The organism is Ramlibacter sp. bp-362 (assembly GCF_054956735.1).
Genome location: NZ_JBUDXE010000004.1, coordinates 221,531 through 277,496, shown reverse-complemented (window position 1 = coordinate 277,496; position 55,966 = coordinate 221,531). Strand labels below are relative to the sequence as shown.

The window sequence follows — 55,966 nt, the reverse complement described above, 5'->3', positions numbered from 1 at the left end:
GTCACGTCCGGGAAGTCCTCCGCCGCCTTGCGGCAGGCCTCCACGAACATGCCGCATCCGAGCTTGAACACGGTGTTCTTGTGCACGAGCGTCAAGCGCTTCCGGCGGCTGCGCGCGAGCGCCAGCGCCACGCGGGCGACGCGTTCGCTGCCCTGGCGCGTGATCACGCGCACGGAGATCGTCATGTCCTCGCTGGGACGGAACTCGCCCGAGCCGGCCACGACGTTGCGGTCCGGCTGGAAGCCCTCGTTGTTCTCGCGCACGATCACCAGGTCCACGTCGTCGCGCAGGCAGCCGATGCCCGGATAGGAGCGCGTTGGCCGCACGTTGGCGAACAGGTTGAAGTGCTTGCGCATGATCGGGTGCGGGTTGATCGCGCCCGGCCCCTTGGGGTACTCGCGGTGGCCGATCGGGCCGAGCACGAAGCCGTCCATGCGCGCCAGCGTCTCCAGCGTCCCCGCCGGCAAGGTGGACCCGTGCGTGTCCAGCGCGCGCCGGCCCACCGGCATGGGCCGCCATTCGATGCGCAGGCCGTGCTTCTCGGCCGCGGCCCGCGCCACCTGCACGGCGGCGGGGACCACTTCGTGGCCGATGTCGTCGCCCTCGAGCACGCCGAGGACGAAGTGGGGAGACGTCATGCGCGGGCCTCGTTCCTGCGCGCCGCGGCCATGCGCGCGGCGATGCGCAGCGCCGTCTCCAGCGCGCCGGTCTCCGCCCTGCCCTGGCCGACGATGTCGAAGGCCGTGCCGTGGGCGGGCGTCGTGTAGACGGTGCGCAGCCCCGCCGTCACGGTCACGCCCTTGTGGAAGCCGAGCAGCTTGGTCGCGATCTGCCCCTGGTCGTGGTACATCATCACGACGCCGTCGTACTCGCCCTTGAGCGCCTTCAGGAAGATCGCGTCCGACGACACCGGCCCGCTGACCGCGATGCCCTCTTCCGCCAGCCGCCGCACCGTCGGCGCGATCAGGCGGATCTCCTCGTCGCCGAACAGGCCGCCCTCGCCGCAGTGCGGGTTCAGCGCGGCGACGCCGATCCGCGGCCTGGCATGACCCGCCTCGCGCAGGCTGCGGTCGGCCAGCCGCACGGCGGCGGCGATGCGCTCCGGCGTGACCAGCTCCAGCGCCTGCCGCAGCGCCACGTGCGAGGTGACGCGGAAGGTGGAGAACTGCTCGATCACGTTCATCTCGCCGAAGAAGCCCTCGTGCCGGTTCCACGCGGCGAACATCTGGTGCTCGTCGGGATACTTCCAGCCGCCCGCGTGCAGCGCGGCCTTGCTCAGCGGCGCGAAGCAGATGCCGTCCACCTGGCCCTGCTGCGCGAGCTCGGTCAGGTGGTGCAAGGTCTCGCCGGCGAGACGCCCGGACTCGGGCGAGTTCTCGCCGCGCGGCAGCTTCGCGGGATCGATGTTGCCGAGATCGACCACGGGAATCTCGTCGCGCGACCAGTCGATCGCGCCGACGCTGGCGTAGGCGCGCCAGGCCGGCTCGATGCCCGCGTCGCGGCAGCCGAGCGCCAGCACCCGCGCGTCGCCGACGACGGCGATGCGCGCCACGTCGCGCAGCTTGCCGCTCGCGAGCAGCTTCGCGCTGATCTCGGGGCCGATGCCGGTCATGTCGCCGAGCATCAGGCCGAGGACGGGCGTGCTCATGCGGCCAGCGCGTCCATCAGCTTGGAAATCGCCGGCAGCGACTCCAGTTCCCGCACCATCGCCACCACCTCGTCGGCGCGCGCCTTCGGGAATTTCGCGAACTCCGCGTTCTCGCGGAACTTGGCGGCCACCTCGTCGTAGCTCATGGGCATGGCCGGGCTGCCCTTGCCGAAATCGGCGCGGCCGCTCACCTTGCGGCCGTTGGCGAGCTCGATGTCGATGATCGTGGTCATCTTGTGGTAGCCCGCGGCTTCCGCCTCCTGGTCCACCACGAAGTCCACCTTCTCGATCATCTCCTGCACATCGGGCTGCAGCACGACCTCGTCGGTGAACTCGTTGAGCCCCGCGCGGCCGCGCAGCAGCAGGATCGCCATGCAGAACTCCATGGAGAACTTCGCCTGCAGTTCGTTGCGGGGGCGGTGGTGGATCAGCGCGTTGGGCATGTTGTGGTTGGTGCCCACGCGCACGCGCACGACGTCCTTCGCCTCGATGCGGTGCTCGCGGATCAGGCGCAGCATCTCCGTCATGCCGGGGTGCGTGAGCGAGCCCGACGGATGCGGCTTGATCGACACGCCCGGCTCCGCGAAGGTCCAGGGCCTGCCCAGACGGCCGGCGATCGCATCGCTGTCCCAGCCGCCGCCCGCGGCGCTGAAGAAGCCGCGCGGCGCCTCCAGGATCCGGTCGGTCGCGGTCCAGCCGTAGGACGCGAACTGCGCCGCCGCCACGCCGCTCTCCGAGGCGCGGCCGGCGTGGAAGGGCTTGGTCATGGTGCCGAAGTTCTCGCGCAGGCCGGCCGACTGGCTGCCGGCGATGGAGAGGGCCCGCGCCGTCGCTTCCTCGTCCAGGCCCATCAGCTTGGCCGTCGCCGCCGCCGCGGCGAAGGTGCCGCAGGTCGCCGTCGAATGGAAGCCCGCCTGGTAGTGGCGCGGGTGGATCGCCTCGGAGATCTTGCACTCCACTTCCACGCCCAGGTGGTAGGCCAGCATGGCCTGCGCGCCGCTCGCGCCCAGCGACTCGGCCACGGCCAGCGCGGCCGGCAGCGCCGGCGCCGTCGGGTGCGTGAGCAGGCCGTAGACGCGGTCGGTGGCGACGGCCAGCTGCGTGTCGTCGTAGTCGTCGGCGTGGATGCCCACGCCGTTGGCGAAGGCCGCGAAGCGCGGCGCGACCTTCAGGCGCGTGCCGATCACGGTGGCCGGGCCCGCGCCCAGGTTCAGGTCCGCGAGGTGCCGGCGCACCAGTTCGCCGCAATGGCTGGCCCCGCCGGACAGCGCCAGGCCCAGGCCGTCCAGGATGGACTTCTTGCCCAGCGCCACGACGTCCTGCGGCAGGTCCGAAAGGCGCGTGCCGCAGATGAAATCGGACACGTAGCGCGTCAGGTGCTCGGCCGCCTGTTTCTCGATGATGCTCACTCCAGACTCCTCGTCGTTCCCGTCAAAAAATCAGTGCGCCAGCGCCCGGCAGTGTTCGGGCGGCAGGTGCAGCCACACGTGCTCGCCGGGCGCGATGCTCAGGTGCGAGGGCGCCAGCGCCCGCACCGTCTCGCCGTCCGGCAGGTTCACCAGGTAGTCGCGGTGCGAGCCCAGGTAGATCTGGCGCGCCACCGTGCCCTGCACCGCGTTGGTCTCCGCTTCGGGGCGCTCGCGGGCGAGGCGCACGTCGTGGTGCCGCACGGAGACGGCCGTCTCGCCCTCGCGCGCGAACTCGCCCGAGGCGCAGCGCAGGAACAGGCCGTTGCCGGCCGCCACGCCGTCGGCGCCGTCCCAGCGGCCGCGCAGGATGTTGGTGCCGCCTATGAAGCGCGCGACGAACTCGGTGCGCGGGCGCTGGTAGATGTCTTCCGGCGAGCCGGCCTGCTCGATGGCGCCCTGGTTCATCACGACGATCAGGTCGGCGGCCGTCATGGCCTCGGCCTGGTCGTGCGTGACGTACACGGTGGTGTAGCGGTACTTGTCGTGCAGGCGCCGGATCTCGAAGCGCATCTCCTCGCGCAGGTTCGCGTCGAGGTTGGAGAGCGGCTCGTCCAGCAGCAGCGTCTCGGGCTCGACGACCAGCGCGCGCGCCAGCGAGACGCGCTGCTGCTGCCCGCCCGAGAGCTCGCCGGGATAGCGCTGCGCCAGCTGCGACAGCTTCGTCGCGGCCAGGATGGTGTCGGCGCGCTGCTGCGCGTCGCTGCGCGAGAGGCCGCGCAGCTTCAGGCCGTAGGCGACGTTGTCGAACACCGTCATGTGCGGCCACAGCGCGTAGCTCTGGAAGATCATCGACATGTTGCGGCGCTCGGGCGCCTCGCTCTCGCCCGGCGCCGAGACGCGCCGGCCGCCCACGCGGATCTCGCCGGCGTCGGGCTCCACGAAGCCGGCGATCAGCCGCAGCGTCGTCGTCTTGCCGCAGCCCGAGGGCCCCAGCAGGCAGACCAGCTGGCCCTTCTCCACCGAGAGCGACACCTCCTTGACCACCGCGGCGGCGCCGTAGCGCTTGGTCAGTCCCTTCAGTTCGAGGAATCCCATGGGTCCTTCTTCATCGGAGCGCCGGCAGGCGCGGGCCGCCCAGGACGGGCAGTCGGGTGGCGAGCAGGACGACCGCGAAGGACACGACGAGCAGCGTGATCCCGAGCACCGAGATCGCGCCCATGTCGCCGCTTTCGTTGAGGTCGTAGATGATCACGGACACCAGCTTGGTGTTGGCCGTGGTGAGCAGGATGGTGGCCGACAGCTCGCGGATCGTGCCGATGAAGACGAAGCACCAGGTGGCGATGACGCTGGTGCGCAGCAGCGGCGCCGTGATCAGGCGCAGCGTCCTCAGGCGGGAAGCGCCGAGGATGCGGCTCGCCTCCTCCAGCTCCGGGTGGATGCCGTGGAAGGCGGCGGACATCTGCTGGTAGCCGGCCGGCATCTCGATCGTGAGGAAGGCGATCAGCAGGATCCACAGCGTGCCGTACAGCATCAGCTGCGGATGCGAGTAGGTCAGGAACAGGCCCACGCCCAGCACGATGCCGGGGATGGCCACCGGCGCCGTCGCCAGCATGCCCAGCACGGCGGCGCCGCGCACCGGGCTGCGCGACACCATGTAGGCGGCGAGCAGCGCGATGCCCGTGCCGATGGTGGCGGAGGAGAAGCCGAGCAGGAAGGTGTTCCACATCGCCAGCTGCGTCGCCGAGAACTCGAAGAAGACGAAGTGGAAGTTGTGCAGCGTCAGGCCCGGCGTGCCGTTGCGCGTGAGCGCCGTCTTGAGCAGCGCCGCGTAGGGCAGCAGCACGGTGAGCGAGAGCACGCAGAAGGCGAACAGCGCGCCCACCGGCATCCAGCGGCCCAGGCGCGTGATGCGCGGCTCGCCGCTCTTGCCGCCCAGCACGGTGTAGCCCTTGCGCCCGAGGATCCAGGCCTTGCCCTGCAGCAGCAGCACGGTGACCAGCAGCAGCGGCATCGCCGCCGCCGCGGCCAGCCCCGGCTTCGGCGGGTACTGGAACAGGCTCCAGATCTTGGTGGTGATCACGTGGAAGCCGGCCGGCAGCGCCAGGATGGCCGGCGAGCCGAACATGGTCAGCGCCTGCAGGATCGCGATCAGCGAGCCGGCCAGCATGGCCGGCAGCACCAGCGGCAGCGTCACGCGCCGCAGCGTGGTCCAGGCGCGGGCGCCCAGGATGGACGAGGCGTCCTCCAGGTCGGAGGGCACGCGGTCCAGGCCGTTGGCGACCAGCGTGAACACGTAGGGAAAGGTGTAGCAGGCGATCGCGAACACCAGCCCCTCGAAGCTGTAGATGTTGACCAGCGCCTCGGGCCGCTCGGCGCCCGTCATGGCACGCCACGCGACGTTGATGAGGCCGCTGTTGGGCGCGGCCAGCAGCTCCCACGCGATCGCGCCCAGGAAGGGTGGCGTCACGAAGGAGGCCATCACCAGCGCCCGCACGAGGCGCCGGCCCGGCAGGTCGGTGCGCGCCACCAGCCAAGCCAGCGGCGTCGCCACGGCGCACGACAGCGCGCCGACGCCGACGGCCATGAGGCCCGCGACGACGTAGGGGCGGCGCAGCGTGGCCTCGTTCACCAGGGCGGCGAAGTTGGCCAGGGTGAGCTGGCCTTCCTTGTCGACGATGCTGTAGTACGCCAGCCAGGCCAGCGGCATCACCACCAGGACGGCCAGGACCGCGGCCAGCGTCCAGAACGCCGGCTTCAGGAGGTCGATGCGGAACGGTGCCTTGGCGAGCGCGTCGGCGGAGGCCGGGAACGCGACCGACATCGATCAGGTCCCGAAATACTCTTCGTACTTCTTCTTGATCGTTTCCGGATCCAGCTGCGACGGGTCGGAATTCAGCACCTTGATCTGCGACAGCGGCACGCGCCCGGCCTTCTCCTTCACCTCGGGGTGCAGGGAGCGCAGGCCGCCGACGTCGCTGTTGAGCTGCTGGGCCTCGCGCGTGAACATGTAGTGGTAGAAGAGCTTGCCCGCGTTGGGGTGGGCGGCGTTCTTCAGCAGCGCCGCGTTGCCGATCACGATGGGCGTGCCCTCGGGGGCGTACACCGGCTCGATCGGCACGCCGCTTTCCTTCAGCCGGAACACGTTGTACTCGTTGCCGTCGGCCATGACGGCGCGCTCGCCGGCGGCCAGCTTCTTGGGCGGCTCGGTGGACGACTGCACCTGCAGGATCTTCTGCTTGCCCAGCTGCTCGAAGTACTTCCAGCCGATGGTGTGCGACAGCGCGTCGGTGCCCGTCATGATCGTGCCGCTGTAGCCGGGATGCGCCTTGACCATGCGGCCGGCCCACTTCGGGTCGAGCAGGTCGGCGTGCGACTTGGGCGCTTGGTCCTTGGGCACCAGCTTGGTGTTGTAGGCGATCACCGAGAGGTGCGCGCGGTAGGCGGCGTACATGCCGTCCGGGTCCTTGTAGTCCTTGCCCCAGTACTTCGCCACGTCGCTGGGCACGGCGGCCTGCAGCCAGCCCTGCTTCTTGAAGTGGATGAAGTGCACCGCGTCGGAGGTCTCGATGACGTCGGCGTTGTAGATCTTGCTGCCGTATTCCTGGTTGATGCGCTGGAAGATGCGCTCGGCGCCGGAGCGTTCCACCTGCACCTTGATGCCGGGGTACTTGGCCTCGAAGGCACGGGCCAGTTTCTCCGCGACCTGCACGTCGGTGGCCGTGTACCACACGACCTTGCCTTCCTTCTGCGCGGCGGCCACCAGCTGGGGCGTCGCGTCATAGGGTGCAGGAGCTTGGGAATGGGCCACACCCGAAGCGAGTGCGGCCACGGTCGCCAGGACGGCGAGGACGGGCTTGGCTGACATGCTTGTCTCCTTGACGCGGCTTCGGCGAACCGCTGCGGCGCATTATTGGAGGCCGGTTTTCAAAGTGTCAACAGTTGAGACGATAACGTCGACAATCATTCGAAAGACCTACCGAGCCCTACCACGCGCTGTGGAGTCCCTCGGGTGCCTTCGTGAGGGTCCCGTACTTGCCGAGAGGTGCCTTCGGCCTCGCACCGGGGTGAGGGGCAAGTGAGGCACCACGTCAAGGCCCGGGGCGGGGCTGCCCGTCCCGGCGAAATCAAGGAGGAGGTAGCCGCCGAGCCGCAGGCGTAGGCAGCGACGGGGGACATTCGCAGGGACGGGCAGCCCCGCCCCGGGCCGGTCGGAGGGCACCTCTCCGATGACCCGGCCACCCATCGAAGGCACCCGCCTCTTCCCCGCACTCAAAAACTCAGACCATCTTCTCCGGCCGCACCCACTGATCGAACTGCTCGCCCGTGAGGAAGCCCGACGCCACCGCCGCCTCCCGCAAGCTCGTCCCCTCCTTGTGCGCCTTCTTCGCGATCGCCGCCGCCTTGTCGTAGCCGATGTGCGGGTTCAGCGCCGTCACCAGCATCAGCGAACGATCCACCAGCTCCGCGATGCGCTCGCGATTCGGTTCGATCCCCGCGGCGCAGTGGTCGTTGAAGCTGCGCATGCCGTCGGCCAGCAGGCGCACGCTCTGCATGAAGTTGTGCGCGATCATGGGCCGGAAGACGTTCAGCTCGAAGTTGCCCGAGGCGCCGCCGAAGTTGATCGCCACGTCGTTGCCGAACACCTGGCAGCACAGCATCGTCAGTGCCTCGCTCTGCGTCGGGTTGACCTTGCCGGGCATGATCGAGGATCCCGGCTCGTTCTCGGGGATGCGGATCTCGCCGATGCCGCTGCGCGGCCCGCTCGCGAGCCAGCGCACGTCGTTCGCGATCTTCATCAGGCTGGCCGCCAGCGTCTTCAGCGCGCCGTGCGCGTGGACCAGCGCGTCGGCCGCCGCCATCACCTCGAACTTGTTGGCCGCGCTCACGAGCGGCAGTCCCGTCAGGCGCGCGAGCTCCGCCGCGACCTGGTCGGCGTAGCCCTTGGGCGCGTTGAGGCCCGTGCCCACCGCCGTGCCGCCCAGCGCCAGTTCGCACAGGTGCGGCAGCGCCGCGTGCAGGTGGCGGTCGCACTGCTCCAGCTGCGCGACGTAGCCGGAGAACTCCTGGCCCAGCGTCAGAGGCGTCGCGTCCTGCAGGTGCGTGCGGCCGATCTTCACGATGTCGCGGAAGGCCTCGGACTTCGCGGCGAGCGTGTCCTTCAGCTGCGCCAGCGACGGCAGCACGCGGTTGCGGATGCCTTCGACGGCCGCCAGGTGCATCGCCGTCGGATAGACGTCGTTGGACGACTGGCTCTTGTTGACGTCGTCGTTGGGGTGCACCTTGCGGCCCTCGCCGCGGCTGCCGCCCAGCAGCTCGCTGGCGCGGTTGGCCAGCACCTCGTTGACGTTCATGTTGGTCTGGGTGCCCGAGCCCGTCTGCCACACCACGAGCGGGAATTCCTCGTCGTGCCTGCCCTCCAGCACCTCGTCGGCCGCGGCGACGATGGCGGCGGCCTTCTGCTGGTCCAGCAGGCCCAGCAGGTGGTTCACCACCGCCGACGAGCGCTTCACCTGCACCAGCGCGCGGATGATCTCGCGCGGCTGGCGCTCGCCGGAGATGTCGAAGTTCTGCAGCGAGCGCTGCGTCTGCGCGCCCCAAAGGCGCTCGCCGGGGACCGCGATCGGACCGAAGGTATCGTTTTCGAGACGGGTGGCCATGCGGGCACCCTAGCAGCTTTGGCTTTCCATGTGTGCCCGGCCGTACCTGCCCTATAGTGCGCCCACAAAGGCCGCGGCACGACCCGGCCCCGTGGAGACGTCGATGGTGAAATTCCTCCTCGCCCCGGCCTTCTGGCTGTTCGGGCGCCTCAGCTTCCGTGCCTGCTACCTGGTCGTGGGCCTGCTGTTCCTGCTGCCTGCCGCTCTGCTCGCCTTCGTCCCGCGGGACGAGGGCACATTGGCCGTCGCGGCGGCGCTGGTGGCGCTGGCGCTGTACGCCATGGGCGCGCTGTGCGCGTTCATGTCCTGGGGCATAGACCGGCTGATCCGCATCACCGACCGCATGGCCGGCGGCGAGCTGCTGGCCGGCGACCTGCGCGCGGCCGGCCAGTCCGGCCGCCACGACGCGACGCGCCTGTGGGACTCGATCATGGTGATGAACGAGAGCCTGGCCGGCATCGTGAAGCAGGTGCGCGCGAGCGCCGACGCGATCGCGGCCGGCGCCGGCACCATCGCCGAAGGCAGCACGCAACTGGCGAGCCGCACGCAGGAGCAGGCCGCGTCGCTGGAGGAGACGGCCTCCGGCATCGAGCAGCTGGCCGCCACCGCGCGCCAGAACGCCGAGCACTGCGCCCGCGCGACCCGCCTGGCCGGCGGCTCCAGCGAGGTCGCCGCCGAGGCGGCGCAGCGCATGCAGGAAGCCGCGGCCACGATGCAGGAGATCGACGCGAGCGCGAAGCGCGTCGCGGAGATCCTGTCCACCGTGGAGGGCATCGCCTTCCAGACCAACATCCTGGCGCTGAACGCCGCGATCGAGGCCGCGCGGGCCGGCCACCAGGGTCGCGGCTTCGCGGTGGTCGCCGGCGAGGTGCGCAGCCTGGCGCAGCGCAGCGCCGACGCGGCGAAGGAGATCGCCGCGCTGGTCGGCGCCTCGGGCGCCAGCGTGGCGCGCGGCCGCGCGCTCGTGGAGGCCGCGCAGGAAACCGTCGCGCGCGTCGCGGGCAGCGTCCGGGAGGTCACCGGCCTCATCGACGAGATCGCCCGCGCCTCGCACGAGCAGAGCGCGGGCGTCGAGGAGATCAGCCGCGCCATCGCGCAGGTCGACACCGCCACCCAGCAGAACGCGGCGCTGGTGGAGGAAGCCGCCGCGTCCGCCGATGCCTTCGGCGCGGAAGCGGCGCGCCTGGTGGAAGTGGTGGGCCGCTTCAAGACCGACCGCAACGGCGAGCGCGCGCGCGTCGTGGCGCTGGTCAAGGCCGGCGTGAAGCACCTGCGCAAGCACGGCGTGCAGCGCGCGTGCAGCGACTTCATGGACCGCGAGGGCGGCTTCTTCCGCGGCGAGGACTACCTGTTCGTGCTGGACCTGGAGTGCACGCGCCTCGCCTTCCCGCCCGACCCGTCGACCGTGGGCCAGAACGACCGCGACGCGCGCGATGCGCGCGGCCGCCTGTTCTCGCGCCAGACCATCGAGATGGCCAAGGCCTCGGGCTTCGGCTGGATCGACTACCACATGCGCAACCCGCGCAGCGGGCGCGTGGAAGAGAAATCCGTGTATTTCGAGCGCGTCGGCGACGTCGTGGTCGGCTGCGGCATCTACCGCCAGGACGAGGTCCTCGACGCCCTGCCCCCGCCTCAGGCGGTGTACGCGTAGACCAGGTACAGGTGCACGAGCGCGGCCGCGGCCACCAGGCAGGACAAGCCGATGTGCACCGCGAGCAGCGCCTTGGTCCCGTGGCGGCCGATCAGCGGCCCCAGCACGACGCGCAGCCCGCCGGTCGCGGCGGCCAGCGCCATCGTGTGGAAGACGCCGAGCAGGAAGCCGCTGGCGCCCGGCCCCGCGTGCGAGGCCAGCAGCACCAGGACCAGCAGCCCGCCGAACTGGTGCAGGCCATGAAAGGTGCGCTGCCGCGCGGCCACGGCCGGCAGGCGGCGCAGCGCGCCGAACGCCATCGCGGCCACCATCAGCGCCAGCATCGTGTAGCCCGTGAGCTGCCGGAACCAGGTCCGTACCTGGAAGGGACCGAGCGCCAGCACGTCCGGCTGGAAGCGCGCCACGCCCTCGATGAGCAGCACAACGGCCAGGACGCACCACGCGACGCGCAGGTCGTCGCGCGGCTTCAGGCGCACGCGCTCGGCGTGCGGCAGCGCCAGTGGGACGAAGCCGGAGGTCATGGCTGGGCCCCCGCCGCCGGCTTGCCGTCGAGCGCGGCGAACAGCTGGTTGAGCGTCTGGATGGAGTTCTGCGCCTCCACGGCCTGCCGGAAGCTCTCGGCGTCCGGCAGGTAGCGGCCTTCCCGCGGCCAGCGCTTGCCGACCACCGGCCGCGCGTCCGCCGGGAAGGTCGCCACCTTCTGCAGGTAGGAGCCGTAGGCGTCGACGGCGGAGCGGCGCAGCGCCCGCACCATGTGCAGCAGCGTCTCCGACGACACCTGCCGGCCCGTGTACGACCACGTGGTCGCGCCCATGGGTTCGTTCAGCACCCAGTCCTTCTTGGGCGAGTCCGGGTGCTCGTTGTGGCAGCTCACGCAGGCCTGCGCGGTCGCGCGGTCGGGGAACATGGCGGTGGTGCGGCCCTGCGCCGCGTCGAAGAAGAACTGCGGCTGCAACGTGCGCTTCACCTCGCGGTAGTGCGCGGCCTGCTCGCCGCGGAACAGGTTCTCCTTCACCAGCGGGAAGTCGGAGCCGAGGAACAGGCCCAGGCCCGGCACGCGCATCTGCAGGCGGCTGGACGTCTCGCGCAGCAGCAGCGCGGGCAGCGGCCCGGCCGCCACGCCTTCCTTCTTCCAGTCTTCCTGGAAGTGCAGGCCCTGCTTCGTGCCCTCGCCCACGATCTCGCGCGTGTAGATCGCGCGGATGGCGGCGCTCTCCGCATCGAGCATCGCGAGCGCCGTTTCGGCCGGGATGCGCTGGCCGGCCCGCGCGCCGTCGGGCAGCTCCGGCGGCGCCGAGACGAACAGGTAGATCGCCAGCAGCACGAAGCCGGCCACGGCGGAGACCAGGGAAGGTTTCAGCTTCATCAGGCGGGATCCTTCTTCGCCTTCACCACCGTCGCGCCGTAGGGCGACGGGCCGCCCTGGAAGTACCGGTCCAGGCGCTCGATCGTCACCGCGTCGGTCAGGCGCAGCGGCGTGTTCCAGCGGTGGTTGCCGTGGTAGTCGTGGCACTGCATGCAGGTTTCCCAGCGCCGGTTGGCCAGCAGGAAGTCGTGGCTGGGCGAGGCCTTGTCGTCCTTCACCTTCAGGTCCTGGTGGCAGCTGACGCAGTAGGTGGACACCGGCGCCGTCACGCGCACCGCCTGGTGCTCGCGGTGGCAGCTCACGCACAGCTGGGCGCCGGTGTCGGCCCGCGCCTGGTCGAAGCGCGGCTCCAGGAAGCGGCTGGCCGCGTGCTGGTCGTCCGGGTTGGCGTGGCACCGGATGCAGGTGGCGGACGCCACCGGCTCCATGCCCAGCACGGCGCCGGTCTGGCGCAGGCCCAGGGCGAGCTTCGCCTTCGCCTGCAGGGCCTGGCGCGTCGACGCGGGCGACGGCACGTGGCAGGCCACGCACTTCAGCTCCGCGTGGCCCACGTTGGGATGGCCGTGCGGGCGCAGCTCCTCCGCGTGCGGCAGCAGCAGCAGCAGCGGCGAGACCGCCAGCAGCGCGCCGGCGGCGTAGGCCTTGAAGCGGAAGGAGCGCGCCGGCGCCCGCGCCGCCGCCAGCGCGAACAGCTCCACGTGGATGCGCGCCGGCGCGACGCCGGCCTTGCGCAGGCCGCGCCGCACGCGCTCGACATAGCCGTCGGGGCCGCAGATGAAGAACTTCGCGGCGGGGTGCTTCGCCTCCACCTCGCGCACGTCGCGGTGGGTGATCGGCCCCTTCAGCGCCGTCTCGCGCAGCGCGTAGCTGAAGCCGGGCCGGTCGGCGCGGCGGGCGTCGAACTTCGGCACGAAGGCGGCGTCGTCCGCGTCCTTGACGCTGTAGTCCAGGTGCATCTTCGCCGCCGGCGACAGCGCGTTCAGCATGGCCACGGCCGGCGTGATGCCGACGCCTCCGGCGAAGAACACCACCGACTTCGCCCCCGAGGCATGCAGGCCGGGCCCGCCGGGCGCCGACACCTCGATGCGCCGCGGGCCGCCGCCGTCGGCCGCCTGCAGCAGCCAGGGCGTGAGCCGGCCCTCGGGCTTGCGCCGGATCGCCACCGTCAGGCGGCGTTCCGCCAGGTCCTGCGCGACCACGGTGTAGGTGCGCTCGACGGCACCCTCGTCCGTGTGCGCCCGCAGCACCACGTGCTGGCCGGGCATGACCTTGGGATAGGGATCGGCGCCTTCCAGCGCGATGTCCACGCGGTAGATCAGGCGCTGCTGGCCCCCGCGGTCGCCCGAACGCGTGATCGCGCGGGCCGACGCGTTCGCCGGGAACCAGGCCACCTGGCCGAGCGCCTCGCGCAGCGCGGGCAGGCAGCTGCCGCACTGCACGCCGCAGCCGAGGGCCTCGCCCAGCGATTCGACCGTGGCCGCGTGATCCTCGGCGATCGCCTCCTCCAGCTCGGCGAAGCTGACGCCGCCGCACAGGCAGGCGAGCCCGCGCCGCGGGCCGGAGCTGGCTTGCTTGTCGTTGGCGGCAGGCGAAGTCTTCACGGCGGCAGGCGCGCGCGGCGCGCGCGTGTCAGGCGGCCTTGTCGGCCAGCGGATAGAGCTCGGCGTTCTCGCGGGCGACCCGCTTGCCCAGCGCGTTGAAGATCTTGTGCGCCTCGCTCGCGAACCCGTCCGCATCCTTGCGGATGGCGGACACCTGCCACTTGTTGTTGAAGGCGGCGAACTGGTCCGCCAGCCCGCCCATCTCGGCGACGAAGCGCTGCGCCACCCCGTGCGCGGCGGCGTCCATCTTCATCACGCGCGGATAGAGGGCCTTGTCCTCCATCGCCAGGTGGAAGTTGAGCTTGCCGGCCAGGCCGGACAGCAGCGTGCGCAGTTCCTGCGCATCGGCCTTGGCCTTCAGCTTCTTCTGGATCTCGCCGGCGATCTCGAGGATTTCCTCGTGCTGCTGGCGGAACTTGTCCGTGAATCCCATGGCGCCCTCCGTCCCCAAAGTGGAAACCAACTGTAACCAGCCCTTGGGGGAACGCCCTAATCCCTTGGTGTGAACAATTCGGCAGCGCCGGGACGCCGGCCGACCTCCGGCGGCCTGCGGCGAACGAACGGTTGCAGGGCGCGCGGCACCGGTCGCACCCGGGCTCCGCGCGCGCAAGGCAGCATAGGAATTTCCCGCAACGGGCCGCTTCCGCCCCCCAGCAAAATGCGCGGCCCGCACCTGCCATGCCTGCTCCGACCTGGCCCGCACCCCTGCGCATGGCCACCGCCCCGATGGCGGTGGCCATGCTGGCGTGGCTGTGCCTGGCCGCCCTGGTGGGCGTGCTGCTGTGGCAGCAGCGGCAGGACCTCTACCACGACAGCGAGGTGCGGGCGGCGGCCACCACGGCACTGCTGCAGGCGCACACGGCCAACACCTTCCAGGCGGTGGACAACGCGCTGGTGGAGATCGCCGCCGCCGTGGAGCGCGAGCGCCCGCCGCGGAACGACCCGAAGCTGCGCGAGTCCATGCGCGCGCGCCTGCCGGCCATGCCCTACGTGCGCGCCCTCTTCGTCATCGGCCCGGACGGCCGGATCCGGCACGACACGGACTATCCGAAGACGCCGGACGTGAGCCTCGCCGACCGCCCGTATTTCCGGCAGTACGTCGACGCGCCGTCCGGGATGGACCATGCGTTGTCGGGTCCGCTCGAGAGCCGCTCGGGCACCGGCTGGTTCGTCGCCGCGACGCGCCGCATCGGCGAGGGCGCGAAATTCCAGGGCGTCGCCGTCGCCGCGATCCAGCTGGAGTACTTCTCCACCCTGTACCGCAAGGTCGGCCTCGGCAAGGACGACCGCATCGCGCTGTTCCATGCCGACGGCCGCCTGCTCGCGCAGCATCCGCCGGCCTCCGGCGAGGTGGGGATGAACTACGCCGGCGACGCCCTGTTCCGCGTGCACCTGGGCCGGGCTTCCTGGGGCGTGTACCAGGCAGCCGGACCGCCGCTCGGGTACCAGCGCGTCGTGGGCTTCGCGCAGGTGCCGGGCGAGCCGCTGGTCGTCACGCAGGTGGTCGACATGACCGGGCGCCTCGCCGGCTGGCAGAAGCTGGTGGCCGTCGCCGCGGCGGTCCTGCTGGCGGTGCTCGCCGCGCTGGTGGCCGGCGTGCGCCAGGCCATGCGCATGCGCGTGCAGCAGCAGCGCACGCGCGAGCGCCTGCAGCAGTCGGAGAAGATCGAGGCCATGGGGCTGCTCGCGAGCACCATCGCGCACGACTTCGCCAACGTGCTGGGCATCGTGGCGACCAACCTGGAGGTGCTGCGCCGCACCGGCCCGCAGGACGGCGTCCCCGCGGCGGCGCTGGAGCGCATGCAGCGCGCCGTGGACAACGGGACGGGCATGGCGCGCCAGCTGCTGTCCTTCAGCCGCAAGCGCGAGCTGGAGGCGGTGGCCATCGACCTCAACGAAGCCGTCACCGGCGCGCTGCCGCTGCTGCGCCAGGCGGCCGGCGAGCGCGTCCGCGTGCGCACCGAATTCGAGGCGGGGCTGCCCGCGTGCAAGGTGGACCGCGGGCAGTTGGAGACGGCGCTGATCAACCTCGTCGTGAACGCGCGCCACGCCATCGAAGGCCCCGGCGAGGTCACCGTCCGCACGCGCACCGTCACGCGCCCGGCGCCGGGGCCGCGCCGGCGCCGCCAGGACTTCGCCTGCGTGACCGTGCAGGACAACGGGCGCGGCATGGACGACGAGGTGCGCCGCCATGCGGCCGAGCCCTTCTTCACGACCAAGGGCGAGGAAGGCACCGGCCTGGGCCTGGCGCAGGTCTACGGCTTCATGCAGCAGCTGGGCGGCGACCTCACCATCGACAGCCAGCCGGGCGCCGGCACGGCCGTGCACCTGTGCTTCCCGGCGCAGTGAGCGAGGCTATGCGTCCTCGTGGCCCAGGATGCGCTGCACGCGCCGGGCGAGCTGCTCCATCGCGAAGGGCTTGGTGATCAGCTCCATGCCGGGCTGCTGGAAGCCGCGCGACAGCGCCGCGTTCTCCGCATAGCCGGTCATGAACAGCACCTTCAGCCCGGGCCGGTCGCCCTGCGCGGCGTCGTACACCTGGCGCCCGTTGAGCCCCGGCAGGCCGACGTCGCTCACCAGCAGGTCGATGCGCGCGGGCGACTGCAGGATGCCCAGCGCCTCGGGCCCGTCCTGCGCCTGCAGCGTCTGGTAGCCGAGCCCCTTGAGCACGTCGACGACGAGGCCGCGCACGATCTCCTCGTCCTCGACCACCAGCACCACCTCGGGCCGCTGGCCGGCCGGCTCCGGCGCCAGCGGCGCCGGCGGCCCGGTTTCGGCCGCCTCGCCGAAATGGCGCGGCAGGTACAGCGTCGCGGTCGTGCCGCGCCCGGCCTCGCTTTCCAGCTGCACGTGGCCGGAGGACTGCCGCGCGAAGCCGTAGATCATCGACAGCCCCAGCCCCGTGCCCTGGCCGATCGGCTTGGTGGTGAAGAAGGGTTCGAAGGCGCGCGCCAGCACGTCGGGCGGCATGCCCTCGCCGGTGTCCGACACGCGGATGCGCACGTAGTCGCCCGGCCGCAGGTCCTCGCGCGCCGCGAACGACGCGTCGAGCGTGGTGTTCGCCGTCGCGATCGTCAGCGTGCCGCCGTGCGGCATCGCGTCGCGCGCGTTGATGCACAGGTTGAGGATCACGCTCTCCAGCTGTCCGGGATCGCAGGAGGTCGTCCACAGCCCTTCGGCCGGCACGATCTCGATGCGGATGTTCTCGCCCATGCTGCGCCGCAGGAGCTCCGCCATCGGGGCGAGCAGCTGGTTCGCCTGCACCGGCTTGGGCGCGAGCGGCTGCCGGCGCGAGAACGCCAGCAGCCGGTGGGTGAGGCCGGCCGCCCGGTGCGCCGAGCCGAGCGCCGCGTTGATGAAGCGCTCGGTGTCGTCCAGGCGGTTCAGCCGCAGCTTGAGCTTGAGCACCTCCAGCGAGCCCGTGATGGCCTGCAGCAGGTTGTTGAAGTCGTGCGCGATGCCGCCGGTGAGCTGGCCCACCGCCTCCATCTTCTGCGCGTGCCGCAGCGCCTCCTGCGCGGCTTCGCGCTCCTGCGATTCGGCGCGCAGCCGCTGCAGCGCCGACTCGAGGTCGCGCGTGCGCTCCTCGACCCGCGCCTCCAGGCTGGCGTTGAGCCGCTTGAGTTCCTGTTCGGCCTCGAACTTCTCCGTGACGTCGTGGCCTTCGACGAACACGCCGGCCGGCTGCCCGGCGTGGTCCAGGATCGGCTGGTAGACGAAATCCAGGTAGCGGTCCTGCAGCGGCTCGCCGGGCGCGAACTGCAGCTGCACCCGCACGCCCTTGCCGACATAGGGCGTGCGGCGGGCGAACACCTCGTCGAGCAGTTCGACGAAGCCCTGGTCCGCGACCTCCGGCAGGGCCTCGCGGACGGTCTTGCCTTCCAGCGCGCGGTCGTTCACCAGCCTGCGGTAGCTGTCGTTGGCCAGTTCGAAGACGTGCTGCGGGCCGCGCAGCATGGCGATGAAGCTGGGCGCCTGCAGGAACATGGCGCGCAGCCGGTCGCGTTCGGCCATGCGCGCTTCCAGGTCCTCGGCGTTGGCGAGGCTCGCCGCCACCTGCCCGGCGAGCAGGTGCACGAAGGAGAGGTAGTCGGCGTCCAGCCGCCGGTAGGGATTGACGCCGCAGGCGAGGAAACCGGGCGGCGCGCCGGCGCCCTGGCGCGGCAGCGGCACGACCACGGCCTCGCGCGCCGGCCGGTCCCAGGGGCCCAGCGGCACGTCCGCGGCATCGTGCAGCGGCACGGTGAAGCTCGGCTCGCCGGCGAGCACGCGGCGCGCGTTCCACGGCGCGTCGGCGGTGAGCGCCTCGGGGGCCAGCGGGTCGCCGGCCGCGATGCCGGCGCTGGCGGCCAGCCGCGGCACGCCCTGCGCGTCGAACAGGTACAGCAGCGAGAAGGTCAGGTCGCGCGTGGCCTGGCCCAGGGCGGACGCGGCCGCGGCCAGCACGGCGGAGCGCGTGTCCGCCGACGCCAGCCCGCGGGCGAGCTCGCGCAAGGCGGCCAGCCGGCGCTCGCTGATCACGCGCACCGTGTCCTCCGTCACGGCGCAGAACAGCCCCTCCACGGCGCCGGAGTCGCCGATCAGCGGGCTGTACGAGAAGGTGTGGTAGGTCTCCTCGGGGTAGCCGGAGCGCTCCAGCACCAGCAGCAGCGCCTCGTCCCAGGTGGCCTCGCCGCGTTCGTACACGGTGCGGATGCGGCCCTCGATCGCGTCCCAGATCTCCGGCCAGAGCGCGCGCGTGGGCATGCCCAGCGAGCGCGGATGCTTCACGCCCAGGGTGGGCCGGTAGGCGTCGTTGTAGAAGAACAGGACGTCCGGACCCCAGCCCAGCCACATGTCGAACTTGGACGTGAGCAGGATGCGCAGCGCGACCTTGAGCGTCTGCGGCCAGTGTTCCGGCGGGCCGAGCGGCGTGGACGCCCAGTCGTGCTCGCGCATGAGGCGCGCCATCTCCCCTTCGCCCAGGAAGATGTCCGGATCCAGGCGGGGCGCTGCGCTCATCCGGCTGAAATTAGCATGCAGGCCCGCGTGCGTGGGGCGTGTCGGCGCCCGGAAGCGCCAAGAAGCGCTGCTGTCCGACACAAAACTTTACCTGCCGACCCCAATCCGCCGGGCCGCGGATGTCGTTTGGTGGTCATGAAGCTCGAATCATCCGATCACGCGTGCGGCGAAGGCTCCCCGCAGCGGCCGCAGGACGGCCCCCGTGCCATCCTCGCGGCCGGGGACCTCTCTCCCCTGGAGGACTGGCAGCGCGCGCACGCGCTCCTGCTGGCGCAGGAGCGGACGTTTTCCGAGCTGGTGGTCCGCCACGCGCGGGGTCGCGCCTCGCGGCAGGAGCTGGAAGCGGGACGCAGGGAGGTGCAGGCCTTCCGGGACCTCGCCGACGCCGTCCTGGAGAAGGGCTTCGGCGTGCACGCCGCGTCCGCGTCCCCGGCGAAGGAACCTCATGGCCGCTGACAGCTTCACACCCCCGGCCGGCGGCGACACGGCCGTGCGCCTGCTGCAGGCCGCGTGCGAGCTGGCGGGCGGCGAGGAGCGCCTCGCCCGGCGCCTGAAGATCAGCGTCCTGCTGCTGAGAAGGTACATGGCCGGGCGCAGTGCCCTGCCCGAATCGCTGCTGCTCGCGACCGTGGACCTCCTGCTGGAGGAGCGCGAGCGGTTTCCGCTGGAAGAGGACGCTGCCGGGCGCTCCGGGGCGAGTCACCGTGGATCCGACCTGTCGACATGAGGGAAAGCGCGCGGCGGCACCCGTTGCGGGACGGCCCGGCAGCGCGGCAGAATCGCGGGCGTGGCACGGAACGCTGACGACAGTCCCGTGGACGGCGCCCCCGCGACGCTGGGCGACGTCCTCTACCCGGACCGCTCCAGGAGCCTCGCGGACGAGGCCGACTGGGAGCGGCTGGTGCGCGCCGTGGCGACGGGCGACCAGCTCGCGCTGCATGCCTTGTACGATCGATCCCATCGCGTCGTCTTCACGCTGACCATGCGCATCACCCGCAACCGCGAAACGGCGGAGGAGCTGACCGTGGACGTGTTCCACGACGTCTGGCGGCGCGCGCAGGGCTACGACCCGGCGAACGGGACCGTCCTGGGCTGGATCATGAACCAGGCGCGCTCGCGCGCGATCGACCGCGTGCGCTTCGAGAACCGGCAGAAACGCCGCGAGCCGGCGCCCGGCACCGCGATGGACGAAGAGGCGACGGACAACCGCGACGCCTTCGAAGTGCTGCAGGAGCAGCGCCAGCTGCGAAGCGCCATGCAGGCGCTGACCGCCGGCGAGCGCGAGGCCATCGAGGTCGCCTATTTTTCCGGACTGACCTACGCGGAGACCGCGACGCGGCTGGACCAGCCGCTCGGGACGGTCAAGACGCGCATCCGGTCCGCGCTGCAGAAGTTGCGTCATGCCATGGCCACGGAAGGAGGCCGCCCATGAGTGAGCCCGGAGCGATGGCGGCGTGCGACTGGTCCGAGGCCGTCTGCGCCCATGCCTTGCAGGCCGCGCCCCCCGGCGAGGCGGCCGCCATCGAAGCCCACCTGCGCGGGTGTGCGCAGTGCCGGCAGGAATGGGAGGCGCTGGCCCCCGTCGTCGACGCGTTCGCGTCCTGGCCGACCGACGTGCTGCGGCCGCCGGCGTCGCTGCGGGGCCGGCTCGCGCAGCGCATCGCCGCCGACACTGGCGCGGAACCGGTGCTGCCGGCGGCATCGCCGTGGCGCGAGCCCGAATGGGAAAACGTGGCGCCGGGTATCGAGTGCAAGCTCCTGGCCAACGACGCGGCCCGGCACCGCGTGAGCATGCTGGTGCGCCTCGCCCCGGGGGCGGCGTACCCGCCGCACACGCACGCGGGCACGGAGGAACTGCACCTCCTGGACGGCGAGCTGTGGATCGAGGAGCGCAAGCTGGTCCCCGGCGAATACAACCGCGCCGTGATCGGCACCGGGGACAAGCTCGTGTGGAGCGAGACCGGCTGCACCTGCGTGCTGATCACCAGCACGCAGGACCGGCTCGGCTGACCTTCGCCGGCCTCAGTACTGCGGCGCGGGGCTCGCGACCGGCGGGCCGACCTGCAGGAAGTTCTGCACGCACTTGACCCCGCCGACCGCGGCCGCGGTCTTCACCGCCTCGGCGATCAGCGCCTGCGAGGACATGTTGCCGTAGAGCATGACCGCGCCGCCGGAGACCTTGACCTCCGCCTTCTCGCGGAACAGCGGCTTGTGGAACTGCAGCTTCGCGGCGACCTTGGCCGTCAGGCCCTGGTCCTTCCAGAACGAGGGCTCATCGGGGACGCACGGCCGCGCGGCCTGCGGCGCGGGCTTGCCGCGCTTGGCGGGGGCGGCGAACGCGGCGCCGGCGAACGCCAGCAGCAGGATCGCAAGGGTGGTACTGCGGGACATGGGGGGTGATTCCTTCCTCGCGGGCGATTATCGTCCTACAGCCGCGGCCGCTCTGCCTTCTCAGAGTGAGGGAATGCCCTTTTCCGAGCCGCCGCGCACCCTCCCGGATGTCGTCGTCGACATCACGGAGCGGACGCCGGATGCGGGTTCGCGGCGGGCCGTGCTGGCCACGCTGGCGGTGTCCTCCTGCCTGTTCCTGGCCCTCGTCCCGTTCGCGAAGCTGCAGCTGGCGCCGGCGCACTGGTTCATCCCGCTGGTGCAGTCGGCCCTGGTCATCAACGACCTCGTCACGGCCGTGCTCCTGCTGGGGCAACTGCGGCTGGCGGGCCGCACCGCGCTGCTGCTGCTCGCCGGCGGCTACCTGTACACGGCGCTGATGGCGAGCATCCACCTGCTCACCTTCCCCGGCGTGTTCACCACCGGCGGCCTGCTGGGCGCCGGCGCCCAGACCACCGGCTACCTCCACGTTTTCTGGCACCTGGGCCTGCCCTGCGCCGTCGTCGGCTATGTCGTCGCGCGCAAGAGACAGCGCCTGCTCGCGATGGATCCGCGACGGGCCGTGCCGCTGATGGTGGGTGCCGTCGGCCTGGTGGCGCTGGCCGTGACGCTGCTGGCCACCCTCGGCAACGACCTGCTGCCGCCGATGCTGAAGGGCTACCACTACTCTTCCGAGTTCAACATCGGCCGCTACGGCCAGTGGCTGGCGACCGCGGCCGCGATCCTCGTGCTCTGGCGCAGCCGCGGCCGCTCGGTGCTGGACCTGTGGCTGGTCGTGATGCTGTGCAACAGCTTCTTCGAGATCGGCCTCGTCTCGATCTTCAACGCGGGCCGCTACGACCTGGGCTTCTACGCCGGCCGCGTGTACGCCCTGCTGTCCTCGTGCACGGTGCTCGTCATGCTGCTGGCCGAACACGGCAAGCTGCTGCGCGAGCTCGCCGCCGCGCGGCGCACCGCGCGGACGGAAGCGGCGCTGCGCGAGCGGCGCGAAGCCACCACGCGCATCCTGGAGAGCATCACCGACGGGTTCTTCGCGGTCGACGCCGAGTGGCGATTCACCTACGTCAACCGCGAAGCCGAACGGCTGCTGCAACGCAGCCGCTCGGAACTGCTGGGACGCAGCCTCTGGAGGGAGTTCCCCGCCGCGACGGGCACCGCGTTCCGGCAGCAGTACGAACGCGCCCGTGCCGAGGGGCGCACCGTCGCCTTCGAGGAGTACTACGCGCCGCTCGGAATCTGGGTGGAGGTGCGCGCCTTCCCGAGCGCGGCCGGCCTGTCGGTGTACTTCCACGACGTCACGGCGCGGCGGCAGGCGCAGGTGGAGCTGCAGGAGAGCGAGGAGCGCTACCGCGTCCTGGCCGACATGATCCCGCAGCACATCTGGGTGACGGGGCCGGACGGCCACCACAACTACTTCAGCCGCAGCTGGTACGAGTTCACGGGCACCACGCCCGGGCAGTCGGTGGGCGAAGGCTGGATGGCCTGGCTGCACCCGGACGACCGCGAGCGCACGCTCAGCACCTGGCACCATGCCCTTGCGACCGGCGAGCCCTACTCCATCGAATACCGCTTCCGCGGCGCGGACGGCCGCTACCGCTGGTTCATCGGCCAGGCCGCGCCGCTGCGCAACAGCGCCGGCGCCATCGTGCAGTGGTTCGGCACGCTCACGGACATCTCGGAACGCAAGCAGCACGAGGCCGAACGCGAACGGCTGCTCGCCAACGAACGCGAGGCCCGCGAGGAGGCCGAGCGGCGCCGCGCCCAGCTGGAACGCGTGACCGAGAGCCGCGCGCGCCTCATGCGAGGCTTCAGCCACGACCTGCGCAGCCCGCTCGCGGCCGCCGAGATGAACGCGGCGCTGCTGGAGGCGGGCCGTGCCTGGGGCCCGCTGAACGACCGCCAGGTCGAGGGCGTGCGCCGCATCCGCCGCGGCCTGCGGACCTCCGTGCGCCTGATCGACGACCTGCTGGAACTCGCGCGCGCCGAGGCGGGGCAGATCGAGCTGCGGCCGGCCGACGTGGACGTGCGGGAACTGGCGCTGGAGGTCGCGGACGACTTCCACGCGCAGGGCGCGGCGGCGGGCGTGGACTTCGCGGTGGACATCCCGGCGGGCCTGCGCGCCCGCGCCGACAGCATGCGCATGCGCCAGGTGCTCGCGAACCTGGTGTCGAACGCGATCAAGTACGCGCCGCATGGACGCGCGACCCTGCACGCCAGGCTGGCCGACGGCGACCGGGTGGCGGTGAGCGTCGTCGACACGGGCCCCGGCATCCCCGAGGGAAAGCTGGAGCTCGTGTTCGAGGAGTACACCCGGCTCACGCCCGGCACGCAGGAGGGCAGCGGCATCGGCCTGGCAATCAGCCGGCGCATGGCGCGGCTGATGGGAGGCGACCTCACGCTGGAGAGCGAGACCGGGCGCGGCAGCGTGTTCACGCTGTGGCTGCCCGCCGCCGCGCCGGCGCCGGCACCGGCCGCGCGCGCGAGCGCGGCCTGGGCCTGAGCGGGTCGTATCGCTTTCACGACAGATTGTTTCAAAAAGCAGAGCGATTCGATAGCATCCGGGCTTCCATGAAAACGGAGTCGTTGGAACCGAGGCCCATGAACAAGGAATCGCGCAGCAAGCGGACGAGCGACCAAGCCGCCGAAGGCGTCACCCTGCGTCGATGAGCGACGCGATCCACCGGCGCCGGGGCGTCGTCGTTCCGGCAGAATCCGCCACGAAGGGATCGTCCGATCCCGCGGGACTGCGCCGTGAACATCCTTGTTGCCATCGACGAATCCGAAGCGGCCCTGCAGGCCTGCAGGCTGGTCGCCGCGTATGCCGGCGAGCGAGCCGGACACACCTTGACGCTGCTCAACGTGCAGCGCCCGCCCCTGCGGCTCGCGCCGCCGCCCGGCCTGCACCAGGCCGTGGTGGAGGAGGCGCTGCACGGCGAGGGCGAGCGGCTGCTGCAGGGTGCGCAGCAACTGCTGGCGGACGCCGGCTGGCAGGCCCGGACGCTGGTGCGGCTCGGCCCGCCGGCCGACACGCTGCTGGAATGCGTGCGCAAGCACGACGCCGACCTGCTGGTGATGGGCAGCGGCCGGCAGGGCCCGATGCGCGGCTTCGCGGTCGGCTCCGTGGCGCTGCGCGTGGCTGCGGCGGCGCGCTGCCCCGTGGTGCTGGTGCGCGCGGGGGCGAAGCTCCCCGCGGAACTCGGGCGCCGGCTGCGCGTGACGGCGCCGGTGGACGGGTCGACCGAATCCGAGAACGCGCTGCGGCGCCTGATCGCCTGCGCGCCGGTGCTGGGCGAACTGCACGTGGACCTCGTGCACTTCCGGCCCGGCCTGACGCTGGCCGCCGCCGTGCTGCCGCCGCACGAGGACGTGCTGCGGCAGTGGAGCGGCAGCGCGGCCGACGAGGTGCTGGCGCATTCGGCGGACCTGCTGGTGCGGCATGGCATCGCGTGCCAGGTGCACGGCCTGGCCGGCGAACCGGACACGGGCATCGCGGCCTTCGCGCGCGACCACCAGGCCGACCTGATCGCGATGGCCACGCGCGGCACCGGGGCGATGCACCACCTGCTGCTCGGGTCCACGGCGCTGCGCACCTCGCACGTGAGCGAAGTGCCGGTGGCGCTGCTGCGCTAGTCCGCCTCCGCTGCGTGCCGAACCACCGGAAGCGGGTCAACCGCGTTCCGGAGGGCCGAGCTCTACCTCCAACCTGAAAGATCCTCACGAATGCATAGGACCATGACATCGCCTGCTGATCTCTTTTCGAGGTCCTGCCTCGCCGCAGTGATCGTTGCCCTGGCGGGTTGCGCGAGCACCCCGATGGAAGCGCCGATCCCGCAGGCCACCATCACCAACAGCACCGGCAAGGCCATCGGCGCGGTGCAGTACCAGAGGTGCGGCAGCACGCAATGGAGCGCGCTGCCCATCTCCGCGCTGGCGCCCGGCCGCAGCGTCACCCTGCAGCTGCCGGAGGACTGCGTGGACCTGGACGCCTTCTACGCCGACGGCAAGGTCGCCGGCAGCCAGCGCGGCATCAAGCGCGACTTTCCTTTCACCTGGGTTCTTTACTGACGACCGACGCATGAAAACCATCATCGCTTCCCTCGCCCTGGCCGCCCTCACCGGCTGCTCGTCCACCCACTACTACCTGGTCTCGTCGCAGTTCGTCTCGAGCTCGCAGGCGCAGCAGCAGCCGGAGATCATCGCGACCGACGCGTACCGCGCCGAAGGCGGCAAGGCGGCCACGGTCGCCGTGCGCGCGCCCGATTCCTGCGCCAACGCGACGGCCGCCCAGGCGACCGGCGAGGCGGCCAACCGCGGCACCATCATGATGACCAACTGCGGCGTCGAGATGGCCGAGATCGAGAAGGCCCTCGCGCGCAACAACTACCGCGTCATCTCCTGGAACGTGGTGGCGCGGGAAATGCGCGCCAACAAGTCCGCGCACGAGGTCGCGCAGACGCTGGGCGCCGACGTGCTGTTCCAGATCAACTCGCTGGAGAAGTCGCAGAAGACGCTGGGCAAGGACGCCCGCTGGGAGCGCAAGTACTTCCACTCCGACCACCAGGGCCAGGCCCGTGCGCCCTTCCCCCTGTCTGAGGAGAGCCGCGCGCTCATCCGCCAGCGCTACCTGAACGACGTGGATGCCCGCTACAACGAGAAGTCGCGCTCCTATGCGGTGACGCTCGATGCGACCGCGGTGTCGGTGAAGAGCGGGCAGTCGATCTGGTACTACCGCTGGACGCGGGCGGCGGAAGCCGACCCCGCGGGCATGGGCTACGCCGTCCTGCTCGCCTGCGAGGATGGCTACCTGCCGGCGTGCCACCGCACCTTCCCCCGCCAGCAGCCTGCAGCGCCGAAGGCCTCGCTCATGACCGCGGGCGAGAGCAATGCCGTTTCCATCTCGGAGAAGGCGGAGGACCGCGAGCGCGCGGTCTATGCCGAACTGCTGCGCGAGGTGATCGAGAACTTCGTGGGCAGCTACGCGAAGATCCGTACGAGCCTGTCCGCGCCTGCGGCGGGCACGGCGGTGGCGTCGACGACGTCGGTGCGCTGAAGGGGCGGCGGCTCTCGGCCGCCCTCACCCCGTCCCTCTCCCGCAAGCGGGAGAGGGAGATGAGACGGCGACAGGGGCACTGCGCCCCGTCAAGGGGTGCTCGGCAGCGTCTGGGATAATTGGCGGGTCCCGCGCATTTCGAGAAAGCCCATGCCGACCACCCTCCAGGCAGCCGACCTCATCGAGTCCGTCGCCGCCGCGCTGCAGTACATCAGCTACTACCACCCCGCCGACTACATCGCCCACCTCGCCCGCGCCTACGAGCGCGAGCAGAGCCCCGCGGCGAAGGACGCCATCGCGCAGATCCTGACCAACAGCAAGATGAGCGCGATGGGCCACCGGCCCATCTGCCAGGACACCGGCATCGTCAACGTGTTCCTCAAGATCGGCATGGACGTGCGGCTGGAAGGCTTCGCCGGCAGCCTCGAGGACGCCGTCAACGAAGGCGTGCGCCGCGGCTACCTGCACCCGGACAACACGCTGCGCGCCTCGGTCGTCGCCGACCCGCAGTTCGAGCGCAAGAACACGAAGGACAACACGCCCGCCGTCGTGAACGTGCAGCTGGTGCCCGGCGACAAGGTAGACGTGACCGTCGCCGCCAAGGGCGGCGGCAGCGAGAACAAGAGCAAGATGGCCATGCTCAACCCGAGCGACTCCATCGTCGACTGGGTGCTCAAGACCGTGCCCACCATGGGCGCCGGCTGGTGCCCGCCCGGCATGCTGGGCATCGGCATCGGCGGCACCGCCGAAAAGGCGGTGCTGCTGGCCAAGGAAGCGCTGATGGAGGACATCGACATGTACGAGCTGCAGGCGAAGTCCGCCCGCGGCGAGAAGCTGTCGAAGCTGGAGGAGATGCGCCTCGAATTGCACGAGAAGGTCAACGCGCTGGGCATCGGCGCGCAGGGCCTGGGCGGCCTCACGACCGTGCTGGACGTCAAGATCAGGATGTTCCCGTCGCACGCCGCCGGCAAGCCGGTGGCGATGATTCCCAACTGCGCGGCGACGCGCCACGCGCACTTCGTGCTGGACGGCTCGGGCCCGGCCTACATCGACCCGCCGAGCCTGGACCTCTGGCCGAAGATCGACTGGGCGCCCGACACGCAAAAGAGCAAGCGCGTCGACCTGAACACGCTGACCAAGGAAGAGATCGCCACCTGGAAGGCCGGCCAGACGCTGCTGCTGAACGGCAGGATGCTCACCGGCCGCGACGCCGCGCACAAGCGCATCCAGGAGATGCTGGCCAAGGGCGAGCCGCTGCCGGTGGACTTCACCAACCGCGTGATCTACTACGTCGGCCCGGTGGACCCGGTGCGCGACGAGGTGGTGGGCCCCGCCGGCCCGACGACCTCCACGCGCATGGACAAGTTCACCGACATGATGCTGTCGCAGACCGGCCTGATCGGCATGATCGGCAAGTCCGAGCGCGGCCCCGAGGCGATCGAGTCCATCAAGAAGCACAAGGCGGCCTACCTGATGGCTGTCGGCGGCGCCGCGTACCTGGTCTCCAAGGCCATCAAGAAGTCGAAAGTGCTCGGCTTCGGCGACCTGGGCATGGAAGCCATCTACGAGTTCGACGTGGTCGACATGCCCGTCACCGTCGCGGTGGACTCCAACGGCACCAGCGTGCACACCACCGGCCCGGCCGAGTGGAGCAAGCGCATCGCTACCGGCGAATTCAAGAAGATTCCTGTCGCCGCCGCCTGAACTTGTCCGGCGTGCAGCCGCTGCCGTCCCGCAGTAGAGTTGCCCGCATGGACAGCGACGGCCCCATCGGCGTATTCGACAGCGGGGTGGGCGGGCTCAGCATCCTGCGCGCCCTGCGCGCCGAACTGCCCGCCGAGGACTTCGTCTACTTCTCCGACGCCGGCCATGCGCCCTACGGCGAGAAGGGCGAGGACTTCGTGTCCGATCGCTCCCTCGCCATCGCCCGCGCTTTGCGCGAGCAGCACCGCATCAAGGCCCTGGTCGTCGCCTGCAACACGGCCACGGCCGCGGCCGTGCACCTGCTGCGCGAGCGGCACGGTGCCCTGCCCGTCGTGGGCGTGGAGCCGGCGCTGAAGCCCGCGGCCGCGCTGACGCAGACGGGCCACGTGGCCGTGCTGGCCACGCGCGGGACGCTCGCCAGCGCCAAGTTCCGCGCCCTCGAGGAATCCCTGCGCAGCCAGGCGAAGTTCGTGCTGGTCCCCTGCGACGGCCTCGCGGCGGCGATCGAAGCGGACGACCAGCCGCAGGTGCGCGAGCTCTGCCGGCGCTACGCGCAGGAGGCGGGCCGGTTCGGCAGCGCGGACGGCGAGATCGACACGCTGGTGCTGGGCTGCACCCACTATCCCTTCGCCGCCCAGGTGTTCCGCGGCTTGCTGGGCGACGGCATCCGCCTGGTGGAGACCGGCGAGCCGGTGGCCCGGCAGACGCGCCGCCTGCTGGCCCAGAGGGAGTTGCTCAAGGGCGGGGCGACGGGCCGCGTGCACTGGCTCACGACCGGCTCGCCGCAGGCGCTGCAGGCGGCCGCGGGCCGCTGGCTCGGGCTCTAGCCTTTCAGTGCACGACCGGCGCGAACGCGCGCGGCCGGAAATTCGCATAGAGGCTGCGCCGCACCGTGTCGCGCGGCGCGATGCCGCGCCGGTGGAAGGCTTTGGTGTTCACCAGCACCACGCTGTTGCCGCGGCACAGGATCTGGCGCGGCGCCGGCAGCCCCAGCGCCGGCAGTTCCGCGTCGGCGATGCGGAAGGAGCCGCCACGCCCGTGCGCGCCTTCGCGGCGCACGCTGCGCCGGTATTCCCACGCCAGGCGCCGCGGCGAGGAGCGGTGGCTGCCGGGCACCACTTCGGTCGGACCGTGTTCGGCGGTCACGTCGTCCAGGTAGTACCAGGCCTTGAAGGTGTGGTGGAAAGTGTCCTTGTGCAGTTGCCGCTGCGCGTCCGGGTTGATCGCCTCGTCGCCGTGCACCAGCTCGTACATGCTGTGCTTGCGCAGGCGGTTGCGCATGCCGAACAGGGCCAGGCACAGGCTCGTCACCTTCCACGCGCTGCAATAGCGCTGGTGGATCGCGCCGCGCGGGGCGATGTCGATGAAGCGGTTGGCGCTGTCGCCGTCGTAGCGGTCGAAGCCGCCGCTGCGCGGGCGCTTGTCGCCGAAGCCGCGCTCGCCGGTGCGCTCCAGCGGGTTGGCGCTCCAGAAGCGGGCCGACGCGGCCTCGTATTCCTGGCGCAGCGCGGCGTAGTCGGCGGGCGGCAGCAGGTCCTCCACCACCACGAAGCCGTCGCGGTGGAAGCGGAACCACAGCACAGGATGCAGCCAGGCGAAAGGCAGCGTGCGCAGGAGGTAGCACGCGTCGGAGACGACGATGCGCGCCACGTGCAGCCCGAGCCGGTTGAGCAGCGGATGCCCGATCACCGGATGGCCGAAACTCTTCTCGTTCGAGAAGACGCTGCCCACCGCGCGCAATACCGATGCGATCCCCATGCCGATCTCCCTCAGGCCAGCGCAGCGGCCCGCCCGCGCGCCACGTCGATCCGGAACAGCAGCACCAGGCCGATCACGAACATCACGGCCGTCGACAGGATGGCCATGCGCTGGTTGCCGCCCGTGGCCCAGGTGATCGCGCCATAGGTGAGCGGGCCCACGATGCTGGAAAGCCGCACGGCGAAGGTCCACAGCCCGTAGAACTCCGCGAGCTGGCGCGGCGGCGCGAACATGCCGGCGAGCGCCCGTCCGGCCGACTGGCTGGAGCCCATGCACAGGCCCGCGATGCCGGCGGCCCACCAGAACTGGCCCTTGGTGGTGGAAAGCGCCGCGATGACGCAGGTGGCGACCCAGCCCACCAGCGTGCTGCCCAGCGCGATCTTGTGGCCAATGCGGTCCTGCAGGTAGCCCCAGGCGAAGGCGCCGCCCGCGGCGGCGAAGTTCAGCACGAAGATCAGCACCATGGTCTCCTGCTGCTGGAAGCCGATCACGCTCTCGGCGTAGATCGCGGCCAGGGTGATCGCCACGGCGACGCCGCCCTGGTAGAAGACCGCGCAGGCCAGCAGCCACATGAAGTCGCGGTACTGGCGCGCATGCGCGAAGGTGCGCTGCAGTTGGTGCAGCGAGGCGCGCAGTCCGCCTTCCTGCAGCGCCCGCGGATTCGGCTGCGCCCGCTCGCCCAGCAGCCGGAAGGTGACGAGCGAGGCGGCCCCGTAGATCACCGCCGTGATCAGCATGGTGACGGGCACGAACTGCGCCGCCGGGACCTGCTGCCCTTGCGCCCACAGCACGTAGGCCAGGCAGATGCCCAGGGCCAGCATGCCGCCGAAGTAGCCGAAGCCCCAGCCCCAGCCGCTCACCTTGCCCAGCGCGTCGGCGCGGGCGAGCTCCGGCAGGAAGGCCGCGGTCAGCGACTCGCCATAGCTGTAGAACACGTTGGAGACGATGATCAGCAGCATCGCGAAGGCGACCTCGCCCGGCCTGGCGAGCGCCAGCGCCGCGGTGCTCACGACGCAGCCCGCGGTGACCAGCGCCAGGATCCGCTTCTTGGCCGCGCGCAGGTCGGCGTAGGCGCCGAGGCTGGGCATGGTGAACATCACGATGGCGTAGGAGATGCTCAGGGCGAGCGTCCAGGCGAAGGTCGCCCATTCCGCCTTCTGCGCGATGCCGCCGACGAAGTAGGCGGCGAACACCGCGGTGATGACCACCGTGGTGTAGCCGGAATTGGCGAAGTCGTACATCGCCCAGCCGAACACCTCGCGCTTGCGCACGCCGGGGTTCAGGGCATCCTGGGAAAACAGGGGCATGGGTCTCCTCCGCCGCGCATCCTAGCCGACGGACGAGGTGGCGGCGAGCGACCGTTTTGGAACGCAGAGGACGCAGAGGCTACGCAGAGGACGCAGAGGCTACGCAGAGGACGCAGAGAGAAGACCAGAAAAAGGATTTCCTCTGCGTTCTCTGCGAAACCTCTGCGTCCTCTGCGTTCTGATTCTCCGAACGCCCCTGCCCACAAGGGAGCTAGTGCAAATGCCGCGGCCGCCGGCCGCCGCCGTGGCCGCCGGGGCCGCGGGGGGGCTTGCCCAGTTCGAGGGAGCTCACCAGGGCGTCGAAGCGCTGCGAGAACAGCTTGTCGATCTCGCCGACCACGCCATCGAGCTCGTTGGCCTCGAAGTGGCGTTCCATCAGGTTCACGACGTCCTGCACCAGCAGGTCGCGCTGTACCTGCATGATCGCCGCGGGCGTCGGGCCGACGAACAGCATGAGGAAGTCGTCGCGCGATTCGGCCTCGGGCTCGGCCTCCTCCTCGTCGAACTCGGCGTCGTAGAAGGTGACCTCGATGGCCGCGCCCTCCTCCGCCAGGTCGTTGAGCGACATGCACATGTCGTCCAGCTGCTGGCGGAAGTCCAGGTCGCCGGCGACCGTCCAGCACATGGTGAGCAGGCGTTCCTGGGCGTCGAACTTGATGCCGGGCTCTTCCTCGTAGGCGCTCTCGGCGCCGTCGGCCAGCGACTTGGCGCCGGCGTACGTCCACAGGGGTTTCAACGCCTCCTGCAGTTGCGCGTAGGTCACCCCGTTGCGCAGCGGCACGTCACCGTGCACGTGGATTTCGAAGGGGGCGTCGTATTGGGACATGGTGCTCTCCGGCCCTATTTTGGACTCATCGTGCCGGGATGGAATTCCTGGTGCCTCGACCCGGGCTCGAACCGGGACGCTGCCTTGCGGCAAGCGGCGGATTTTAAGTCCGCTGTGTCTACCCATTTCACCATCGAGGCGCGATGCTTCGACTGTACGGCATGAGGGAAGAAAGCCCCGGGAACGCGCTGGTTGCCGGGGCTCGTGGCTGGAGGCGCGGAGCGGAGTCGAACCGCTCTGGGCGGATTTGCAATCCGCTGCATAACCGCTTTGCTACCGCGCCGCATCCAGAGTGAAAAAGGGAAGCTTGCAGCTTCCCTTTTCAGAACCTGGAGCGGGAGACGAGTCTCGAACTCGCGACCTCAACCTTGGCAAGGTTGCGCTCTACCAACTGAGCTACTCCCGCGTCGAAGCCGAGATTATGCCACGGTTTTTTCGCGCTCCTCGACGGTGTCGCGAAAAATCCGCGGCGATCCGCTTCAGTGCTTCACGGCGACCGGACGCGCGCCTTCGACCACCGGCGCGGCCGCCTGCGGCTCTTCTTCCGGCAGCGGCGTCGGCTGGCGCTCCAGCGCGATTTCCAGCACCTTGTCGATCCAGCGGACCGGCACGATCTCGAGGTCGTTCTTCACGTTCTCGGGGATGTCCTGCAGGTCCTTGGTGTTCTCCTCGGGGATCAGCACCGTCTTGATGCCGCCGCGCAGGGCCGCGAGCAGCTTCTCCTTCAGGCCGCCGATCGCCGTGACCTCGCCGCGCAGCGTGATCTCGCCGGTCATGGCGACATCGGCGCGCACCGGGATCCCGGAGAGCGCGGACACGATGGCCGTGGTCATCGCGGCGCCCGCGCTCGGGCCGTCCTTGGGCGTCGCGCCATCGGGCACGTGCACGTGGATGTCCTTCTTCTCGAAGACCTCGTCGGTGATGCCCAGGCGCCGGGCGCGGCTGCGCACCACGGTGCGCGCGGCTTCGACCGACTCCTTCATCACGTCGCCCAGCGAACCGGTGCGCAGCACGTTGCCCTTGCCGGGCATCAGTGCCGCCTCGATCGTCAGCAGGTCGCCGCCGACTTCCGTCCACGCCAGGCCGACCACCTGGCCCACCTGGTTCTGCTGCTCCGCGCGCCCGTAGGTGAACTTGCGCACCCCGAGGAAGTCGTTGAGGTTCTCCGCCTTCACGACGACCTTGGGCGTCATCTTCTTCAGCTGCAGGCCCTTCACCACCTTGCGGCAGATCTTGGAGAGCTCGCGCTCCAGCGAGCGCACGCCGGCTTCGCGCGTGTAGTAGCGCACGATGTCGCGCACGGCGTCCTCGGTGACCTCGAGTTCCTCTTCCTTCACGCCGTTGTTCTTCATCTGCTTGGGCAGCAGGTAGCGCATGGCGATGTTGGTCTTCTCGTCCTCGGTGTAGCCCGAGAGGCGGATCACCTCCATCCGGTCCAGGAGCGCCGGCGGGATGTTCATCGAGTTGGAGGTCGCCACGAACATCACGTCCGACAGGTCGAAGTCGACCTCGACGTAGTGGTCGCTGAAGGTGTGGTTCTGCTCCGGGTCGAGCACTTCCAGCAGGGCCGACGCGGGGTCGCCGCGGAAGTCCTGCCCCAGCTTGTCGATCTCGTCCAGCAGGAACAGCGGGTTGCGCGTGCCGACCTTGGCGAGCGACTGCAGCACCTTGCCCGGCATGGCGCCGATGTAGGTGCGGCGATGGCCGCGGATCTCGGCCTCGTCGCGCATGCCGCCCAGGGCCTGGCGCACGTACTTGCGGCCGGTCGCCTTGGCGATCGACTGGCCCAGCGAGGTCTTGCCGACGCCGGGAGGCCCGACGAGGCACAGGATCGGCGCCTTGACCTTGTCGACGCGCTGCTGCACCGCGAGGTATTCCAGGATGCGGTCCTTGACCTTCTCGAGGCCCCAGTGGTCCTCGTTCAGCACGTCTTCCGCGTACTGCAGGTCGTGCTTGATCTTGGTCTTCTTCGCCCAGGGCAGGCCGGTGAGCACGTCGATGTAGTTGCGCACCACCGTGGCCTCGGCCGACATCGGCGACATCAGCTTGAGCTTCTTCAGCTCCGCGTCCGCCTTCTTGCGGGCGTCCTTGGGCATCTTGGCGAGCTTGATCTTCTTCTCGATCTCCTCGATGTCGGCGCCCTCTTCGCCCTCGCCCAGCTCCTTCTGGATCGCCTTGACCTGCTCGTTCAGGTAGAAGTCGCGCTGGTTCTTCTCCATCTGCCGCTTCACGCGGCCGCGGATGCGCTTGTCGACGTTCAGGATCTCGACTTCCCGCTCGATCTGCTCGAACAGGTTGTCCAGGCGGTCCTTGACGTCGGCGAGGTCCAGCACGACCTGCTTGTTGTCCAGCTTCAGCGGCAGGTGCGCGGCGATCGTGTCGGCCAGGCGGCCGGGATCGTCGATGCTGGCGATCGAGGTGAGGATCTCGGGCGGGATCTTCTTGTTGAGCTTGACGTACTGGTCGAACTGCTGGAGGACGGCGCGGCGCAGCGCCTCGATCTCCGCCGACTTGCTCTCGGTCTCGCCGGATTCCACCGGGACGACCGTGGCCGTGAAGTGCGCGTTGCCGTCCGTGATCTTCGACACGCGCGCGCGCTGCTGGCCTTCCACCAGCACCTTCACGGTGCCGTCCGGCAGCTTCAGCATCTGCAGGATCGTGGAGACGCAGCCGACCTCGAACATGTCGGTGACGGAAGGCTCGTCCTTGGCGGCGGCCTTCTGGGCGACCAGCATGATGCGGCGCTCGGCTTCCATCGCCGCTTCCAGCGCCTTGATGCTCTTGGGCCGCCCGACGAACAGGGGGATGACCATGTGGGGGAACACCACCACGTCCCGCAGGGGCAGGAGCGGCAGGTCCATCGGGTCGGCAGGCAGGGGGGTATGTCCGGACATGGTGCTCCTCTAGTGACCAGCCATAGATGGCTGGCAGTAAGCCATTTTCAACCCGGCCGGCCCGCCATGGAGCCGGCAGGGCCGAAAAAGGGGGAAACGAAGCGCTGCGCGTGGTGGACGGAGCGCGGCGAGGCTCATGCCTTCTTCGCGGCCTCGCGGTAGACCAGCAGCGGCGGCTTGTTCTCCTCGATGGTGCTCTCCTCGACCACCACCTTCTCGACGTTGCTGATGTTCGGCAGCTCGAACATGGTGTCGATCAGCGACTGCTCGAGGATCGAGCGCAGGCCGCGGGCGCCGGTCTTGCGGGCCAGCGCCTTTCGGGCGATGGCCTTCAGCGCGTTGGGCCGCACTTCCAGGTCCACGCCTTCCATCGACAGCAGCTTGGCGTACTGCTTGACCATCGCGTTCTTCGGCTCGGTGAGGATCTGCACCAGGGCATCCTCGGTCAGCTCGGCGAGCGTCGCGACCACCGGCAGGCGGCCGACCAGTTCGGGGATCAGGCCGAACTTGATCAGGTCCTCGGGCTCCACCTCGCGGAACATCTCGCTGAGGGTGCGCTCCTTCTTGCTGCGCACGCGGGCCGAGAAGCCGATGCCCGAGGCCTCGGTGCGCTGCTCGATCACCTTCTCCAGGCCGGCGAAGGCGCCGCCGCAGATGAACAGGATGTTGGTCGTGTCGATCTGCAGGAAGTCCTGGTTGGGGTGCTTGCGCCCGCCCTGGGGCGGCACGCTGGCCATGGTGCCTTCGATCAGCTTCAGCAGGGCCTGCTGCACGCCCTCGCCCGAGACGTCGCGGGTGATCGAGGGGTTGTCGGACTTGCGCGAGATCTTGTCGATCTCGTCGATGTAGACGATGCCGCGCTGCGCCCGCTCCACCTCGTAGTTGCAGTTCTGCAGCAGCTTCTGGATGATGTTCTCGACGTCCTCGCCGACGTAGCCGGCCTCGGTCAGCGTGGTGGCGTCGGCCATCACGAAGGGGACGTCCAGCATGCGGGCGAGCGTCTGGGCCAGCAGCGTCTTGCCGCTGCCGGTGGGGCCGATCAGGAGGATGTTGCTCTTGGTGAGCTCCACGTCGTCCTTGCGGGCCTTGTCCTTGTGGCGCAGGCGCTTGTAGTGGTTGTAGACGGCCACCGACAGCGCCCGCTTGGCCGCCTCCTGGCCGATCACGTAGTTGTCCAGGTTGGACTTGATCTCGCCGGGGGTCGGGAGGTCGCCGCGCGATTCGCGCTGCTCGTCACCCGCGGGCAGTTCGTCGCGGATGATCTCGTTGCACAGGTCGATGCACTCGTCGCAGATGAAGACCGAGGGGCCTGCGATGAGTTTCTTGACCTCGTGCTGGCTCTTCCCGCAGAACGAGCAGTAAAGCGTTTTCTCGCTGGAGGAGGAGCCTTTTCGGTCGGCCATGGGTCCGTGCCTTCTGTCTTCAGTCAATGATAACCATACAACAAACGGCGCCCCGGTCTCCCGGTGGCGCCGTCGTTGCTGTCCTGCAACCGCGCGGGCGGGGGCTCAAGGCCTTTTTGCGATGACCTGGTCCACCAGGCCGTAGGTTTTCGCCTCTTCCGCCTCGAGGAAATAATCCCGATCGGTGTCCCGCTCGATCTTCTCCAGGGGCTGGCCGGTGCGCTCCGCCAGGATCTTGTTCAGGGTCGCCTTGGTCTTGAGGATGTCGCGGGCGTGGATCTCGATGTCCGTCGCCTGGCCCTGCATGCCGCCCAGGGGCTGGTGGATCATGATCTTGGAGTTGGGCAGGGCGAAGCGCTTGCCCTTCTCGCCGGCGGCGAGCAGGAAGGCGCCCATGGAGGCGGCCATGCCCGTGCACAGGGTGGACACCGCCGGCTTGATGAAGTTCATCGTGTCGTAGATGGCCATGCCGGCGCTGACGCTGCCGCCCGGGGAGTTGATGTACAGAGAGATGTCCTTGTCCGGGTTCTCCGACTCCAGGAACAGCAGCTGGGCCACCACCAGGTTGGCCGTCTGGTCGTTGACGGGGCCGACCAGGAACACCACGCGCTCGCGCAGCAGGCGCGAATAGATGTCGTAGGACCGCTCGCCGCGGCCGGACTGCTCGATGACGATGGGGACCAAGCCCAGGGCCTGGGTGTCGAGTGCGCTCATGGGGGGAATGTGCTCCGAAGGATGGCTGTACTTTAGCCTGAATGGAGTTGGGGCCTGGCTTGCGGATCGCAAGAGCCAGGCCCCGGGGGTTTGCTGGGGTTCGCTTGCGCTCACCGCCAGCCTACGGGAAGGCGGCTGGGCTCACCGTAGGCTGGCGGTGAGCGCAGCGAACCCCAGCAGCATCAACCCTGCTGCTGCCCCATCAGCTCGTCGAACTCGACCTTCTTCTCCACGACCTTGGCCTTGGACAGCACGTAGTCGGTCACGTTGTTCTCGATCACGATGGCCTCGACCTCGGCCAGGCGGCGGTTGTCGCCGTAGTACCAACGCACCACATCGGCGGGGCGCTCGTAGCTGGCGGCCAGGTCCTCGATGTGCTGCTTGATCTGTTCCGGCTTGGCTTCCAGGCCGTTGGCGCGCACCAGCTCGGCGACGACCAGGCCCAGGCGCACGCGGCGCTCGGCCTGCGGGCGCACGATGTCCTCGGGGATCGGCAGCTTCTCCACGTCCTTCAGGCCGCGCTGCTTCAGCTCGTTGCGCTGGCTCTCGATCAGGCGGTCGATCTCGTTCTGCACGATGGACTTGGGCAGGTCCAGCTCGGACTGCGCCACCAGGGCGTCCATCGCGGCCTGCTTGTTGCGGGCGGCCACGCGGAAGCGCACCTCGCGCTCCAGGTTCTTGCGGATGTCGGCCCGCAGCGCGTCCACCGAGCCTTCGGCGATGCCCAGCGACTTGGCGAAAGCCTCGTCCACCGGCGGCAGGTTGGCGGCCTCGACCTTCTTCACGGTGACCATGAAGTCGGCCGTCTTGCCGGCGACGTCCTTGCCGTGGTAGTCGGCCGGGAAGGCCAGCGGGAAGGTCTTGCTTTCGCCCACCTTCATGCCGCGCACGGAGTCGTCGAACTCCTTGAGCATCTGGCCTTCGCCGACCATGAACTGGAAGTCGTCGGCCTTGCCGCCCTGGAAGGGCTCGCCGTCGATCTTGCCCTCGAAGTCCACCGTCACGCGGTCGCCGGCCTGCACGGCGGCGTCCTGCGGGCGCTGGGCGTAGGTGCGGCGCTGCTTGCGCAGGATGTCCAGGGTGCGGTCGATGGCCTCGTCGGTCACCTCGGTGCTGACCTTCTCGACCTCGGCGGCGGCCAGGTCGTTGATCCTGACCTCGGGATAGACCTCGAACACGGCGTCGAAGGCCAGTTCGCCCTCGGGCGCGCCTTCCTTCTCGGTGATCCTGGGCTGGCCGGCCACGCGCAGCTTGGCCTCGTTGGCGGCGGCGGCGAAGGCCTCGCCCACCTTGTCGTTCACGACCTCGTACTGCACCGAGTAGCCGTAGCGCTGGGCCACGACGGACAGCGGCACCTTGCCGGGACGGAAGCCGTCCATCCTGACGGTGCGCGCCAGCTTCTTCAGGCGGGAATCGACTTCGGACTGGATGGTGTTGACGGGCAGCGTCAGCGTCATCTTGCGTTCGAGCTTGTCCAGGGTTTCTACGGTCACGGCCATGATCTGTCTCGGTTGGGGGAAAACGTGTGGTGCGCGGGGGGGGACTCGAACCCCCACACCATTGCTGGCGTCAGGACCTAAACCTGGTGCGTCTACCAATTTCGCCACCCGCGCCGGTCACTGGAAAGGGAAAGCGGACGGCCAGGACACCCCGACCGCCCGCTCGAATCCGGTCAACCGGAGATTTTAACCGGAGTGCCCGGGGATGGGCTGTGGCGCTCCGGGGCTGCGAGAAGCGGACAGCCGGACGCAAAGGTCGCAAAGGATACGCAAAGGTCGCAAAAGGACATCCACAAAAAGTTTTTGGATTCTTTGGCGACTTTTGCGTCATCTTTGCGACCTTTGCGTCCGGCTGTCCGTATTCAAACAGCCCGCCTCACCCGGAACCACGCCGCGTACATCGCCGGCAAGGCCAGCAGCGTCAGCACCGTGGCGACGATGAGGCCGCCCATGATGGCCACGGCCATCGGGCCCCAGAAGACCGAGCGGGAGAGCGGGATCATCGCCAGCACCGCCGCGGCCGCCGTCAGCACGATGGGGCGCAGGCGCCGCACCGCCGCCTCGACGATCGCGTCCCAGGTCGGCACGCCCCGGGCCCGGTCCTGCTCGATCTGGTCGATCAGGATCACCGAGTTGCGCTGGATCATGCCCATGAGGGCGATCACGCCCAGCAGCGCCACGAAGCCGAAGGGCCGGTTCAGGACCAGCAGCGCGCCGGCCACCCCCGCGATCCCCAGCGGGCCGGTCAGGAACACCAGCATCGCGCGGCTGAAGCTCTGCAGCTGCAGCATCAGCAGCGTGAAGGTGATGAACAGCATGACCGGCACGCCGGCCGCGATGCTGGACGAACCCTTGTTGCTCTCCTCCACGGTGCCGGCCACCTGGATGCGGTAGCCCTGCGGCCAGCGGGCCTCGAGCGCGCGCAGCTGGGGCAGCAGCTCCTGCGTGACGGTCGCGCCCTGCAGCCCTTCGACGACGTCCGCCTGCACCGTGATCGCGTAGTTGCGCCCTTCGCGCCACATCACGCCAGGCTCCCAGGTGAACACCGGGCGCGCGATCTGCGTCAGCGGGATCGCCTTGCCGGACGCCGTGGGCAGGTAGGCATTGGCGATGTCGGTGATCGCGTCGCGCTCCGCCAGCGGCTGGCGCAGCACGATGTCGATCAGCTTGTCGCCTTCGCGGAACTGGCCGATCGGCGTGCCGGACAGGATCGTGCGGCTCGCCTGCGCGATCGACTGGCTCGTCACGCCCAGCGCCCGCGCCTTGGCCTGGTCCACCTCCAGGCGGATCGCCTTGACCGACTCGTTCCAGTTGTCGTTGACGCCGCGCGTGTTGGGGCTGGCGCGCATGGCCTCCTTCACCTCGTCGGCGCGCGCGCGCAGCTCCTTCGGGTCCGTGCCCACCACGCGGAACTGCACCGGGTAGGCCACCGGCGGCCCGTTGGGCAACAGCTTGACGCGGGCGCGGACCTCCGGGAACTCGCGCGCCATCAGCGCCGGCAGCTCGGTGCGCAAGGTCTCGCGCGTGGCCAGGTCGCGCGGCTCCACGATCAGCTGCGAGGCGTTGCTCTGCGGGAAGATCTGCTCCATCGGCAGGTAGAAGCGCGGCACGCCGGAGCCGACCCAGGTGGTCACGTCCTTCACGGACGGCAGCGACAGCAGCCGCTGCTCGACGCGCTTCGTGACCTCCTCGTTGGCGGCGAACGAGGTGCCCTCGGCCGACCACAGGTCCACCAGGATCTCGGGCCGGCTGGAGTCCGGGAAGAACTGCTGCTGCACCTTGCCCATGCCGGCGACGCCCAGCGCGAAGGTCAGCAGCGTTGCGGCTATGGTCAGCCAGCGGTGCTCCACGCACCAGTTCACCGTGCGGCGGAATTGCCGGTAGAAGGGCGTGTCGAAGTGCTCGCGGTGCTCGGCGGACACCGGCTTGGCCTTCAGCAGCAGCGTGCCCAGGTAGGGCACGAAATAGACGGACACCAGCCAGCTGAGGACCAGCGCGATCACCGTCACCGCGAAGATCGCGTAGGTGTATTCGCCCACGGTCGAACGGGCCATGCCGATCGGCAGGAAGCCGGTGGCGGTGATCAGCGTGCCGGTGAGCATCGGCATCGCCGTCACCTCGTAGGCGAAGGTGGCGGCGCGGACCTTGTCGTAGCCCTCCTCCATCTTCCGCACCATCATCTCCACGGCGATGATCGCGTCGTCCACCAGCAGGCCCAGGGCGATGATCAGCGAGCCGAGCGAGATCTTGTGCAGGCCGATGCCCCAGTAGTTCATGGCCAGGAAGGTCACGGCCAGCACCAGCGGGATCGTGATGCCCACGACCAGGCCCGGGCGCATGTCGACATACCAGCGCCGCCACAGCGGCAGGCCCGGTTCGTGCCGCCGGTGCAGCCCCAGGCTGATGAAGCTCACGCCCAGCACGATCACGACGGCCTCGACCAGCACCTTCACGAACTCGTTGACCGAGCTGCTCACGGCCTCGGGCTGGTCCTGAACCTGCACGAGGCGGATGCCGGCCGGCAGGCCGTCGTCGATGCGGCTCGTGGCCGCCTTGAGCGAGCGGCCCAGCCGGATGATGTCGCCGCCCTTGGCCATGGAGACGCCCAGCGCGATGACCTCCTTGCCGCCGTGGCGCACCTTCACCTGCGGCGGGTCGACGTAGCCGCGCTTCACCTCGGCGATGTCGCCCAGGCGGATCTGGTTGCCCGAGGCGCCGCGGATCGGCATGGCGCGCAGGTCCTCGACGGCGTGGAACTGGCCGGCCACGCGCACCTGCAGCACGTCCACCGGCGTCTGCATGGTGCCGGCGGACTCCACGGCGTTCTGCTGGCCCAGCTGCTGCAGGACCTGGTTGAAGTCCAGCCCCAGCTGCGCCAGGCGCTGCTGGGAGATCTCGACGTACAGCTTTTCGTCCTGCACGCCGAACAGTTCCACCTTGGCCACGTCCGGCACGCGCAGCAGCTGCTGGCGCACGTCGTCGGCGAAGTCCTTGACCTCGGCGTAGCTGTAGCCGCTGCCCGCCTCCAGCGCGTAGATCACGCCGTAGACGTCGCCGTATTCGTCGTTGAAGAAAGGGCCGACCACGCCGGCGGGCAGCGTGCCGCGCATGTCGCCGACCTTCTTGCGCACCGTGTACCAGACCTGCGGCACCTCGGAGGCGCGCGAGGAGTCCTTGATCTGCAGGACGATCAGCGTCTCGCCGGGCTTGGAGTAGCTGCGGATGATGTCCGCGTACGGCACCTCCTGCAGCGTGTGCTCGATCTTGTCGGTGACCTGTTCGGCGACCTGCTGCGCCGTCGCGCCCGGCCAGAACACGCGCATCACCATGGCGCGGAAGGTGAAGGGCGGATCCTCGTCCTGCCCCAGCTGGAAGTAGGAGGCGAAGCCCAGCACCATCAGCACCACCATCAGGTAGCGCGTCAGGGCCGGATGCTCCAGCGCCCAGCGCGAGAGATTGAAGCGCTCGCGCTTCGTGGCTTCGGTCATGGGGGCCTCAGCGCTTCATCGGCAGCGTGGCGGCCTGGGCCGCGCCGACGGCGCCGTGCGCCGGCGGTTCCGCGGCCACTTCCGGGAGGACCGAGGACGTCCGCTCCTTCCAGACCGTGACCTTCTGGCCCGGCGCCAGCACGTGCACGCCGGCGGAGACGATCTCCATGCCGGGCTGCAGGCCGGCGGCGATGACGGCTTCGTTGCCGTCGGCCGTCGCCACCTGCACCGGCTGCGACTTCAGCGTCATGGTGGCGCGATCGAGCACCCACACCGCGGAGCCCTGCCCCTGCTGGCGCAGCGCGCTGGTGGGGATTCGGATCGCCTGGACGCCGCCGCGGGCCGCGATCCGCGGCAGCACGGTGACCGTGGCGCCGAGCGGCGGCTGCGGCCCCGCCTGCAGCGACACCTTGACCGGATAGGTCCGCGTGACGGGATCGGCGCTGGCGGCGATCTCGCGGATGCGGCCGGCCAGCGCGGCCTCGGTGGCCCAGGGCCGCACGCTCACCTCGGTGCCGGGGCGCAGCGCCATCACCTTGTCTTCCGGCACGGCGAAGACCACGTCGCGCGGGCCGTCGGCGGCGATCCGCACCACCGGCGTGCCGGCGCCGACCACCTGGCCGACCTCGGCCTCGACGGCCGTGACCACGCCGGAGACGTCCGCCACCAGGCTCGTGTAGCGGGCCTGGTTGCCCTGCGAGGCGAGCTGCGCCTGCGCCTGGTCCAGCTGCGCCTGCGCCGCCTTGAGCGCCGTTTCGCGCCGCTCCAGTTCGGCGCCGCTGATGAAGTTCTGCTCGCGCAGCGCGCGATAGCGCTTGTAGTCGGCGGCGGCCTGGTCGCGGTTGGTGAGGGCGGCCGCCACCTGGGCCCGGGCCGCGTCGGCGGCGAGCCGGTAGTCCTGCGCATCGAGTTGCGCGAGCACGGCGCCCGCCTGGACGTGCTGGCCGACTTCGGCGGTGCGCTGCGTGATCTTGCCGCCGACGCGGAAGCCCAGTCGCGATTCGACGCGGGCCCGCACCTCGCCCGCGAACTCCAGCTGCGCCTGCAGGCCGGAGGCGGCGACGGTGATCACCTTGACCGCGCGGACCGGTTCGGGCTGCGGCTCGACGCGGGAACAGCCGAGCAGCACCGCGAGCGGCAGCAGGAGCGCGCTCCACAGCGCCGGACGGCAGGAAGAAGGTATGACCATGACGGAATCCGTGAGCCGCGGCGGCTGCGGGCCGGCGCTCGTTAATGACTGACCGGTTAGTAATCTAGGAGAAGCCCGCAGAGCTTGTCAAGCGACAATCGGGGCGTGGACGCCCGCCCCGACGACCGGCACCGGCCGGTCGAGCACTACGAAAACTTCCCCGTCGCCTCCTGGCTCTGCCCTCCTCGCTTGCGGCGGCCGGTGGCGGCGATCTACTGGTTCGCCCGTACGGCCGACGATATCGCGGATGAGGGAGATGCAACAGAGGGTGACCGGCTTGCCGATCTGCTTACATACAGAAACGACCTGTCGGCGTGCCTCGCGGGCAACACCGGCTCGGGCCGCTGGCCCGAGGTCTTCGCCGCGCTGCGCCGGGCCGCCGCCGATTTCGCCCTGCCCGGCCCGCCCCTGTTCGACCTGCTCGACGCCTTCCGCCAGGACGTGGTGAAGACCGCGGCCGGCGCCGGCTACGCCGACCGCGCCGAACTCCTGGACTACTGCCGCCGCTCCGCCAACCCGGTGGGCCGGCTGCTGCTGCACCTCTACGGCGTGCGCGACACGGCGTCGCTCGCGCAAAGCGACGCCATCTGCAGCGCGTTGCAACTGATCAACTTCTTGCAGGACCTGTCGGTGGACGTGCCGCGGGCCCGCTACTACCTGCCCGCCGCCGACGCCCGCCGCCACGGCCTCGACGCCGCCGCGCCCGCGACCTGGGCCGCCCACCCGCAGGCGCCGGAGCTCGTGCGCGAACTGTGCGACTGGGCCCGCGTCCTGATGCTCTCCGGCGCGCCGCTGGTGCATAGCGTGCCGGGGCGCGCCGGCTGGGAGCTGCGCCTGGTCGTGCAGGGCGGGCTGCGCATCCTGCGGCGCATCGAGGCGCTCGGATGGCGCACGCTGCAGCAGCGCCCGAAGCTCGGGCGCGCCGACTTCGCGCCGATGCTGTGGGCCGCCGCGCGGATGTGAGAATCGGGCCCACAAGAACGATGACCCCGGAACAATACGTCCAGCAGAAGGCGGCTGCCTCCGGCAGCAGCTTCTACTACGCCTTCCTCTTCCTGCCGCCGCCGCGCCGCGCGGCGATCACGGCCTTCTATGCCTTCTGCCGCGAGGTGGACGACGTGGTGGACGAGGTCACCGACCCCGGCGTGGCGCGCACCAAGCTCGCCTGGTGGCAAACCGAGGTGGCGCAGTCCTTCGCCGGCAAGCCCTCGCATCCGGTGATGCAGGCGCTGATGCCCTGCGTGCCGGCCTACGGGCTGGAACAGGGGCAGCTGCTGTCGGTGATCCGCGGCTGCGAGATGGACCTGGAGCAGACGCGCTACCTGGACTTCGCGGGGCTGCAGCGCTACTGCCATCTCGTCGCCGGCGTGGTCGGCGAGGTCTCGGCCCGCATCTTCGGCCAGACGCAGCCGGAGACGACCGCCTACGCGCACAAGCTGGGCCTGGCTTTCCAGCTGACGAACATCATCCGCGACGTCGGCGAGGATGCCATGCGCGGGCGCATCTACCTGCCGGTCGACGAGCTGCAGCGGTTCGACGTGAAGGCGCACGAGATCCTGCAGCGCAAGCACTCGAACCGCTTCGTCGCCCTGATGCGCTTCCAGGCGCAGCGCGCCGAGTCGCTCTACCAGGAAGCGCTGGCCCTGCTGCCCGCGGCCGACCGGCGCGCGCAGAAGCCGGGCCTGATGATGGCCAGCATCTACCGCACGCTGCTGCGCGAGATCGAGGCCGAGGACTTCCGCGTGCTGACCCAGCGCATCAGCCTCACGCCGCTGCGCAAGCTCTGGCTGGCGTGGAAGGTCCAGGCGCTGGGCCGGATGTGACCGGCCGCGTCGCCATCGTCGGCGCCGGCTGGGGCGGACTGGCCGCGGCCGTGGCCGCCGCGCAGCGCGGGCATGCGGTGACGCTGTTCGAGGCGGCGCGCACGCCGGGCGGGCGGGCGCGGACGCTGCCGCTGCAGTTGCCGGACGGCCGCGGCGCGCGCGTCGACAACGGCCAGCACATCCTGATCGCCGCGTACACCGACACGCTGCGCCTGATGGAACAGGTGGGCGTGGATCCGGAGAAGGCCTTGTTGCGCCTGCCGCTGGTGCTGCGCGATCCGCGGGGCCGCGGCCTCGCGCTGCCCGCGTGGCCCGCGCCCTGGGACGCGGCCGCCGGCATCCTGGGCGCGCGCGGCTGGAGCCTGGCAGACAAGCTGTCGCTGCTGCGCGCGGCCTCGGCCTGGCAGCGCGCCGGCTTCCGGTGCGCGCCCGAGTGCAGCGTCGGCGAGCTCACGCGCACGCTTACGCCGCGCGTGCGCAGCGACCTGGTCGACCCGCTGTGCGTCGCCGCGCTCAACACGCCCACCGAGCGCGCGAGCGGCCAGGTGTTCCTGCGCGTGCTGCGCGACGCGCTGTTCGGCCGCGGCCACCGCGGCTGGGGCGGCTCCAACCTGCTGCTGCCGCGGCAGGACCTGGGACGGGTGTTCCCCGAAGCGGCGACGCAGTGGCTGCGCGAGCACGGAGCCGAAGTGCGCGTCGGCGCGCGCGTGCAGGCGCTGGAGCGCGCGGTGGAAGGCTGGCGGCTCGATGGCGAACCCTTCGCGCAGGTGGTGCTGGCCACGCCCTCGACCGAAGCCGCGCGGCTGGTCGTCGGCAGCGGCGCCGATGCGGCCACCTGGGTCGCCGACGCGCAAGCGCTCGCCTTCGAGGCGATCGCCACCGTCTACGCCACCGGCGGTCCGCGCCTGCCGCTGCCCATGCTGGCGCTGCGCTCCGGCCCGGGCGCACCGGCGCAGTTCGTGTTCGACCGCGGCCAGCTGGGCGGGCCCGACGGCCTGCTGGCCTTCGTGGTCAGCGCCAGCCCGCGCGGCAAGGAGGAGATCGAACGCGAGGTGCTCGCGCAGGCGGCCGCACTCGGCTGGACGCTGCAGCCGGTGCAGACGGTGGTGGAAAAGCGCGCGACCTTCGCCTGCCTGCCGGGGCTGCGCCGGCCGCCGCCGGCGATCGCGCCCGGGCTGTGGGCCTGCGGCGATTACATCGACGGGCCTTATCCCGCGACCCTGGAGGGCGCCGTGCGCACCGGGATGGCGGTCGCGGAGCGCCTCACCCCCCCAGCAGGTCCTTCAATTCGCCCAGGTGCGTGAGCGTCACGTGCGGCTCCTGCTCGTGCGGCCAGAGGGCATCGGAGCGGTTCAGCCACGCGGCCTGCATGCCGGCATTGAGGGCGCCGAGCGCATCGAGCGTGGCGTCGTCGCCGATGTGCAGGATGCCCTCCGGCAGCGTGTCCACCGCGCCGGCCGCCGCGTGGAAGATGCGCGGGTCCGGCTTGCCCACGCCGAATTCGCGGGCGCAGATGCTCGCGCGGAAGAAGCGGTCCAGCCCGATGCGCTGCACGTCCGCGTTGCCGTTGGACAGCGCCACCACCGGGTAGCGCGAGGACAGGAACTCCAGCGCCGGCAGCGCGTCCTCGAACAGCGTGACGCGCTGGCGCTCGGCGAAGAACACGTCGAAGGCCACCTCGGCCAGCTGCGTGTCCTCCCCCGCGCGGTGCAGCGCCAAGCGGATCGATTCGCGCCGCAGCGCGCTCATGTCGTGCTTCAGGTCGGGGCGCGACGTAGTCATCTCGCCACGGATCTCGCGCAGCGCGGCAGGGTTCGCGAACAGCGCGGCGCACATGGGCGCGTTCGCGCCCAGCCAATCGAGCAGCGCCTTCTCGGCCCGTTCGATGGTCGGCCAGATCGGCCACAGCGTGTCGTCCAGGTCGATCGTGATCGCCCTGATTTTCTCCAGGTCCAGCATGGCGGCGAGAATAGCCCATGCCCGTGAACGCGCCCAAGCCCCAACCCTTCACCGCGGTGCTCCTGTGCAACCTGGGCACGCCGGACGCCGCCACGCCGGCGGCCGTGCGCCGCTACCTCGCGGAATTCCTCGCCGACCCGCGCGTGGTGGAAATCCCGCGCACCGCCTGGCTGCCCCTCCTGTACGGCGTGATCCTGCCGCTGCGTTCGGCGAAGTCCGCCGCCAAGTACGCCACCATCTGGCGCCCCGACGGCTCGCCGCTGAAGGTCTGGACCGAGCGCCAGGCGAAGCGCCTGCAGGGCTGGTTCGGCGAGCAGGCGCAAGGCGTGCGGGTGGAGTACGCCATGCGCTATGGCGCGCCCGCGATCGGCGAGCGCCTGACGGCCCTGGCCGATGCCGGCGCGCAGCGCGTCCTGGTGCTGCCCGCGTACCCGCAGTATTCGGGCACGACGACGGCCAGCGTCATCGACGCCGTCGCGCAGTGGGCGCAGCAGCGCCGCAACGTCCCCGAGCTGCGCTTCGTGAACCGCTACCACGACGACCGCGGCTACGTGCAGGCGCTGGCGCAGCGCATCGACCGCTACTGGGCCCTGCACGGCCGGCCGGACCACCTGGTCATGAGCTTCCACGGCGTGCCGGAACGCGCCGTGCAGCTCGGCGACCCCTACGCCGACGAGTGCCGCGAAACGGCGCGGCTGCTGGCGGAGGCGCTGGCGCTGCAGGAAGGCCAGTGGACCCTCTCCTTCCAGTCGCGCTTCGGCAAGGCGAAGTGGCTGCAGCCGTACACGCAGCCGGGCGTGGAGGCGCTGGGCCGCGCCGGCAAGCAGCGCGTGGACGTCGTCTGCCCCGGCTTCACGAGCGACTGCCTGGAGACGCTGGAGGAGATCGACCAGGAAGTGCGGGCGGCGTTCCTGAACGCGGGCGGGAAGGAGTTCCACTACATCCCGTGCCTGAACGACGAGGCGGAGTGGATCGCGGCGCTGGGGGCGATCGCGCAGCGGCACATGGCCGGGTGGGCTTAGGCCCGGAGGTCGGTGGGGTTCGCTCCGCTCACCTTCCGGCGGCGCGCCGCCGCCACCCTACGAATGGCGTCGTAGGGTGGCGCCGCCAACGCCGCGGCAGGTGAGCGAAGCGATCGAGCGCCGCGCAAACGCGGCGCGTAGCCCGAGGTGAAGGCGCCAGCCGAACCCCAGCACCCCACCGTCACCCCGCGACCGCGGCTTCCTCGTGCGCGTCGATGAAGGCCCGCACCAGCTCCAGCTGCTCCGGCACGTTCAGCGCCGGCGCATGCCCGCAGCCCGCGATCTCCACCACGCGCGCGAGGCCCAGCGCCCCCGGCCCGCGCGTGAGCATCTCGGCGGCGGCGTCCGGCAGCACGAGGTCCGATTCGGCGCCGCGCAGCAGCAGCACCGGGATGCGCAGCCGGTCGTAGTGCTCCCACAGGTCGTAGTCGTGCGGATGGTCGATGAACTGGCGCACGATCGCCGGGTCGTAGTGCGGCGTGACGCGCCCGTCCGGCAGCCGGCGCATCGACGTCTCGGTGAGCCGGCGCCACTGCGCGTCGCTGAGCCACCCGTAGGGCTTGTACACCTGCCGGAAGAAGGCCTCCAGCTGCGCCATGCTCTCGAAGGCCGGCGGCGTGCCCGCGTAGTTGCGGATGCGGTCCAGCGCCGGTTCGGCCAGGCGCGGCGCGTTGTCGTTGAGCACCAGGCTCTGGATGCGGTCCTGCAGCCGCGGCTCGTACAGGCCGGCGGCGCAGACGAGGCCGATCGCGCCGCCCATGGACGTGCCGACCCAGTGCGCGCGGGCGATGCCGAGGGCATCCATCAGCTCACCGGCCAGCTTCGCGTAGAAGGCGAGCGTGTATTCGGCCGACGGGTCGGGGCTCCACTGGCTGAAGCCCCGCCCGAGGGTGTCCGGGCAGATCACCCGGTAGTGCGAGGAGAGCGCTTCCGCCAGTTCGTCCATGTCGCGGCCGGTGCGCGCCAGGCCGTGCCAGGCGATCACGGTGCGCGGGTGCGCCGCGCCCCACTCGGTGTAGTGGATCTCGCGTCCCGCGCAGGTCGCGTACTTCGAACCGGGCATGTGCTCTCCTCCTCTTCCTCGACCCTGCCTACTCGGCGTGGATGGCCTGCGCGGTGGGCGTCGCGTCGAAGACCATCCGGTGCGGCCACGGCGCCCAGGCCGCGCCCAGCGACGCGTTGTTCGGGTCGCCGGTCCGGGCGAAGGTCCCCAGCGTCCGCATCATGGTGGCCGACAGCGCCAGGCGCCCCGGCGCGTTGGCCGTGCTGAACCAGACGTTGCCGAACAGCGAAGGCCCGAAATTGCCGAACAGGAAGGGCAGGTCCACCACGTGCACGGCGCCGTAGATGTCGTTCCACGGCGCGGGCTGCTCGTCCCAGTCGAAGCGGTAGTACCAGACGTCGCCCTGCTGCGTCTTCAGGGCATCCAGCACGTTGGTGCGGCTCGCGAGGAAGAACACCTGGTTCAGAAGCTCGGCGCGGGCGGTGAAGCCCGTGACCGGCGCGTTCACCGGCAGGTAGTTCGGCGCGATCCACTGTTCCACCGTGGTCTGCGGCGCGGCATCGGGGTCGTAGTGGAAGTGGTTCGTGAACAGCTCGGCGTCGGACACGAGGCGCGCGTTGCCCGTTCCGCCAACAAGGGGCAGGAAGGACCAGAACAGCTTGCCCTCGTCGCGCGTGTTGCCCGCCAGCACCGGCACCTTCACGTACTGGCCGGCCTTGATCGCCTCGATCGGGTTGCTGGCGACGATGGCGCCGTCCGGAATGGGACCGGAGCCCGAGAGGCCCAGCGGCGCCAGCTTCGTCAGCAGCGTCGTGAACAGCTCCGAAGGCGACTTGCCGCGCAGGTAGGCCGCGACCTGCGCGTTGCTCTGGCCGGCGATCCAGGTGGCGTCGTGTCCGTCGGCGAGCGCCAGGTTCAGCAGCAGCGCGTCGCCCTGCGCGGCATAGGTGGAGGCCGGCGACAAGGTGGGGATGGTGAACGGCGGCAGGTTGCTGGCCAGCGAGATGCCGCCGGACAGCGGCACGTTGCGGTGGAACAGCTTCGGGTTCGCCGCGGCCATCTCGGGAGAGGTCTGCAGCGCCCACACGTTGATGGCGCCGGCCGACTGGCCCATGATGGTCACGTTGTCCGGGTTGCCGCCGAAGGCGCGCGCATTGGCGCGGATGAACTTCAGCGCTTCGATGCTGTCCAGCAGCGCGTAGTTGCCGGAGTCGTTGCGCGGATCCCCCGTCTTCAGCTGTGCCAGGTTGATGAAGCCGAGGATGCCCAGGCGGTAGTTGGCCGTGACCACCATGGCGTTGGCCGCCTTGGCGAGCGCGGCGCCGTCGTACATCGGGTCGGCGGTGTAGCCGGAGACGTTGCTGCCGCCGTGGAAGAACACGATGACGGGCAGGTCCGACGCCGCGCCGGCCGGCCGCCAGATGTTCAGGTACAGGCAGTCCTCGCTGCCCACCGCCTGGCCGAGCGTGCTGGCGATGGTCTCGTCGTAGCGGTTGTTCGCGCCCGGCCCGTAGATGCGGCCGTACTGCGCGCAGGCCGGCCCGAACTCGCGGGTGTCGCGCACGTCCGTCCACGGCACGGGCGGCTGCGGCGGCTGCCATCGCAGCGCGCCCACGGGCGCCTGCGCGAAGGGCACGCCCTTCCACATGAACACCCCCGCGTGGGCGGACCCGCGCACCGGGCCCAGCTGCGTCGTGCGCACCAGGCCGGCGTCGACGCTGGCGGATTGCAGGTCGGACGCGGGAGCCCCGCCACCGCCGCCGCAGGCGGCGAGCAGCAGGGGCAGGCTGATCGCGGCGGCACAGGCCGCCAGTCGCGCACGCCAGTTCACACCCAGGCGCAGTGCGGACAGTGAAGTCGTCGGGGTCTTCAACATGGTCTCCTTTCACTCTCTTCGGGGCGGGATGCGGCCGGGGCCGCGGGAAGGGAAGGAGACCGCACCGGGGCCGCGGCGCGCCATGCGCGCAGGCGGCCGACCACGCCGGTGGGGAAGTAGTAGACGGAGAGCACGAACAGCAGGCCCAGCCACAGCAGCCAGCGGTCGGGAGACAGCAGCGCCGCCAGCCAGGGCAGGCCCGAGGCCGCCTCGCTCGCCAGCCGCAGCAGGTCCTGCAGATAGCTCTGCGCCAGAACGAACAGGCCGGAGCCGATCACGGCGCCATAGATCGTGCCCATGCCGCCGATCACCACGATCAGCAGCACGTCCAGCATCACCTCAAACGACAGCGTCGTGTCCGGCCCGTTGTAGCGCAGCCAGATCGCCAGCATCGCGCCGGCCAGCGTGGCGAACAGCGCCGAGAGCACGCTCGAGATGGTGCGGTAGACCACCACGCGGTAGCCGATCGCCTCGGCCCGGAACTCGTTCTCGCGGATCGCCTGCAGCACGCGCCCGAAGGGCGAGTTGACGATGCGCAGCAGCGCCAGGAACAGCACAACCGCCACCACGAACAGGAGGTAGTAGCAGAAGATGCGGCCGTCCACGTCGAGGCCCAGGAAGGGACCTTCCAGCGGCTCGAAGGAAGGCGACAGCCACTCGGGCATCTTGAAGGTCAGCCCGTCCTCGCCGCCCGTGAACTCCGACAGCTGCGAGGCGAGCGTCTGGAAGGCCGCCGCGAAGGCCAGCGTGATCATCGAGAAGAAGATCGCGCGCACGCGCAGCGAGAACAGCCCGATCGCGGCCGCCAGCACCAGCGAGACGCCCAGCGCAGCGAAGATGCCGACGGCGAGCGCGTCCCAGCCGGGGCCCATGCGCGACGAGGCGATGGCGACGCCGTAGGCGCCGATGCCGAAGAACATGGTGTGGGCGAAGCTGACGATGCCGGTGTAGCCGAGCAGCAGGTCGAAGCTCGCCACCAGCACGATGAACACCAGGATCTTGGCGGCGACGTTGAGCGCCTTCACCCCGGGAATGGCGAAGGGCGTGAGCGCCAGCGCCAGGAAGATCGCGACCAGCAGCACCGAGAGCACGCGGCTGCGCGGCAGGTCGTGGGACAGCAGGCGGGCCAGCATCACTTGCCACCCAGCGCGTAGACGCCCTGCGGCCGCCACAGCAGGATGGCCATCATCAGCAGGATGTTGGAGAACAGCGCCATCTTGGGCACCAGGAAGCCCGTGTAGTTGGCGACCAGCCCCACCAGCAGCGCGCCGACCAGCGCTCCGGTGGTGGAGCCCAGGCCGCCGATGATCAGCACGATGAAGATCAGCACGTTGACCTGCGCGCCCATCTGCGGGATCACGTTCTGCTGGTACAGCCCCCACATCACGCCGCCCAGGCCCGCGAGCGCGCTGCCGACCACGAACACGCCGATGAACAGCACGCGGATGCGGTAGCCGAGCGACTCCACCATCTCGCGGTCCTGCACGCCGGCGCGGATCAGCAGGCCGATCTTGGTGCGGGTGAGCGTCCACAGGAGGAAGCCGAAGACGATGGCGCCCACCACCACGGCGATGAGCCGGTACTTCTCCACCGCCGCCTCCCCGAACCAGATGCTGCCGCGCATGCCCTGGGGCAGCGGCAGCGGGATCTGCAGCGGGCCCCAGATGACCTTGATCAGCTCCTCGCCGATGATCATCCCGCCCATGGTGATCAGGATCTGCTTGAGGTGGTTGCCGTACACCGGCCGCACGATGAAGCGCTCAAAGGCCAGGCCGATCGCACCGGCGACCAGCATCGCGACCACCATCGCGGGGAGCACCGCGAGCATGTTGCGCCAGAGGCTTTCCGAAGCGGTGTAGTCGCCCATCGCGCCCAGCACGCTGGTGGCGACGAAGGCGCCCAGCGCGATGAACACGCCGTGGCCGAAGTTCAGCACGTCCATCAGGCCGAACACCAGCGTCAGGCCCGAGGCGATGATGAAGACGATCATGCCCATGGCCAGCCCCGCGACCGTGAGCGTCACCCAGGTCGAGGCGGAGCCGATGAAGGGCAGCACGACGAGCGCCAGCACGGGGACCAGCGCCAGCGGCTTCCAATCCAGGTCCTTGAAATTCATAGCGCGAGCCCGAGCAGCGCATGCTGCAGCGCCTCGTCCCCGGCCAGCGCCTGCATGGAGCCGGCGTGCACGACGACGCCGTTGTCCATGACGGCCACCGTGTCGCCCAGGCGCTTGGCGAAGTGGATGTTCTGCTCCACCAGCAGGATGGTCACGCCCTGCTGCTTCAGCTTCTGGAAGGCGTCGATCATGTTGTTGATGATGGCCGGCGCGAGGCCCTTGCTCGGCTCGTCGATCACCAGGAGCTCGCGCGGCTCGACGATCGCACGGGCGACGGCCAGCATCTGCTTCTGCCCGCCCGACAGCTTGCCGGCCGGGTGGTTCCAGAACTTCTCCACGGCGGGGAACAGCGAGAAGATCCACTGCAGCCGCGCCGTGTCGATCTGCCCCACGTGGCGCGCGCCGCGCGCCGCCAGCACCATGTTCTCCTTCACCGTGAGGTCGGCGAAGATGCCCATGTTCTCGGGCACGTAGGCGACGCCCAGCCCGGCGATCTGCGGCGTGGCGGCCTGCGTGATGTCCTGGCCCTTGAAAAGGATGCGGCCCCGCGACGCCCGCCACAGGCCCATGATGGTGCGCAGCGTCGTCGTCTTGCCCGCGCCGTTGCGCCCGAGGAGCATCGTCAGCTGCCCGCGCGGCACCACGAGGTCCACGCCGTGCAGGATGTGGTACGCACCGATGTGCGTGTGGACGCCCTGGAGTTCGAGCAGGTTGTCGCTCATGCGGCTTCCTTGGACACGCCCAGGTAGGCTTCCTGCACGACCGGCGAGGCGATCACCTCGGGCGGCTCGCCGTCGGCGACGAGCGTGCCGTTGTGCAGCACGATGATGCGGTCGGCCAGTTCGCGCACCACGTCCATCTTGTGTTCCACGAGCAGGATGGTCTTGGTCTTGTCCGCCTTCAGTTGGCGGATCAGGTTGAGGATGACGGGCGCCTCGGCCGCGTTCATGCCTGCCGTCGGTTCGTCGAACATGAAGACCTGCGGTTCCAGCGCCATCAGCAGCGCCACTTCCAGCTTGCGCTGGTCGCCGTGCGGCAGGTTGGCGACCAGCTCGTGTTCCTTGTCCTTCATCGCGATGGCGGCCAGCAGTTCGTCGGCGCGCGCGAGCAGCTCCGCGTGGTCGCTCCAGACGCTCCACAGGTTCAGGCCACGCCGGTGCCCGCCCTCGCGCGTGGCCTGCACGGCCAGGCGCACGTTCTCCAGCACCGTCAGGCGCGGGAACAGGTTGGTCAGCTGGAAGGCGCGGCCCAGTCCGGCGCGCGTGCGCTCGGACGCCGACGCACCCGAGAGGTCACGCCCGCCCAGCGACACCGTGCCGGCGGTCGCCTTCAGCTGGCCCGAGATCAGGTTGAAATAAGTCGTCTTGCCGGCGCCATTGGGCCCGACGATCGCCGTCAGCGTGCCCGGCTCGAACGTGCAGCTGACGCCATTGACCGCCACATGCCCGCCGAAGCGCACGGTCAGGTCGCGTGTCGCGAGTTGGCTCATGGGAATCCCAAATACCGGACGCAAAAGTCGCAGAAGCTATGCAAAGGTCGCAAAGAAAACCTTGATTGGATGTTCCTTTTGCGACCTTTGCGGAACCTTCGCGACCTTCGCGTCCGGAAGTCCGTCTTAGCGGTGGTTCCGGATCGGGATCTTCATTTCCTCGGGCTTGATCTCGTGCACCAGCTCGGGCACGCCCCAGGCGAAGGCCGGGTCGACCTTGATCTTGAAGTGGTACATGCTCTGCATGGCCTGGTGGTCTTCCTTGCGGAAGGTCATCTTGCCCTTGGGCGTGTCGAAGGACATGCCCTCCATCGCCGGGATCAGCTTCTTCGCGCTCGCGTCGCCGTTGGTCTTCTTCAGCGCGGTCACGATCGCCATCGCGGCGGAGAAGCCGCCGGCCGTGAAGAAGTCGGGCGGCGACTTGAATTCCTTGTAGTGCTGCGCCACCAGCGCGTCGTTCACCGGGTTCTTCGGGATGCCGAAGTAGTAGTACGTCGCGCCCTCCATGCCGGGGAACTGCTTGTACGAGGCCATCGCCGGCAGGATGTTGCCGCCGGTGGCAATCTCGATGCCGTAGCGCTTCAGGTCCAGGTCGGCGATCTTGAAGGGGTTGCCGGCGCCGGCCCAAACGATCCAGATCACCTTGCGGCCCGGCTGGTTCTTCAGCGCGTCGATCAGGCGCTGCGCACCGGCGGTGAAGTCGGTGGTGTTGGTCGGCAGGTATTCCTCGTGGACGATCTTGGCCTTGTGGATCGCTTCCTTGAACGCCTTCACGCCGTCACGGCCGAAGGCGTAGTCCTGCGCCAGCGTGGCGATCACGGTGCCGGGCTTGTCCAGCGCCACCGCGTTGGAGATCGCGTCCTGCGAGCTGTTGCGGCCCGTGCGGAAGATGTACTTGTTCCACTTGTCGCCGGTGATGGAATCGGCCACGGCGGGCTCCACCAGCAGGATCTTCTTGTACTCCTCGGCCACCGGCAGCAGGGCCAGCGCGACGCCGGAGGAGGTCGGGCCGATCGCGAGGTCCGCGTTGTCGTCCGAGTAGGCGGTGGCCAGCAGCGACTTGCCGAGGTCCGGCTTGCCCTGGTCGTCCTTCTCGATCACGACGATCTTCTTGCCGTTGACCATCATCGTGCCGCCGGTGGCGTACGACAGGCCCATCATCAGGCCGGTCTGCGTCTGCTTGCCGTAGGCCTCCAGCGGGCCGGTGCGGCTGTAGACGTGGGCGATGCGGATTTCCTTGTCCGCGGACCAGGCCAGCGGGCTGGCCAGGGCGGAAGCGGCGAGCGCGGCGGCCGCGACCCAGATGCGTCTTTGCATGTGCATGTCTCCTGTAGCTGTGGGCAAACCGGCGGACACTTGCACGCCGCGTGCCAGCGGCGCAAGTGCTTGTCAGGCCTGGGTTTTCAGGCCGCGGCGGGGGCCGACTGGCTGGTTTTTGTACACGAAGATTGCCTGATCTTCAGACATTTGTCTGAATATCAGGCAACCACCTCGAGCCGCTCGTACAGCTTGGCGCGCGAGATCCCGAGCAGCCGCGCCGCGGCCAGCTTGTTGCCGCCAGTGGCTTCCATCGCCGCGCGGATGGCTGCCCGCTCCACTTCCGCGACCTGCTCCGCGAGCGGGCGCAGCGGGCCGGGCGCCGGCGCCGCGATGCCCCGCGGGGCCGGCGCGGGCGGCAGGCGCTCGATGCCGGCGTCGCGCAGCACGTCCTCCAGCACGCGCTCGTCGATATGGCGCGAGTCGCTGCGCATGGCGGCCTGCTCCAGCACGTTGCGCAGTTCGCGGATGTTGCCGCGCCAGCGCTGCGCGGTGAGCAGCGCCATCGCGTCGGCCCCCAGCTCGAAGGGCGCCGTGCCGTTGCGCAGGGCGATGTCCTCCACCAGCACCTCCGCGAGCTGCGGGATGTCGGCGCGGCGGTCGCGCAGGGGCGGCACCTTCATGGGCAGCACGTTGAGCCGGTAGTAGAGGTCCTCCCGGAACTTGCCTTCGCGCACGAGCGCGGCGAGGTCGCGCGAGGTCGCGGCGATCACGCGCGCGTCGAAGGGCACCACCTTGTTGGAGCCGAGCGGCTCGATCTCGCCTTCCTGCAGCGCGCGCAGCAGCTTGGGCTGCAGCGCCAGCGGCA

General features: G+C 70.2%; 47 protein-coding genes and 4 tRNA genes (2 of these 51 cut by a window edge). 16 read left to right on the top strand and 35 right to left on the bottom strand.

Annotated features, from left to right (window positions below):
* The 7 genes from ACY0MJ_RS07525 to fumC all read right to left on the bottom strand — a co-directional run.
* Positions 1-638 carry the 5' portion of an isocitrate/isopropylmalate dehydrogenase family protein gene (locus tag ACY0MJ_RS07525; protein ID WP_462637730.1) on the bottom strand. 433 nt of this gene lie to the left of the window's left edge, so only the first 638 of its 1,071 coding nucleotides appear in the window; the start codon lies at positions 636-638; its stop codon lies off the left edge, out of view.
* Positions 635-1,648: a PdxA family dehydrogenase gene (locus ACY0MJ_RS07520; protein WP_462637729.1), complete on the bottom strand. Its 1,014-nt coding sequence runs from the start codon at positions 1,646-1,648 to the stop codon at positions 635-637. Before ACY0MJ_RS07520 ends, ACY0MJ_RS07525 begins: the two co-directional genes overlap by 4 nt.
* Positions 1,645-3,057, bottom strand: coding sequence for an MmgE/PrpD family protein (locus ACY0MJ_RS07515; protein ID WP_462637728.1), 1,413 nt, complete (start codon positions 3,055-3,057; stop codon positions 1,645-1,647). The genes ACY0MJ_RS07520 and ACY0MJ_RS07515 overlap by 4 nt, the downstream gene beginning before the upstream one ends.
* A gap of 30 nt (positions 3,058-3,087) precedes the next feature.
* Complete coding sequence (locus ACY0MJ_RS07510; RefSeq protein ID WP_462637727.1) at positions 3,088-4,152, bottom strand: ABC transporter ATP-binding protein; 1,065 nt, start codon at positions 4,150-4,152, stop codon at positions 3,088-3,090.
* 10 nt (positions 4,153-4,162) lie between these two features.
* On the bottom strand, positions 4,163-5,878 hold the full coding sequence (locus tag ACY0MJ_RS07505) for an ABC transporter permease (RefSeq protein WP_462637726.1): 1,716 nt from the start codon (positions 5,876-5,878) through the stop codon (positions 4,163-4,165).
* Between the two features lie 3 nt (positions 5,879-5,881).
* The gene (locus ACY0MJ_RS07500) at positions 5,882-6,922 is read right to left on the bottom strand and encodes an ABC transporter substrate-binding protein (protein WP_462637725.1); all 1,041 of its coding nucleotides are present in this window, start codon (positions 6,920-6,922) and stop codon (positions 5,882-5,884) included.
* Between the two features lie 412 nt (positions 6,923-7,334).
* Positions 7,335-8,714 (bottom strand): class II fumarate hydratase, encoded by a 1,380-nt coding sequence (gene fumC, locus ACY0MJ_RS07495; RefSeq protein ID WP_462637724.1) that lies wholly within the window; start codon positions 8,712-8,714, stop codon positions 7,335-7,337.
* Between the two features lie 103 nt (positions 8,715-8,817).
* Between fumC and ACY0MJ_RS07490 the strand changes: the two genes are divergently transcribed.
* Complete coding sequence (locus ACY0MJ_RS07490) at positions 8,818-10,365, top strand: methyl-accepting chemotaxis protein (protein WP_462637723.1); 1,548 nt, start codon at positions 8,818-8,820, stop codon at positions 10,363-10,365.
* Here ACY0MJ_RS07490 and ACY0MJ_RS07485 read toward each other — a convergent pair.
* From ACY0MJ_RS07485 to ACY0MJ_RS07470, 4 genes are read right to left on the bottom strand one after another with little or no spacing between them, the layout of a single operon-like run.
* The gene (locus ACY0MJ_RS07485) at positions 10,347-10,886 is read right to left on the bottom strand and encodes a hypothetical protein (RefSeq protein WP_462637722.1); all 540 of its coding nucleotides are present in this window, start codon (positions 10,884-10,886) and stop codon (positions 10,347-10,349) included. The genes ACY0MJ_RS07490 and ACY0MJ_RS07485 overlap by 19 nt on opposite strands.
* A complete protein-coding gene (locus tag ACY0MJ_RS07480; protein ID WP_462637721.1) occupies positions 10,883-11,731 on the bottom strand; it encodes a hypothetical protein in 849 nt (282 codons plus the stop codon). Before ACY0MJ_RS07480 ends, ACY0MJ_RS07485 begins: the two co-directional genes overlap by 4 nt.
* Positions 11,731-13,332 (bottom strand): cytochrome c3 family protein, encoded by a 1,602-nt coding sequence (locus ACY0MJ_RS07475; RefSeq protein ID WP_462637720.1) that lies wholly within the window; start codon positions 13,330-13,332, stop codon positions 11,731-11,733. Before ACY0MJ_RS07475 ends, ACY0MJ_RS07480 begins: the two co-directional genes overlap by 1 nt.
* Before the next feature lie 28 nt (positions 13,333-13,360).
* Entirely contained in the window at positions 13,361-13,765 is a 405-nt protein-coding gene (locus ACY0MJ_RS07470) for a hemerythrin domain-containing protein (protein WP_462637719.1), read from the bottom strand.
* Between the two features lie 245 nt (positions 13,766-14,010).
* Between ACY0MJ_RS07470 and ACY0MJ_RS07465 the strand changes: the two genes are divergently transcribed.
* Complete coding sequence (locus ACY0MJ_RS07465; RefSeq protein ID WP_462637718.1) at positions 14,011-15,681, top strand: ATP-binding protein; 1,671 nt, start codon at positions 14,011-14,013, stop codon at positions 15,679-15,681.
* A gap of 6 nt (positions 15,682-15,687) precedes the next feature.
* Here the strand turns inward: ACY0MJ_RS07465 and ACY0MJ_RS07460 are convergent, their stop codons facing one another.
* Positions 15,688-18,333: an ATP-binding protein gene (locus ACY0MJ_RS07460; protein WP_462637717.1), complete on the bottom strand. Its 2,646-nt coding sequence runs from the start codon at positions 18,331-18,333 to the stop codon at positions 15,688-15,690.
* A 135-nt stretch (positions 18,334-18,468) separates the two neighbouring features.
* Between ACY0MJ_RS07460 and ACY0MJ_RS07455 the strand changes: the two genes are divergently transcribed.
* Genes ACY0MJ_RS07455 through ACY0MJ_RS07440 form a run of 4 tightly spaced genes read left to right on the top strand, consistent with a single transcriptional unit; the run spans position 18,469 to position 20,343 of the window.
* Positions 18,469-18,789 (top strand): hypothetical protein, encoded by a 321-nt coding sequence (locus ACY0MJ_RS07455; protein ID WP_462637716.1) that lies wholly within the window; start codon positions 18,469-18,471, stop codon positions 18,787-18,789.
* A complete protein-coding gene (locus tag ACY0MJ_RS07450; protein ID WP_462637715.1) occupies positions 18,779-19,060 on the top strand; it encodes a hypothetical protein in 282 nt (93 codons plus the stop codon). The genes ACY0MJ_RS07455 and ACY0MJ_RS07450 overlap by 11 nt, the downstream gene beginning before the upstream one ends.
* 60 nt (positions 19,061-19,120) lie before the next feature.
* On the top strand, positions 19,121-19,765 hold the full coding sequence (locus ACY0MJ_RS07445; RefSeq protein WP_462637714.1) for a sigma-70 family RNA polymerase sigma factor: 645 nt from the start codon (positions 19,121-19,123) through the stop codon (positions 19,763-19,765).
* Positions 19,762-20,343 (top strand): cupin domain-containing protein, encoded by a 582-nt coding sequence (locus ACY0MJ_RS07440; RefSeq protein ID WP_462637713.1) that lies wholly within the window; start codon positions 19,762-19,764, stop codon positions 20,341-20,343. The genes ACY0MJ_RS07445 and ACY0MJ_RS07440 overlap by 4 nt, the downstream gene beginning before the upstream one ends.
* Before the next feature lie 12 nt (positions 20,344-20,355).
* Here ACY0MJ_RS07440 and ACY0MJ_RS07435 read toward each other — a convergent pair whose 3' ends face one another.
* A complete protein-coding gene (locus ACY0MJ_RS07435; protein WP_462637712.1) occupies positions 20,356-20,724 on the bottom strand; it encodes a BON domain-containing protein in 369 nt (122 codons plus the stop codon).
* 73 nt (positions 20,725-20,797) lie between these two features.
* Here ACY0MJ_RS07435 and ACY0MJ_RS07430 point away from each other — a divergent pair, with 73 nt between their 5' ends.
* The 6 genes from ACY0MJ_RS07430 (at position 20,798) to murI (ending at position 28,302) form a co-directional block, all read left to right on the top strand.
* Positions 20,798-23,221 carry a PAS domain S-box protein gene (locus tag ACY0MJ_RS07430; protein ID WP_462637711.1) on the top strand — a complete coding sequence of 808 codons (2,424 nt, stop codon included), beginning with the start codon at positions 20,798-20,800 and terminating at the stop codon, positions 23,219-23,221.
* Positions 23,222-23,472: 251 nt separating this feature from the next.
* A complete protein-coding gene (locus tag ACY0MJ_RS07425) occupies positions 23,473-24,351 on the top strand; it encodes a universal stress protein (RefSeq protein WP_462637710.1) in 879 nt (292 codons plus the stop codon).
* Between the two features lie 183 nt (positions 24,352-24,534).
* The gene (locus ACY0MJ_RS07420; RefSeq protein ID WP_462637709.1) at positions 24,535-24,786 is read left to right on the top strand and encodes a hypothetical protein; all 252 of its coding nucleotides are present in this window, start codon (positions 24,535-24,537) and stop codon (positions 24,784-24,786) included.
* 10 nt (positions 24,787-24,796) lie between these two features.
* On the top strand, positions 24,797-25,771 hold the full coding sequence (locus ACY0MJ_RS07415) for a hypothetical protein (RefSeq protein ID WP_462637708.1): 975 nt from the start codon (positions 24,797-24,799) through the stop codon (positions 25,769-25,771).
* A gap of 150 nt (positions 25,772-25,921) precedes the next feature.
* Positions 25,922-27,475: a fumarate hydratase gene (locus ACY0MJ_RS07410; RefSeq protein ID WP_462637707.1), complete on the top strand. Its 1,554-nt coding sequence runs from the start codon at positions 25,922-25,924 to the stop codon at positions 27,473-27,475.
* Positions 27,476-27,522: 47 nt separating this feature from the next.
* On the top strand, positions 27,523-28,302 hold the full coding sequence (murI, locus tag ACY0MJ_RS07405; RefSeq protein ID WP_462637706.1) for a glutamate racemase: 780 nt from the start codon (positions 27,523-27,525) through the stop codon (positions 28,300-28,302).
* Positions 28,303-28,306: 4 nt separating this feature from the next.
* On the opposite strand, the gene ACY0MJ_RS07400 is transcribed toward murI, so the two are convergent.
* The 13 genes from ACY0MJ_RS07400 to ACY0MJ_RS07340 form a co-directional block, all read right to left on the bottom strand.
* The gene (locus tag ACY0MJ_RS07400) at positions 28,307-29,233 is read right to left on the bottom strand and encodes a phytanoyl-CoA dioxygenase family protein (protein WP_462637705.1); all 927 of its coding nucleotides are present in this window, start codon (positions 29,231-29,233) and stop codon (positions 28,307-28,309) included.
* 11 nt (positions 29,234-29,244) lie between these two features.
* Positions 29,245-30,540: an MFS transporter gene (locus ACY0MJ_RS07395; protein ID WP_462637704.1), complete on the bottom strand. Its 1,296-nt coding sequence runs from the start codon at positions 30,538-30,540 to the stop codon at positions 29,245-29,247.
* Positions 30,541-30,751: 211 nt separating this feature from the next.
* The gene (locus ACY0MJ_RS07390; RefSeq protein ID WP_462637702.1) at positions 30,752-31,366 is read right to left on the bottom strand and encodes a DUF6806 family protein; all 615 of its coding nucleotides are present in this window, start codon (positions 31,364-31,366) and stop codon (positions 30,752-30,754) included.
* 48 nt (positions 31,367-31,414) lie between these two features.
* Positions 31,415-31,506: transfer RNA gene (locus tag ACY0MJ_RS07385), tRNA-Leu, on the bottom strand.
* A gap of 69 nt (positions 31,507-31,575) precedes the next feature.
* Positions 31,576-31,649 (bottom strand) — tRNA-Cys (locus ACY0MJ_RS07380).
* A gap of 47 nt (positions 31,650-31,696) precedes the next feature.
* Positions 31,697-31,772, bottom strand: a tRNA-Gly gene (locus tag ACY0MJ_RS07375).
* Positions 31,773-31,845: 73 nt separating this feature from the next.
* Positions 31,846-34,260, bottom strand: coding sequence for an endopeptidase La (lon, locus tag ACY0MJ_RS07370; protein ID WP_462637701.1), 2,415 nt, complete (start codon positions 34,258-34,260; stop codon positions 31,846-31,848).
* Positions 34,261-34,394: 134 nt separating this feature from the next.
* Complete coding sequence (gene clpX / locus ACY0MJ_RS07365) at positions 34,395-35,663, bottom strand: ATP-dependent Clp protease ATP-binding subunit ClpX (protein ID WP_462637700.1); 1,269 nt, start codon at positions 35,661-35,663, stop codon at positions 34,395-34,397.
* Positions 35,664-35,768: 105 nt separating this feature from the next.
* Positions 35,769-36,377 carry an ATP-dependent Clp endopeptidase proteolytic subunit ClpP gene (gene clpP, locus ACY0MJ_RS07360; protein WP_462637699.1) on the bottom strand — a complete coding sequence of 203 codons (609 nt, stop codon included), beginning with the start codon at positions 36,375-36,377 and terminating at the stop codon, positions 35,769-35,771.
* A gap of 182 nt (positions 36,378-36,559) precedes the next feature.
* Positions 36,560-37,876 (bottom strand): trigger factor, encoded by a 1,317-nt coding sequence (gene tig, locus ACY0MJ_RS07355; protein ID WP_462637698.1) that lies wholly within the window; start codon positions 37,874-37,876, stop codon positions 36,560-36,562.
* 27 nt (positions 37,877-37,903) lie between these two features.
* A tRNA-Leu gene (locus tag ACY0MJ_RS07350) sits at positions 37,904-37,990 on the bottom strand.
* 248 nt (positions 37,991-38,238) lie between these two features.
* The gene (locus ACY0MJ_RS07345) at positions 38,239-41,364 is read right to left on the bottom strand and encodes an efflux RND transporter permease subunit (protein ID WP_462637697.1); all 3,126 of its coding nucleotides are present in this window, start codon (positions 41,362-41,364) and stop codon (positions 38,239-38,241) included.
* 7 nt (positions 41,365-41,371) lie between these two features.
* Positions 41,372-42,553, bottom strand: a complete 1,182-nt coding sequence (locus ACY0MJ_RS07340) for an efflux RND transporter periplasmic adaptor subunit (RefSeq protein WP_462637696.1) — start codon at positions 42,551-42,553, stop codon at positions 41,372-41,374.
* Between the two features lie 105 nt (positions 42,554-42,658).
* Between ACY0MJ_RS07340 and hpnC the strand changes: the two genes are divergently transcribed.
* From hpnC to hpnE, 3 genes are read left to right on the top strand one after another with little or no spacing between them, the layout of a single operon-like run.
* A complete protein-coding gene (hpnC, locus tag ACY0MJ_RS07335) occupies positions 42,659-43,516 on the top strand; it encodes a squalene synthase HpnC (RefSeq protein ID WP_462637695.1) in 858 nt (285 codons plus the stop codon).
* A 20-nt stretch (positions 43,517-43,536) separates the two neighbouring features.
* The gene (gene hpnD, locus ACY0MJ_RS07330) at positions 43,537-44,376 is read left to right on the top strand and encodes a presqualene diphosphate synthase HpnD (protein WP_462637694.1); all 840 of its coding nucleotides are present in this window, start codon (positions 43,537-43,539) and stop codon (positions 44,374-44,376) included.
* A complete protein-coding gene (gene hpnE, locus ACY0MJ_RS07325; protein WP_462637693.1) occupies positions 44,373-45,680 on the top strand; it encodes a hydroxysqualene dehydroxylase HpnE in 1,308 nt (435 codons plus the stop codon). The genes hpnD and hpnE overlap by 4 nt, the downstream gene beginning before the upstream one ends.
* Here hpnE and ACY0MJ_RS07320 read toward each other — a convergent pair.
* Complete coding sequence (locus tag ACY0MJ_RS07320; protein WP_462637692.1) at positions 45,640-46,335, bottom strand: HAD family hydrolase; 696 nt, start codon at positions 46,333-46,335, stop codon at positions 45,640-45,642. The two genes, hpnE and ACY0MJ_RS07320, sit on opposite strands and share 41 nt — an antisense overlap.
* A 17-nt stretch (positions 46,336-46,352) precedes the next feature.
* On the opposite strand from ACY0MJ_RS07320, the gene hemH reads away from it, so the two are divergent.
* On the top strand, positions 46,353-47,357 hold the full coding sequence (gene hemH, locus ACY0MJ_RS07315; RefSeq protein WP_462637691.1) for a ferrochelatase: 1,005 nt from the start codon (positions 46,353-46,355) through the stop codon (positions 47,355-47,357).
* Positions 47,358-47,538: 181 nt separating this feature from the next.
* Here hemH and ACY0MJ_RS07310 read toward each other — a convergent pair whose 3' ends face one another.
* The 8 genes from ACY0MJ_RS07310 to ACY0MJ_RS07275 all read right to left on the bottom strand — a co-directional run.
* A complete protein-coding gene (locus ACY0MJ_RS07310) occupies positions 47,539-48,420 on the bottom strand; it encodes an alpha/beta fold hydrolase (RefSeq protein WP_462637690.1) in 882 nt (293 codons plus the stop codon).
* A 28-nt stretch (positions 48,421-48,448) separates the two neighbouring features.
* Positions 48,449-50,236, bottom strand: a complete 1,788-nt coding sequence (locus tag ACY0MJ_RS07305; protein WP_462637689.1) for a carboxylesterase/lipase family protein — start codon at positions 50,234-50,236, stop codon at positions 48,449-48,451.
* Complete coding sequence (locus ACY0MJ_RS07300) at positions 50,230-51,369, bottom strand: branched-chain amino acid ABC transporter permease (RefSeq protein ID WP_462637688.1); 1,140 nt, start codon at positions 51,367-51,369, stop codon at positions 50,230-50,232. The genes ACY0MJ_RS07305 and ACY0MJ_RS07300 overlap by 7 nt, the downstream gene beginning before the upstream one ends.
* Positions 51,369-52,352, bottom strand: a complete 984-nt coding sequence (locus ACY0MJ_RS07295; RefSeq protein WP_462637687.1) for a branched-chain amino acid ABC transporter permease — start codon at positions 52,350-52,352, stop codon at positions 51,369-51,371. The genes ACY0MJ_RS07300 and ACY0MJ_RS07295 overlap by 1 nt, the downstream gene beginning before the upstream one ends.
* A complete protein-coding gene (locus ACY0MJ_RS07290; protein WP_462637686.1) occupies positions 52,349-53,074 on the bottom strand; it encodes an ABC transporter ATP-binding protein in 726 nt (241 codons plus the stop codon). Before ACY0MJ_RS07290 ends, ACY0MJ_RS07295 begins: the two co-directional genes overlap by 4 nt.
* Positions 53,071-53,841, bottom strand: a complete 771-nt coding sequence (locus ACY0MJ_RS07285; RefSeq protein WP_462637685.1) for an ABC transporter ATP-binding protein — start codon at positions 53,839-53,841, stop codon at positions 53,071-53,073. The genes ACY0MJ_RS07290 and ACY0MJ_RS07285 overlap by 4 nt, the downstream gene beginning before the upstream one ends.
* 126 nt (positions 53,842-53,967) lie before the next feature.
* On the bottom strand, positions 53,968-55,158 hold the full coding sequence (locus ACY0MJ_RS07280) for a substrate-binding domain-containing protein (RefSeq protein ID WP_462637684.1): 1,191 nt from the start codon (positions 55,156-55,158) through the stop codon (positions 53,968-53,970).
* A 161-nt stretch (positions 55,159-55,319) separates the two neighbouring features.
* Positions 55,320-55,966: the 3' portion of a sigma-54 interaction domain-containing protein gene (locus ACY0MJ_RS07275; protein WP_462637683.1), read on the bottom strand. Its footprint extends 805 nt past the window's final position; only the last 647 of its 1,452 coding nucleotides appear in the window; its start codon lies off the right edge, out of view — the gene reads right to left on this strand; its stop codon occupies positions 55,320-55,322.

Bases quoted from the DNA above. Each gene is read 5' to 3' on its own strand.
- ACY0MJ_RS07520 (WP_462637729.1), bottom strand. From the start codon at position 1,648: ATGAGCACGCCCGTCCTCGGCCTGATGCTCGGCGACATGACCGGCATC.
- ACY0MJ_RS07510 (WP_462637727.1), bottom strand. From the start codon at position 4,152: ATGGGATTCCTCGAACTGAAGGGACTGACCAAGCGCTACGGCGCCGCC.
- ACY0MJ_RS07505 (WP_462637726.1), bottom strand. From the start codon at position 5,878: ATGTCGGTCGCGTTCCCGGCCTCCGCCGACGCGCTCGCCAAGGCACCG.
- ACY0MJ_RS07500 (WP_462637725.1), bottom strand. From the start codon at position 6,922: ATGTCAGCCAAGCCCGTCCTCGCCGTCCTGGCGACCGTGGCCGCACTC.
- fumC (WP_462637724.1), bottom strand. From the start codon at position 8,714: ATGGCCACCCGTCTCGAAAACGATACCTTCGGTCCGATCGCGGTCCCC.
- ACY0MJ_RS07490 (WP_462637723.1), top strand. From the start codon at position 8,818: ATGGTGAAATTCCTCCTCGCCCCGGCCTTCTGGCTGTTCGGGCGCCTC.
- ACY0MJ_RS07485 (WP_462637722.1), bottom strand. From the start codon at position 10,886: ATGACCTCCGGCTTCGTCCCACTGGCGCTGCCGCACGCCGAGCGCGTG.
- ACY0MJ_RS07480 (WP_462637721.1), bottom strand. From the start codon at position 11,731: ATGAAGCTGAAACCTTCCCTGGTCTCCGCCGTGGCCGGCTTCGTGCTG.
- ACY0MJ_RS07470 (WP_462637719.1), bottom strand. From the start codon at position 13,765: ATGGGATTCACGGACAAGTTCCGCCAGCAGCACGAGGAAATCCTCGAG.
- ACY0MJ_RS07465 (WP_462637718.1), top strand. From the start codon at position 14,011: ATGCCTGCTCCGACCTGGCCCGCACCCCTGCGCATGGCCACCGCCCCG.
- ACY0MJ_RS07460 (WP_462637717.1), bottom strand. From the start codon at position 18,333: ATGAGCGCAGCGCCCCGCCTGGATCCGGACATCTTCCTGGGCGAAGGG.
- ACY0MJ_RS07455 (WP_462637716.1), top strand. From the start codon at position 18,469: ATGAAGCTCGAATCATCCGATCACGCGTGCGGCGAAGGCTCCCCGCAG.
- ACY0MJ_RS07450 (WP_462637715.1), top strand. From the start codon at position 18,779: ATGGCCGCTGACAGCTTCACACCCCCGGCCGGCGGCGACACGGCCGTG.
- ACY0MJ_RS07440 (WP_462637713.1), top strand. From the start codon at position 19,762: ATGAGTGAGCCCGGAGCGATGGCGGCGTGCGACTGGTCCGAGGCCGTC.
- ACY0MJ_RS07435 (WP_462637712.1), bottom strand. From the start codon at position 20,724: ATGTCCCGCAGTACCACCCTTGCGATCCTGCTGCTGGCGTTCGCCGGC.
- ACY0MJ_RS07430 (WP_462637711.1), top strand. From the start codon at position 20,798: ATGCCCTTTTCCGAGCCGCCGCGCACCCTCCCGGATGTCGTCGTCGAC.
- ACY0MJ_RS07420 (WP_462637709.1), top strand. From the start codon at position 24,535: ATGGAAGCGCCGATCCCGCAGGCCACCATCACCAACAGCACCGGCAAG.
- ACY0MJ_RS07415 (WP_462637708.1), top strand. From the start codon at position 24,797: ATGAAAACCATCATCGCTTCCCTCGCCCTGGCCGCCCTCACCGGCTGC.
- ACY0MJ_RS07410 (WP_462637707.1), top strand. From the start codon at position 25,922: ATGCCGACCACCCTCCAGGCAGCCGACCTCATCGAGTCCGTCGCCGCC.
- murI (WP_462637706.1), top strand. From the start codon at position 27,523: ATGGACAGCGACGGCCCCATCGGCGTATTCGACAGCGGGGTGGGCGGG.
- ACY0MJ_RS07400 (WP_462637705.1), bottom strand. From the start codon at position 29,233: ATGGGGATCGCATCGGTATTGCGCGCGGTGGGCAGCGTCTTCTCGAAC.
- ACY0MJ_RS07395 (WP_462637704.1), bottom strand. From the start codon at position 30,540: ATGCCCCTGTTTTCCCAGGATGCCCTGAACCCCGGCGTGCGCAAGCGC.
- ACY0MJ_RS07390 (WP_462637702.1), bottom strand. From the start codon at position 31,366: ATGTCCCAATACGACGCCCCCTTCGAAATCCACGTGCACGGTGACGTG.
- lon (WP_462637701.1), bottom strand. From the start codon at position 34,260: ATGTCCGGACATACCCCCCTGCCTGCCGACCCGATGGACCTGCCGCTC.
- clpX (WP_462637700.1), bottom strand. From the start codon at position 35,663: ATGGCCGACCGAAAAGGCTCCTCCTCCAGCGAGAAAACGCTTTACTGC.
- clpP (WP_462637699.1), bottom strand. From the start codon at position 36,377: ATGAGCGCACTCGACACCCAGGCCCTGGGCTTGGTCCCCATCGTCATC.
- tig (WP_462637698.1), bottom strand. From the start codon at position 37,876: ATGGCCGTGACCGTAGAAACCCTGGACAAGCTCGAACGCAAGATGACG.
- ACY0MJ_RS07345 (WP_462637697.1), bottom strand. From the start codon at position 41,364: ATGACCGAAGCCACGAAGCGCGAGCGCTTCAATCTCTCGCGCTGGGCG.
- ACY0MJ_RS07340 (WP_462637696.1), bottom strand. From the start codon at position 42,553: ATGGTCATACCTTCTTCCTGCCGTCCGGCGCTGTGGAGCGCGCTCCTG.
- hpnD (WP_462637694.1), top strand. From the start codon at position 43,537: ATGACCCCGGAACAATACGTCCAGCAGAAGGCGGCTGCCTCCGGCAGC.
- ACY0MJ_RS07320 (WP_462637692.1), bottom strand. From the start codon at position 46,335: ATGCTGGACCTGGAGAAAATCAGGGCGATCACGATCGACCTGGACGAC.
- hemH (WP_462637691.1), top strand. From the start codon at position 46,353: ATGCCCGTGAACGCGCCCAAGCCCCAACCCTTCACCGCGGTGCTCCTG.
- ACY0MJ_RS07310 (WP_462637690.1), bottom strand. From the start codon at position 48,420: ATGCCCGGTTCGAAGTACGCGACCTGCGCGGGACGCGAGATCCACTAC.
- ACY0MJ_RS07305 (WP_462637689.1), bottom strand. From the start codon at position 50,236: ATGTTGAAGACCCCGACGACTTCACTGTCCGCACTGCGCCTGGGTGTG.
- ACY0MJ_RS07300 (WP_462637688.1), bottom strand. From the start codon at position 51,369: ATGCTGGCCCGCCTGCTGTCCCACGACCTGCCGCGCAGCCGCGTGCTC.
- ACY0MJ_RS07295 (WP_462637687.1), bottom strand. From the start codon at position 52,352: ATGAATTTCAAGGACCTGGATTGGAAGCCGCTGGCGCTGGTCCCCGTG.
- ACY0MJ_RS07290 (WP_462637686.1), bottom strand. From the start codon at position 53,074: ATGAGCGACAACCTGCTCGAACTCCAGGGCGTCCACACGCACATCGGT.
- ACY0MJ_RS07285 (WP_462637685.1), bottom strand. From the start codon at position 53,841: ATGAGCCAACTCGCGACACGCGACCTGACCGTGCGCTTCGGCGGGCAT.
- ACY0MJ_RS07280 (WP_462637684.1), bottom strand. From the start codon at position 55,158: ATGCAAAGACGCATCTGGGTCGCGGCCGCCGCGCTCGCCGCTTCCGCC.